This window comes from Fibrobacter sp. UWH9 (assembly GCF_900129715.1).
In the GTDB taxonomy this organism is placed as follows: domain Bacteria; phylum Fibrobacterota; class Fibrobacteria; order Fibrobacterales; family Fibrobacteraceae; genus Fibrobacter.
Genome location: NZ_FQWP01000021.1, coordinates 1 through 49,775, shown reverse-complemented (window position 1 = coordinate 49,775; position 49,775 = coordinate 1). Strand labels below are relative to the sequence as shown.

Here is a 49,775-nt window from a genome sequence, read left to right as displayed (position 1 = left end):
ATTAAATTTTAGAAAATAGCCCATTTTTTGTTTAATTTAGGCGAAAGTCAACAAAAAAGGGTGGCGAAGCCACCCACACATGTTGATGAAGAGCCAATATTTTAGAGCAAAATGAATATTCCAGCGGGTATTTGACTAAATCCAAAATAATGGGATATTCTGCCGCGACTTTAGCTATTGGCGGGCTTGCTTTTTTGCTTTCTGTTGCCTTGACTGCACCTCTTTGGATTGATACAGATAGGGAATCGACTCCTGAATGGGTGACGAAAACCGGAAACGCGATTATCGCGTCTATCCCTCTAGATTGGTTGCTGCTGTATGAATCTAATCGGTATTATCAGATGTCTATAGATAGCTACACGCTTGGTGGCGATGTAATGGTGGGGAATGAAACAAACCAGAAATCGATAAGAACTTCCAAGATAATGAATTATGTTGGTATCGCAATGACTTTGGGTACGGTTTTGCTTTTGGATGTGGGTTTGAATAAAAAATCTAATGATGATTCTAGCGCTAATCTGTATTTTGCAGGAGCGGCGTTTTTGATACCGCTGGATTGGTTTGTCCTCGCACTTTCTCATTAGTTATAAAGTTCGCCCGGCACATCACGAAGATGGCCAAAATGTTCGCTTCGCTCTCGACAATTTCAATCGAACTGATTCGTCCGTCTCTTACTGACTGCACAAATACAAGAAAGGCACCCCTAGGGGGTGCCTTTCTTGTATCGGGGTAGCCAGATTCGAACTGACGACATTCTGCTCCCAAAGCAGACGCTCTACCAGGCTGAGCTACACCCCGATTATTTAAAAGAAAAGACCGATTCCGATTACTCGAAACCGGCCTTTCCTGAGCTACGAAGGGCTCGAACCTTCGACCCACGCCTTAAAAGGGCGTTGCTCTACCAACTGAGCTAGTAGCCCGAGTGAGACCAAATATATTAAAGGTTTCCCGTTTTGTAAAGACAGACCTTGGAATTTATTTATAAATTTAGACCATGACTTCCAGATTCTCTTTACCCGTACTGGCATTGGCCGTTGCAATTCCGTCTAGTAGCTTCGCCTATTTTACCCAGGGCGACGCGGGTCAAGAGGTCTTCTCCTTCATAAACACCTTCGACAGCCCCCGCAATGCGGCTCTCGAAAAGTCGGCGGGCGCCCTGCCCTCTACCGACCCTTCTATCGTACAGATCAACCCGGCTTCGGTCAGGCTCCCAGAGGGCAAGAACCACGTTGTGGCCGCCCATTGGCAAACAGGCGACCTGGCCGAAAATCAGGGTAGCCTTTATTATACAGGGCATTACGACAAGTATATTTTCCAGGTTTCCTACAACTGGCTGGATTACGGCACCATCGACGGTTACGACGAACTGGGCGAAGCCACCCATATAGAATACAAGCCTTTTAGCCAGTTGATTACCGCTTCTATTTCGTTCCCCCTCAAGCATTTTAGCTTCGGCGCAACGGCGAAGGTGGCCACCGACAAGCTGGCCGAAGAGGCTGGCGACCGTATGGCTGTCGGTGCGGCATTCGACTGGGGTGTTACCTGGCAATCCGACTCCAAGCGCTGGGGGTTTGCCGTTATGGCCAGGGACTTCGGCTCCCTGCTCCGCGACTATGTCGATGACGGCGAGAACGAATACTACCCCATGTCCCAGACTTTTGCCGTGTCCACCTACTTTAGGCCCAAGTCACTCCCCCGCCTTACGGTTTTTGCCGACAGCGACTTCCCCCGCTATCAAGAGGCGTTCCTGAGTCTGGGTGGCGAATACGCCCTGGGCCAGAGTTTCGCAGTCCGCGTGGGTTTTGAACGCGCCTGGCTAGACCTGATCCGCGACGCCAAGGAACTGATGGCATCCGAGAGCCGCCCCAACGAAACACAGAATGCCCACATGGTTAGCGCAGGTCTGGGCTACAATGCCAACCTGTTCTCCCTGGACTACAGCTTCTCTTACCTGGCCGAGAGCCTTGGCATCGAACACCGCCTTGGCCTCCGCGTGAATTTCTAGCCCCGCATTTTTCGGCAGTTGACCCATGCGACAGTTCGACGTTTTTGTCTTTGATGAACCTGGCGAAGATTTCGACCGTTGGGCACCCCCTTTTACAGACCCGGCCCTGGGCTGGTTCCATACCAACCGCTGGAACGGCGACCTAGAAAAGCTGGAAGCCGAGTGGATCGTATTCGCCCACCCTTCCATCAAGATCGACCGAGACTTCTTGAACGAGTTGGCCATCGAGACCGACAGCTTCCCCATGGTAGACGCCTTCGCCCCCCGCGTAAAGGCCCGTGACCATTTCTTTGGCGGACTGGCCGTAGATGGCAGCCGCGGGTTCAGCCCCATCGGCGAAGAAGAGGAACTGCGCTACGTGGCGGCCCCCATCCCCCTGATCGGCGTTTTCTCTAGGCGCATTATCCAGCGTACCGGACTTTTCGACTTGACATTGCCCAAGGAATTCAGGCTCATGGATTATAGTTTGCGCATGGCCCATGCCGGAGGCAAGATGTTCAGCGTCCCCTATCTGGTGGCCCACGCCAACGAAAATGATTTGGGAGAAGCAACAGGTACGTCTAACGATTTATTCAAGGTTATAGACGGGGAATTCTTAAAGGCAGAGTCCAGCGTTCATCCGCTGTGGAACGTGCTTTACACGACGCTCCCCGTAAGCAACTTGATGAAGTTTACCGCATGCCACCCCACCACGGTTCTGGACTTTTTCAAGACCCGCGAACTGAAGATCAAGCGAGACAAGGCCACAGCCCTGAGCAAGCTGACCGAAAAGCATTTAAGGGATATTTCAGCTAAAAGAAAATCCAGATAGCGATCCAGAAGACCATCAGGCAGAATTCCATTTCTCTAGAGATTCTAGAGAGCAGGGTGCTGCAGAAGGTCATCCCAACAAGCGCTATAATACGGGTCCAGGCCACATCCATCCCGCGGTAGTACAGCGAGATTCCACCGAACAGTTCGATCCAGCACCACAGCCCTTGAGCCAGCACCAGATAGCGGCGGCGGTACTTGGGCAGCGACGTTGTAGAAAAGCAGAGGCACAGGCCCATCATGCGGAAGGGGTACATTTCTCCGGCCGGTCCCAGGCTTCCATCAAAGGCGAAGAAGGAGAACAGGCAGAACAGCAAGAGGGCGAAGGCCAGCAGCAGGCCGTTCTTGTAGAATCCGGAATTCTTGCGCCAGAGGAAAGTGGCGCAGCCCAGAATAAAGACGCAAGCCAAGGCATTGGGCAAGGTTGTCATGGAGCCTCCTTGTCCGAGGGTTCAACGGCAGCCTTTTGTTCCGCGGATTTTTGTTCCGCCAGCTGTTTCATGTAGGCGGCCAGGGCGTGGGCGTCAGCCTGGGTCATACGATTTCCAAAGGCGTTCATGTTGTTGCGCCCGTTCATGATAACCGCGGTCAGGGAATCCAGGCCCAGGGAATCGATGCGGGCCAGGTCCAGCTTTTGAGGCACGGGGTAATATTCACGAACAAACTTCTGGTTGAAATTTCCATCGGCGCCGTGGCATGTGGCGCAGCGGGAATTCCACAGCAGCACAGGGTTGTGGCTGTCGGCAGAAACGCTTAAGGGTTTGTCGGCAGAAACGCTTGCCGCCGTAGAGGAGCCGCCTCCATAAAGCATTCCCCCTAGGAGCGCCACAATCATGATCATCAAGGTTAGCAGTACCTTCCCGCGAACCCCAAAATTCGGGAAAACCCGGTTTTCACGTACAAACTTAAGGCAGAGCAAAAAGGTGGTCACCAGGGCCACGATGGGGTACAGCACAGGGATCACGTTTACAAAGCCTGCCCCGGCGCTTACGAAGACTTCCTGGTCAAAGCTCCAGACGCAGAACAGGACCGCCGACAGGATGCCCACCAGCAGCGGCATCCGGAGCATCTTGAATTCCACGGTTGTCCAGGGGACTTTGTAGCTGTTGTCTTCTTCGATTTCGGGCGTTTCGTTCTGGGCCAGCTCGCTGCCGTCCACTTCGCCAAAGTAGGCACTGTCTACAGCAATGTAGGAGTCCAGCTTTTTACGCAGGCGGAAGAACATCAAGATGAACAGACCCACAGAGAACGACATGAGGCCGTAATCGGCCCAGTGCAGAATTCCATCCCGGGTGTTCATGGAGGGGATCACCAGGTAGAGGCGTTCCGCAAACAGTCCAAAGAGAATGCAGAAGTTCACCAGGTCTCGCAAGGTCCTGTTATCGCGAATGGCTTCCACCCAAAGCAGCTGGGGAATCACGCCGGCAAGGATTACAGCGGGTAGGCAGATTTCACCCTTCTGCAAGAAATCCCAGAACCAGATGACGATCAAGGTCCAGGAACAGCAGAGCATCAGGCGTTCCAGCAGACGCACGCGATAGCCTTCGGCCCAGAGCAGCGCATTCACAAGAGCCAGCCCCGAGTAGATGGCACCCGCAATAAAGTACATGGGGAAGAACGCCCCCTGCCACTGGGGAACGAAGGTGGTGGCAAAGTCTAGGCTTACGATGGTATGCACCCACAGCACCAGGGGGAACAGCAGCCAGGCCAGAGGGCGGCGGAGTTTCGCCAGGGCGGGAACCACGTTGCTTTTTAAATGGGTAAAGAAGAAGACCAGCGACAGGGTGCCGTAAACGGCGATGCAGCAGAAATCCCAGACCAGGGGCGAACGCAGGTTGGCAAAGTTTCCGCGGGCATCGGCAAAGGGGGCCACCATATAAAAGTTTTCCATAACGCCCAGGTGCATCAGGGGGAACAGCGCCGCAATCACCAGGCTGCAGAGTGTCGAAAGCTCCGCAATCACTGCGGTGCGGCGGTCCATGCGCACGCCCAGCGCCAAGAAGATGGCAGAGATCAGCGTACCCGCGTGGGCAAGGCCGATCCAGAAAACGAACAACGCGATGGGCGTTCCCCAGAAGGTGTTGCCATCGGTGGCCCACGCTGCGGGGCCTTCGTAAAGGGTATAGCCCAAGGCGGCAAGCCCAGGCAAGAACAGCACCAGGCCCACGTAGAACAAGATTTTCTGGATAGTCCAACCCTGCACTAGCGCTTCCCCATCATGTAGACAACAGACGGACCAAAGGCAGCCAGTTCCTTGGGCGCATACAGTTGACGGTTTCGGGTGGCCTCAACCAGGGGCGACTTTTCGTCTAGCCAGTTTCCGAAAACGATCGCCCCCTTGGGGCAGGCTTCGGCGCAAGCGGTCTTTACACCGCGACCAAGCCATTCACCGCCATTGGGCAAAAGGGCTGCCTCGGTCTTGAAGCGGGCGCGGTCATCTTGAAGGCGATGGAGGCAAAGGCTGCATTTTTCCATGACGCCTTTTTCGCGGAGGGGAACCTGAGAATTGAACTGGTGAGCCAGTCCCATTTTCTGAGCATCGTTAAAGTTGAACTTGCGGGCATGCATGGGGCAGTTGGCTCCGCAAAAACGGGAGCCGGCGCAACGCTTGTACATCATGGCGCTAACGCCGTCGGGTGTGTGGTTGGCGGCTCCTGTGGGGCAAACTTTTTCGCAGGGTGCGCCCTCGCAGTGGGCGCACATAAAGGGGGCGGCTCCGTGTGGTTCGATCCAATGCATAAAGCGACCGTCGGCGGCTTCTTCGTCGGTTACCAGCGGCACATTATTCTCTAGGTTGCAAGCCAGAATGCATTTGCCGCAACCGTCGCAGACATCCAGGTCGATGGCCATGCCAAAGCGGTTGACGTGGGAGGCTCCGGCGCCCTTCAAGGGGCCGGGCGCATTGACTCGCACCAGGTTCAAACTTTCCTTGGCCTTCGAAAGGGCCAGCTTGACTTCGTCCTGGAATCGCTTTAGGCTGGGGGCCGAAGGGGTCTCCCCCACAAAGGGAATCTTGCGGCAGCCAAACAGCAGGCCGGCCGCAGCCATCAGAGAACATGCCTTAATGAATTCACGACGGTTCATAAAATTACCTATGGCATGCGGCGCAGTAAGTGGCCGCCTTCTTGAATTGGCGATCCTGGAATGTTTCGCCCCGATGGCACTGCAGGCAAGACTTCATGTCGAACTTTTCGCCGCCGTAGTTGTTGCGGGCGACACCCCCATGGCAATCGGCACATTTTACGCCGGCGGCATTATGAACGCCGTGATGGAACACCACATGTTCCGGCAGCTTGGGGACCACCTTCCAGGGTTCTTCGGGAGCCTTGGCCAAAACTTCATCCAGCTTTTCGATGCCTTCGCTTTCGGTTAAAGGCAGGCGGTGGCAATCCATGCAGTCCCTCTTAGAAGGCAGCAGGGCCCGCCCACCGGAACGGGATCCGCTATGGCAGGCGGCACAGTCCATGCCGATGGAATCACCATGAAGCTGATGATCGAAGGGAATTGCGTTGTCTTTAAAGTTTGCGTTTCCTACCCGAGAATCCACAGGGCTCTGGCTCCAAAGGAAATCCCCAAGCAAGAAGGCACAGACAATGGCAAATGCCAAGCCCAGAAACTTCATTTGGGCCTCGTCTGGTCATCGGGATTCTTTAGCAGGTACAGAAGCCAGGCCGTCATCATCTTGGCCTGGGGCTCGGTCAGGGGCGTAATGTCCATGGCAGGCCATTCGTCGGGGTGCTTGGGCGTGGGGTGCATCAAGTACTGCACCAGTTCCTGGGGGTTAGACTCGTATTGGGCGGCGTTGTCGTGCATGGGAGGGGCGGCAAACTTTCGGGCCCAACGATGACAGCCCTTGCACTCGTCATCGAAAAACTCACGGGCGTTGGTCTTAAGTTCCGGGGTTACTTCGGGCAAGGCAAAATCAAGAGCGAACAGGCCGCTCACCAGCACAAACACACCGACTAAAAACTTAAAACGAACTCCCATCATAAAGTGAAATATACCATTTTTCTATTTTTTGTCTTATGGGTATTATCGAAATCATCGTTATCGCCATTGTAGAAGCCATGGATTGCTTCGCGGTTTCCATCGCTACGGGTTTAAGCAAGACAGGGATCCCCTATTCCAGGGCATTACTTCAATCTATTTCCTTTGGAGTTTTCCAGGGCGGCATGACCTTGCTGGGGTATTTCCTGGGCAACTTTGCAGAACGTTGGTTCAGCTCCATCGGCACCCCCATCGCCTGCACCATCCTCTGCGTTCTGGGCGGCCGCATGATCTGGGGCGCAGTCCGTGGTAGCGACGAGGCGGCAGAGGCCAGCGCCAAGAACCTGAGCGTCGCCAACATTTTGCTCATGTCCGTCGCCACAAGCATCGACGCCTTTGCCGTGGGAATTTCATTCGCCTTTATTAACGCCAACATGGTGTTCGCCACTTCGGCAATCGCCGTGGCCAGTTTTATGATGGGAGTTATCGGTTACGAAATCGGCCGCCATGCCGCAAAGCAGTTCAAGACCAAGATTCCCGAGATTATTGCAGGAACCATCCTCATTGGCATCGGCGTAAAAATGTTATTCTAAATATGGGTTAATCAGTTCAGGAACGCATACTTTAAAAACAGGGTTTATATGGATCAGAAGGAAATTGACCGCAGCCGATATTTTGAACTGAAGACTCAGTTGGAAGAAGCCAGCCGCCTTTATTACAAGGAAGGCGTCTCCCCCATGAGCGACCAGGATTTTGACTTTGGCCTCAAGGAGATGGAAGCGCTTGAAAAGAAATATCCTGAACTGGGAAATTACAGCAGCCTGACCCGCAACGTGGGCAGCGACCTGACCAACGACTTTGCCAAAGTGACCCATGCCGTGCCGATGCTCAGTATCTCTAACGTGTACAGCGCCGAAGAGATGGCGGAGTTCGTGGAAGCCGCCGAAAGAGGGCTGGAGGATTTAGGTGAGAGACGGGATTCAGACGAGAAGCAGGAAGCTAACGCCTCAGACCTCAAGGCAGGAACCGCGAAGTGGATTTGTGAACGAAAGATCGATGGCGTCAGCCTTAGTGTGGTTTACGAAAATGGCCGCCTGAAGCAGGCCGTTACCCGCGGCGACGGCGCCCAGGGCGATGACGTCACCTTGAACGCCTTGACCATCGCCGACATTCCTGAATTTTTTGACGCCAAGAAGTTGAAACTGGATCCGTCAGAAATTCCCCAGGGAACATTCGAAGTCCGTGGTGAAGTCTATATGGAACGTGAGGCCTTTGACCGCCTGAACGAACAGCTGATCCTTGAAGGCAAGAAGATTTTCCAGAACTGCCGCAACACCGTTTCCGGTTCCTTGAAGCTGAAGAACGTCAGCGAATGCAAGACCCGCCCCATGCGCTTCTTTGCCTACCATATTCCCCAGAGTGGCAACGCCACCCATCAAGAAAACCTGGAACAGCTCAGGAAGTTGGGCTTTAACACCAACCAGTTCTGGACCGCCAACACCGCCGACGAAATCATGAAGATTTCAGAAGTGATTGGCACCGACCGCGATAACCTCCCCTTCGATATCGACGGCATGGTGGTCAAGCTGAACAATCTAAACCAGCAGCGCGCATTGGGTACCACCAGCAAGAGCCCCCGCTGGGCCATCGCCTACAAGTTCAAGGCGGAACGTGCCTACACTCCCCTGCTTTCTGTAGAATTCCAGGTAGGGCGTACCGGTGCCGTCACCCCCGTCGCCAACCTGGCTCCAGTCCGTCTGGCAGGAACAACCGTCAAGCGCGCCACCCTCCACAACTTTGACGAAGTGGCTCGACTGGACCTCCACTTTGGCGATACCGTCGGTGTAGAAAAGGGCGGTGAAATCATCCCCAAGATTACCGACGTCAAAAAGGAATTGCGCCCCGAAGGAGCCCTCCCCGTTACCGCCCCTGCCAACTGCCCGGAATGTGGCACGCCCCTCACCCGCATCGAAGGCGAAGTGATTCTGCGCTGTGAAAACTTGCACTGCCAGGCTCAGGTACAATGTCTGTTCGAACACTTCGTTAGCCGCGAAGCCATGAACATCGAAAACCTGGGGCCCAGTCTTATCGCAAGTCTTATCGCCACCGGGAAAATCAAACGGATTCCCGACCTGTACCGCCTTACGCAAGAAGACCTGGAAAGCCAGGAACGTATGGCCAAGAAGAGCGCCAAGAACGTCTTCGACGCCATCCAGGCCAGCAAGGAACGCAGCCTCGAAAATCTGCTCCACGGTCTCGGCATCCGTTTCGTCGGACGTACCAGCGCCCGCAATTTCGCAAAGCATTTCCGCACGCTAGAAGCCATCCGCACCGCCCCCATGGAAGAACTGCTAAAAGTTCAGGACGCCGGACTAGTCATCGCCAATTCCGTATATGAATTTTTCCACAAGCCCATGTACACCGCCGAAATCGACGAGCTGGTGGAGCTGGGCTGCCCCACCGAATTCAAGGGAGTTATCAAGACTCTGTTTGCCGGGCAGACCGCAGTCATTACAGGAACATTGCCCACCATGGACCGCGACGAGGCCCGCAAACTTATCGAAGAGAATGGCGGCAAGGTCAGCGGATCTGTAAGCAAGAAGACCAGCTGGGTATTGGCAGGCGAAGCTGCAGGCAGCAAGCTTACCAAGGCAAATGAATTGGGAATCCCCGTCCACGACGAGGCCTGGCTGCTGGAACAGATTTCTGCAAACGATTCCAATGCCGATGGAGCCGCCGCAGAAAGTTCAGACAATAAAAAAGCCGAGCCCGCCAACTCTGGCGAACAGCTCAGCCTTTTCTAGAACATCAATTAGGGAGCTGCGGTTGCTGCAGGGGCAGCGGCCTTTGTCAGCTTGTTCTTGACGCACCTCAGGGAGAATGCTGCATTGTCGAAATCTTCGGCACTGGTAAAGTCATCCCTGTTGTTCACTAAGTACCAGTAGACGGCACCGAGGCCATCGCCACCGGCAGCGGTCCAGAAGTAAGTGCTGGATCCAAGCTCCATGTATTCGCCGTCAGACATACGGCTACCCGAAGGCAAGGCGTTAAAACCAGATGCAGCAGAAATCGGAGCGCCACCACGGGCCCAGAATTCCCTGTTCTTCAAGGCGGCTCCTACGCCACCCTTACGCTTGCTCAAGGCAAACTGCCCCAGTTCAATCCATTCTTCGTTGGTGGGAATATGCCAGCCATCGGGGCAGATACCCTGGTGTTCCTGGGTGATTCCGCCAGACATGGAATTGTCCACATAGTCAGCAGGCAAGCGCATGGCCACAGACCAGGGGTAAAGTCTGCCATAGGAACGGCAGCGAGAATCCTTGTCTTCGTAGCAGTAGCTGCCCGGAGCGGCAAACCTCAGGTTTTCGGACATCCAGATTGTACTTCCAACGGCAACGGTCCTGTACTTGTTTTCGTCGCGCTTATCCACAAAGGCGGTGCTGTCGTAAAGTTCGTCATCGTCAGGCGGATCCATAATGCAACGCAGGTAGTAAGCCTCATCCTTGCGGGCCGTATCCAGAATGAAGTCGTCATCGTCAAAGCTCAGCTTGCGGACTTCCGCCCTCAAGGAATCCACTTCGGTTCCGCTCCAGAAGCCAGTCAAAGTACCGTTACCCTCAAAGGCCAGCGACGGAACCCAGGTCGGATCCACCACGCAGGAATCGGCGTAGACGGTATCGGCCGGAGACGTCTTGGTGGGGCCAGGCAAAATGGCCTTGATAACGCTGACGCAAGTTTCCTTAGGCTTGGTGTACTTGCACACGCCAAAGGCTTCGCCATTAAAGCCAAATCCATTTTCGCCCATCAGCGCATCTTCACTTTCGTCCCAACCAGTTCTAGAACGGAGGTTGGTACCCACGCCAACAGCTTCGTCGATATCCTTCAGGTAGGTGTTCAGTCGGGCAAAATCCAGAGACGTGGGGACGTGCCAGCCATTGGGGCAGATACCCTTGGGCTTACGCTTCGAAATAGAATCCTTACCCACAGACTGATTGAACTTCTGGTCCAGCTTTACCACACCGGCCCATGTATAGAGACGTCCATACTTCTGGCAATTTTCTTCCTTGTTGGCATAGCAATAGCTACCCGGAACCTTCACGTCCAAATTGTTAGCCATCCACACCTGATCACCAATATGAACGGTCTGGGTCTTGCGTCCCTGAATTTCCACCACCTTGGGTTCAACCTTAGGCACAGGAGGAGGCGGTTCCTTAATTTCATAGAGGCGGTCTTCTACGCAACGCACAGAGGCACCCGTTTCCTTGGTATCATAATTGCCTTCCATGGATCGGGAGTCATAGTAGATCCACCAGTTTCGCGCACCGCCGTCATCATATTCAGTAGAAGTCCAGAATACAGCGGAACGGCCCAGGTCAAAAAAGCGGCCTTCAAAATCACGTTCACCACCGGGCAGTGCATTAAAGCCAAACTCATCGGTTCCGCCAGGAATACGCAATTCCTTTTCCCAACTTTCGGTAGACTTGAGGCTCAAGGCCACACCGTCGCTCACGCCCTTCTTGGCCACGAAGAACTTCAGCTTTTTCCATTCCTTGTTAGAAGGAAGGTGCCAGCCCGTGGGGCAAATGTCGTGGATCTTGCCCTTCTTGTACTTGCCCACGAGTTTCTGGATGGAATGGGAGTTGTAATAATCCACCAGCATCATGGCCATGGCCCAGTTATAAAGGCGGCCATACTTTTCACAATTGAAGTCCTTCTTTTCGTAGCAGACGCTTCCTCTTACGTTATAACGCAGATTCTCGGCCATCCAGCGCTGTTCGCCAATCTGGACCGTCTTATAGACACGTCCATCGCGATTATCCTGAACGTCAGGCATCTTTTCAACATGGGCAAAAGCCACGGAACACAAAAAAAGAACAAATACAACAAATAAATTCATAACAAACCCTCATTCTCCAATATAATAACATAACCTCCAATCAAATTAACGAAATAAAGCAATAGCATTGCCAATAAGTCCACAAGACAAAGGCCCCTGATCGCTCAGGGACCTTTTTTATGGGAGAAATCCAGGAACCTATTTCTTTATTCCGAAATCGCTGTCGCTCATGCCATAGAAGCGGATGTCGTCCAGCCAGATTTCCAGGTCTTCGTTAACCACTTCTCCGTAAGAGGAGCCGTTGCTAAACTGAAGGTTGAAAATGTCGTCGTTGTGGTCCAGCCATTCGGCACCGCTAATCTGCAAGTCAGACCATGCGCTTGCCACCCACTGGTCGAACCAGACCGTATACTGTTTCCATTCATCGGTCAAGTCGATTTCGGTACCGAAAGCACCCCAGGTATCGGCGCAGCAGGTATCGGCGTAATCAGTCTTCCAGTTGATCTTGAAGGAACCGGTACCCTTTGCCCAGAAGGTCATTGCCTTCAGATTCTTGAAGTCGAAGCGCTTTTTGTTATCGCTATCGAACTGAGTACCGAAACCAGCCCACGGGTAGGAATCGCCTTCCAGGTGGATCTTCACATAGAGACCGCGACCATCGTGACCATTCTTCGTGATCATCTGTTCGAAGTTGGTCTTTTCGTAGGAATTGGTGGTATCGGCAACCATGATTCCGGTGATAATGGTATCGCCAGATTCAATGGTCATATTGCTGGTGGGAATGCAGTAGGCATACCAGCTGGGGGCATCGGAAAGTTCGTCGCCCTTGGACTTGGCAACCTTAGCGGCGAGAGCGCTAACATGAATGGAATCGCCGTCGAAACCGTCAAAGTCGTCCAGCAGCACATAACCCAGAGTATCCAGATCCGGATAGACAGCGTCATCGAAAGTCATGGTGGGCTGCAGCAAGGCACGCATCAGGTAACTACGCCATTCGTCCTTGTTTTCGTCATACACGCCGAAGCCCGAGCTGAATTCCCAGTAGGCAGTTGCGAAGCCAAGGGAGTGGGCCAGGTAGGAGATGTAGGAAGTCCAGGTTTCGCGAGAGACAGAGTCGGCGGCTTCATAGGCGCCAAATTCACCCAGGTATACAGGAATATCATGCTTGTCAGACCAGTCCTTGATCTTGCTGAAAGCTGTCCTTACAGCTCTCTTCTGACCCGGAGTGGCACGCCATTCGGTACCCGTTTCGTACTTGGGATCCACAAAGTCTGCACCCTGGTGAGTGAAGTTAAACGGATCGTAGTAATGGAAGGTCACGATGATATTTTCAACGCCGGCAGGCAGAGAAAGAGCGGCTGCGGAGTTGTAGGAATTGTAGTTGTAGGTACCCACCATGATAACTCGGGCAGGATCAGCTTCGCGAACCACATTGATAATGGAAGCCACGACACTGTTCCACTTATCGTTGGTCAGCTTGCCGCGAGGTTCGTTCAAGGTTTCCACGACCAGGGAGTCGGGAGAATACTTGATCACGTTAGCCATCATCTGCTTGTACACGCTCAAGAGGCAAGGAGTTTCCTCGTCAGGATTCTCGTACATGGCATCCCAATGGTGGGTGTTGATTACAGCGATCATACCATTCTTGATCGTATGGTCTACAGCCCAGAAGACCTGCTTCATCCAATCTTCATCTACGACGCATTCTGCGCCTTCGCCAGTCACATGTTCTTCCCAACTTACAGGAATACGGATGTTCTTGAAACCGGAATCGGCCAAGGCCTTGAAATCCTTGGGCTTGATCGTTTCGCTCCAGTTGCTCTTGAACTGGGAATCGTCAAACCCCTTGAAGTTCGTATTGGGAGCTTCGAAAACGTTGCCCAGGTTAATACCTGCGCCCATGTCCTTGACCAGCTGATTTGCGCGGGCCTTCACTTCGTAAACGATGCTCGAAGAAGAAACTTCCTCATCCGTAGAATCCTTGACGCTAGAAGAAGACTCATCCTTGTCTTCATCCTTGGAATCAGAAGAAACCACCACATCGTCTTCGGAAGATGCAGAAGAAGAAGAATCGTCAGAGCAAGCTGACAGGCCGAATGCCAGAAGACCTGCAACCATACCGGTCATGCAAAACTTCATCTTGGATTCGAGATATTTTGAAATGTTCATACCAACCTCTTTCTTATGTACACCCATAATCTATTCCAATTCGGAATACAGGAAATCAACTAAGATGAAAAAGTTGTTTTCTCTTGTACACACCTCCGAAATGCAAAAAGGACTAGTCTTTTCGACTAGTCCTTTTTGTGAGAGCGAGCGCTATCGGAGGTTCTTTACCTGCGATTTGCGCGAGCGGTCTTGACGTGAGCAAAAAGGACTAGTCTTTTTCGACTAGTCCCTTTTGTGAGAACGAGCGCTATCGGAGGTTCTTTACCTGCGATTTGCGCGAGCGGTCTTGACGTGAGCAAAAAGGACTAGTCTTTTTCGACCAGTCCTTTTTGTGAGAGCGAGCGCTATCGGAGGTTCATTACCCGCGATTTGCGCGAGCGGTCTTGTTTAGCAAGCGCCCTGCCACTTCATAGCGTCAGCAACCTTGAGGAAGCCAGCGATGTTTGCACCCATAACGAGGTTCTTCTTGTCGCCGTACTTTGCAGCAGCGGAAGAAGCAGCCTGGTAGATGGAGGTCATGATGCCATCGAGCTTAGCGTCGACTTCAGCGAAGGTCCAGGAGAGACGTTCGGAGTTCTGAGACATTTCGAGACCGGAGGTAGCAACGCCACCAGCGTTTGCAGCCTTAGCAGGTCCAAACAGAACGCCAGCCTTGAGGAAGGCTTCGATTGCTTCCGGAGTAGAAGGCATGTTAGCACCTTCAGCAACAGCCATCACGCCGTTAGCGATAAGAGCCTTTGCGGATTCTTCGTCGATTTCGTTCTGAGTTGCGCACGGGAGAGCGATGTCGCACTTGACAGTCCAAACGCCCTTAGAACCTTCGTGGTATTCAGAACCCGGAACGCGCTTTGCGTATTCGGAGATACGACCGCGTTCAACTTCCTTGATCTGCTGAACAACTTCAACCTTGATGCCGTTCGGGTCATAGATGTAGCCGTTGGAGTCAGAAACGGTAACAACCTTTGCACCGAGTTCCTGAGCCTTCTGGGTAGCGTAGATAGCAACGTTACCGGAACCGGAAATAACAACAGTCTTGCCAGCGAAAGAGGTGTTGGCGAGATCCTTCAGCATTTCGCGGGTGAAGTAGCAGAGGCCGTAACCGGTAGCTTCGGTACGAGCGAGAGAACCACCGTAGGAGAGACCCTTACCAGTGAGAACGCCAACGAATTCGTTGCGGATACGCTTGTACTGACCGAACATGTAACCGATTTCGCGAGCGCCAGTACCCTGGTCACCAGCCGGAACGTCGGTGTCAGCGCCGATGTGCTTGCAGAGTTCAGTCATGAAAGACTGGCAGAAGCGCATCACTTCGTTATCAGACTTGCCCTTGGGTTCGAAGTCGGAACCACCCTTGCCACCACCCATGGGGAGAGTAGTCAGGGAGTTCTTGAAGATCTGTTCGAAGCCGAGGAACTTCAGCATGGAGAGAGTCACTTCGCCACGGAGACGGAGACCGCCCTTGTAAGGACCGATAGCGGAGTTGAACTGAACGCGGTAACCGCGGTTAACCTGAACGTTGCCCTTGTCATCCAGCCAAGGTACGCGGAAAGTGATAACGCGTTCCGGTTCGACGAGGCGGTCGATCACGCCGTTGGTTTCCCAGGACTTGTCCTGAGCGAGAACGGGGTCCAGGGATTCGAGGAATTCACGAACAGCCTGGTGGAAGAGAGCCTGGTCCGGATCGCGAGCGACGACCTTTTCATAGACGGACTTGAGGTAAGCATTCTGGATTGCCATAATATTATCTCCAATGAGAGTTGTTGTTTAGATAAAACTTTGTACCATCGAGTGGTATTTCTGTTACGGAAATAAAAATAACAAATAATGAAAAAAAACAAGTGGTATTGTACAAAAAACGTTCATTTCCTACATTTTTGTAAGTTAGTTTTTCAGCAGATTTTACAATTGCGTTTTTTGATTAAATTTAAAGGGTCATACTTACAAAAGCCTACATTTTTGTAAGTTCGTCATTTTCACTTCAGTTTGTAAACATAGTTTTACACTTTGTTTTGCGAAAAACGTCATCCCAACCCCCTTAAACAGACAAAAAGAGCCCCCTTTCGAGGGCTCTTCATTACAATTTTTGGAAAAAATCGGACTCAGTCCGTCTAACTTTACTTGACCGTCTGAACAAGTACTTCGTGAAGCAGACCGTTGCTGAAAACAACCTGTTCCGCATCCACGAACTGCATTTCGGAACCGTCGATATGGGTAGAACGGCCACCGGCCTCTTCCACAAGAAGGGCGATAGCGGCAATATCCCAGGGATAGCTCATGGTCATCACGAAGCAATCCAGGCGGCCGCAAGCGGTAAAGCAACCTTCGATAACCGCAGAACCGAGACACTTCACACGTTCAAAGGCAACCGCCTCCGCCGCAAAGTTCTTGGAATTCTGGGCATTAATCTTCTGAGGATCGCCCACGTTGAAGTCGCCGTTGCTAACGATGGCATGAGTGGGATTGTCTTCGCGGCTCACATGCACGGGCTTGCCGTTCATGAAAGTTCCCTGGCCCTTGATAGCGGTGAACATCTCGCCCAGCTTGGGCAGGTTGACGCAGGCCACAAGAGGCTCACCCTCAAAGTGGAGCGCAATGGAAATACCCCACAGGGGGATCCCGCGGCTAAAGTTCACGGTTCCGTCTACCGGGTCGATAATCCAGCGGTAACGCGAATCGGAACCTTCAATAACACCCGCTTCCTCGGTACGGATAGAATGGGTGGGGAATGCGGCACGGAGGCCTTCCACAATAAGCTTTTCGCTAGTGACATCGGCAATAGTCACCACGTCCTTGGCCGACTTGTACTTGACGTCGCCCAGATTGTTCTGCAGCTCCAGACAGACCTCCCCCGCCTTGCGGGCAAGTTCTTCGGCCACTTTCAAAAATTCAGAAACGTTTTCCATAGAAATCCAATGAATTATCCGGCCTACGGCTTACTCGGGGTAGGCACAGCAACGGAAACCAATCGACGAAGACTTATAGAAAGCCGAAGCTTCGCGATACATGGTCTTCTTCCCCGTCAGGAATACCACCTCGATATGGTCAGGGACATACTTCAGACTGCCACCCAAAGTCTCCAGCCACTTCTCGCCGCCTTTCTTGTACTCGCCATAGGGAGCATAGTCCACACCCACGGAATTGCCGTTGGAATCCTGAACATCAAAGAACTGCAAGGAATCCTTGAAGTCCTTCTTGGTCAGAATCTTGTACAGCGTCCTAGAAGTGTCAGCCGTATACACCGTATCCACTCGAGTACCTTCGCGATAAAGGAACACGGAATCCGTCGTATATTCAGGGCGGGTATAGTAGGGGAAGCTGCGGTTGGTACACAGGGCCTGGGATTCCAGGTCGACGCCACCCATCTTCTTATAGCTGCTACCACGAACCACGACAGAGGTATCTTCGGAGCGGCCCAGCACCCATTCCTGATACTGGCCAGGAAGGTCGAACACGCCCATGGGATTCACGCATCTAGAACTGCGCGTAGCAATAGATGCCGCAGACAAGGAATCGTTGGTCGCCACATTGCAATAGGAATAGAGGTAATCCACGACTCCATCGGAAGCATCTTCCACAACGCCGTAAGATAACGACCCACCAGAAAGGCAAACCAGTTCCCAGTCGCGTTCCTTGCACAGGCTCACCGTAAACCCGCTTGCAGAAATCGAGTTACAAGTCTCCAACGCTTCGGAATGCAGGACGTTCACCATGAATTCGCCGGAATCGTTACGGTGTTCATAACGTTCCATGCAGAAGACGCCGGTAGTGTCGGAAGCCTTCACCGCAATAAAGCCCTCGGGGCATTCCACCTGGCTAGCCAGTTCTCCCGGAGAGACCACAACTGTATCGACAAGGGCGATGGAACTGTAGCCAGACCTGTCCACAGCACGGATTCGCAGGATCAACGTATCGCCGGGAGACACCCAGCGGATCGTATCGGTAACGAATGCGGAAACGCCCTTGGCGCTTACTTCGTCAGCCACGATCTGCACGCTGTCACCGTCTATCTGGTAAAGCTTGTTGTACTGGCAGGTGTCATCCGGGCATTCATGCCTTTCCCACTTGTTGGCACTCTTGTTGAAGGTTTCAATTTCGTAGGTTTCAACGGTATCGTAGCACAGCAACATCAGGCAGTCCTTGGGCAAGGTCAGGACTGAATCCACATCGATATTATGATCTTCCTTCAGCGGGTCTACACTACGGCTCCAGAAAATACGCAGGCGGTTATTGCTATCAAGGCGGGCCATGTTGGGGAACAGGGTATCCTTGAGAGTAAAGATTTTTGTAGGCATCAAGGGAGCAATGGAATCGGTGGTCGAGAAGTCATGCCAGGAACTTTCGGACATGTAATCGTTACCCGCATACTGGGCGTTGGCATCAAAGGCGGTAGACGCAATCTTGTACTTGCTTTCGGCTTTCAGGCCTTCAATCACCAAACTGAAAATATTCGAATCGGGTTCGTCTGCATTATACCCCTTGCCATCCTTGATCAAGAGGTGAAGACGGTTCTTGTTGGACTTTCGAACTTCCACAGATTCTTCCCACAGGGAATCACCATTGGAGAAGAAATGGGCATTACGCTTGTAGATTTCCTTGCCGGTAGAATCAACGCCATCAGGAGACTTGACCGTCACCTTGATCTTGGAAAGATCTTCATCCTGGTTTTCGGCATAGATGATAATGTTGTAGCCGGCAATCACGCCGCTCAAGTCGTTGGGGTCGTAATAGTCCGTCTGGTCTGTGGGTCGGGTCCACTTAAATTCCGCGCCCGTAGTCCACTTCGATTCAGGACGGTCCAGCACAGAAAACAGAGGGGCGATATCATCCCGGAAATGAATATACACATGCTGTACCGAACCGGGACCGCCGCTGGTATACTCGCAATAGATGGCCACCATCAGGCTTTCGCGCTTCGATTCCCTGACACTTTCCAGAATGTCGCTTCCGGTAAGATCCACCGTATCGTAGAGAGCCTTGGTCTTCTTATACTCGATAACGGTATCGGCCCTGTCCAGCTCCTTGCTCCCCACAGACCTGGTGGAGTCCTTCACAACCGTAGAATCGAACCACAGGTAAATCTTGGAAAGATCATCCTTGTCGATGGGATATTGATAACGGACCTGATAGCAGAAAGCCCCGCTGTCGGCAGAAGAGGCGCACTCCCTAAGGACAGTCAGTTCGGAAACTTCCCTGTTAAAAAGGTATTCAACCTCGCTATCATCATCGGAGCAAGCGACAAAAACGGAGCCCAAACAAGCAACCAGCAACACAAAAACAGAAAAAGACAAAAATCTCTTGACCATAGAAGAAAAATTAGCAAAAAAAATAAGGCCACCCTTGCGGATGACCTTACTCAAAAGCATTTTAGCTTGTTTACTCAAAGATTCTAGGAAAGGCTCCAAGGGAAACCTTCGGGTTTCCCTTGCGTCTTAATTAGTTTTCTTCAGCGTAAACGGAAACCTTCTGACGCTTTGCATCGACGTATTCGAACTTCACGACGCCATCAATGAGGGAGAACAAGGTGAAATCCTTGCCCATGCCGACATTCTTGCCGTTGTGGAAGTGAGAACCGCGCTGACGGACGATGATGTTGCCAGCCTTGACAACTTCACCAGCATACTTCTTGACACCAAGATACTTGGCGTTAGAGTCGCGACCGTTACGAACAGAACCTTGACCTTTCTTATGTGCCATGGATTAAGCCTCCTTAGCCTTACGCAGAGAGTTCTTCTTGACCTTAGCAGGCTTCGGGAGACCCTGAGCGATCTTTTCCTTGCGAGTGAGGGGCTTGTTCTGAGCCTTCTGCTTAGCAAGGGCAGCCACGCGAGCGCGGTTGCGGGTAATAACTTGAGGTTCAACAGTTGCGGATTCTGCGCCGGAGCGAATTTCCGTTACGAGCACCTCGGTATAGCCCTGACGATGACCGTTACGACGTTCGTAACGAGTACGACGCTTCTTCTTGAACACGATAATGGTATCGTATTTGCCGTGGTCGAGAACTTCAACCTTGACGGAAGCATCATTCAGGACAGGGGTGCCGATTTGCACTTCTTTTCCTGCGAAAAGAAGAACGGACTTGAGCTCCAGTTCGGAACCAACAGCTGCGTCGAGGGTCGGAACCTTGTAGGTCTTGCCGAGTTCGACTTTATACTGGAAACCACCTGTTTCAACAATAGAATACATTTTGTAATCCTTTTTAAGTTGCTATTGGGACCACAAATTTAGCAACGCCGTCAAAAAAATTAAAGGGTTTATCCACAGAAAATGAACATATTTTTAAAAATTTGCGGTACCATCCCGAAAATTCCCCCTTTTTAGCCCCTCCTTCGCCTAACAATCGTTGTTCGCCGCCCATTATTTTCCTAACTTTGCCCCCGTATAACTATAAAGGACCCTCAAATGAGTAAGATAATGAGTCTAAATGGCGACTGGCAGATGCTCTGGGATACCGAAGACACCGGTATTTCCAACCGCTGGTACGCAACTTATCCGGCAAACACTGAAACTGTCCAGGTTCCCCACGTCTGGGAACGCGCATTCGACAAGTTTTTGATGTCCCAGGACTGCGCTTACTATTTCAAACGTTTCACCATCGAAGATGAAAAGCAGGTGACCAAGCGTATTTTCCTGCATTTCGACCGTATCGCAACTCATGCAACTGTCTGGCTGAACGGCAAGTTGCTGGGCACCCACTTCGGCGCCTACACTCCTTTCGAATTTGAAACCCAGAAGGCCCTGAAGATCGGCGAAGAAAACGTGCTCTGCGTACGCGTTGCCAACATGGGCGCCGCCAACAGCCGTATCGACTTCGGCCGCGAATCCAAGGAAGGCGCAGACGACCGTTTTGCCCATCCTAGCGAAATGCCCGTCGGCCTCCCCTGGAACCAGTACCCCTTTGGCGGTATCTATGGCGATGTAAGCCTGGTTCTCGGTACTGCAGCCTTCATTTCTGACGTTCACGTGGAACCGGACCTGGACCAGGACCGCATCGCCTGCGAAGTCAGCTTCAACAACCCCCGTGGCTTCCAGACCCGTCTCCGCGTTCTCATGAAGAATCCGGCAGGCGAAGTCTACGAACACTTCATCAATAACATCAAGCTGGACAAGGAAAACGCCACCCAGCGCTACGTGTTCGAAGTGAAGGAACTGAAGAGAGACAAGTTCCAGTGGAGCCCCGACCACCCCAACGTTTTCGCCATCGAATTCCAGATGGAAATCAAGGCCGCTAAGGAAAAGGACGGCAAGGAAATCAAGCGTCCCGAATATGCCTTCCCCGTCGTCCGCACCTTCGGCTTCCGCAAGTTCGACTGCCTTAAGGGCGACTATTACCTGAACGACCAGATTCTCAAGATCCAGGGCGTCAGCTACAACCAGCAGTGGAGCGAAGGCGGTCTCTGGACCGACAACAACCCCAAGTTGGAAAAGGACCTGATGGCCGTCAAGGAAGCAGGCTTCAACGCCATCCGTTCTTGCGGCGCACCTCTGACCGAGGCAGCCCTGAACATCTGCGACAAGATCGGTTTGATCGTCTTCCAGGAATTCCCCATCCACACCATGCGTTCCACCCCCCAGGGTCTGGAAATCGCCAAGAAGCTGATTAACGACCTGATCAAGGAACAGCACAACCACCCCTGTATCGGTGTGTGGGTCCTGGGTTCCGAAAACGGCACCTTCCTGCTGCAGAACGGCAACAAGATGCTGAACGCCATCGGCCCCGTAGACATGACCCGCCCGGTAATCAGCAACCTGAACAGTATCTACCTGGATAACGAAGGCAACTTCCGCAAGGATACCGGCAAGCTCCTGCCCGTTACCGTAGACCGCATTTCTGCTTACGCAACGCTCCGCGTGAACCCCCGCATGAGCCCCAGCGCCACCTACACCCACTACCTGGCCCACAGCTTCGACCGCGACAACGAAGAGCTGATGGTTCCGGATGCAGGTCTTGGCGACGCTCACTTCCAGGACGAAGAAGAAAACGTAGCACAGGATATCTCCAACAAGATGCTGGTGACCCTGAAGAACCACACCCTTCTTCCCAAGGATGCAACCACCATCAAGGGTCCCCGTTGCACCAAGAACCAGAAGGCCGTCAAGACTTTCGTCAAGTCCATCGAAAACTTTGTGGAAAGCGACCTTTCTGTATGGAAGTCTTACAGGGACTTCTGCAGCGACGTAAACGGCATTGGCCTCAAGAGCAAGCTGGACCAGGTCAGCGCCTTCCAGAGCAACCCCCAGATTTCCGGTTTCTTCCTGGATCAGTGGGCAGACTGCAGCACCGACTTCTGCGGTATCAATGACGAAAACCGCGTAAGCAAGGGCTTCGAAGATTTCACCAAGGAAATCACCACCCCCAGCCGCGCTCTTGTCAGCGAACTGGAACACGTGGTCGCCCCCCAGAGCGAAATCAGCTTCCAGATTACCCTCCTGAACAACAAGCGTCTCGAAGAAGTTTCTGTAGAAGTCAAGCTGCTGGACGCCAAGGGCAAGGAAATTTCTAGCCAGACTATGGAACCGGAAGAACCGGCCGGCAAGACCAGCTTGACTCAGCTGGGCATCTGCACCATGATGGCCCCCCGCAATGAGGGCAAGTACCAGCTGCAGATTACCCTGCTGGACAACGGCAACACCATCCATACGTCTACAGAAGACTTGATCGTTATCGACCAGGCCGACGTACGTTCCGCCATGAAGAAGGTCTGCTTCCTGGACGAAAGCGAAGAATCCAGCGACGCTCTGGCCGCACTCTCCGGCAAGGAACCCATCATCTTTACCGCAAACCTCAGCTCCTGGCCCGATGAAATTCTGGACAAGCTAATCGACGTGGTCAAGAACGGCGGCAAGACCTTGCTGCTTTCTGACATGACCCAGGACGACATCGACTTCCTGAACCAGAGCCACCATTTCGACAGCAACATTGAATCTCACTGGAGCACCGGTGCCAACGAAATGAGCCTCCACTACCTGCCCAAGGGTTCCGCCCTGGCATCCGTATTTGGAGAAACCGCAGTTCTGGACCACAACGCCGCAGCGGTTATGCCCAGCATTTCCCTGAACGAACTGCCCGGCGCACAGGTGTTCGCACGTTCCGTCTCCCTGAAGGAAGGCGAAGTGAAGACCGGTTGCGACCTGCAGCTCTACCCCTTCGGTAAGGGTAAGATCATGTTCAACCAGTTCAACGTCTTCGAAGGTCTTGAAACCAACGCCCTCGCCGACGCACTGTTCACCAAGATCGTGGAACTGCTGTAATAGCGAAAAGCAAACAGGTTAAAGCTAAAAGGCCGCGGATACACTCCGCGGTCTTTTATTTTATATAAAATTAGCGGGACCGACCCGCTTACCTATAAATAAAAAAGACTCGGTGCCTTATGAGAGAGAAGGCAAGCACCGAGTCTAAACACCCAAGTCCGATACCCTGGCGACTACCCATTAATGTCGCGAGTAAAAACAAACCTGTATTGATTTCAAAGTATACTTTTTTACTACAAAAAGCAAGCAGTTTTCCCAAAATTCCAAGTGAAGAATATTCCAACTTGGACGATGTCCGTCGCGATAGCTATATTTACAGCATGAACACTGTCGATTTAGAGAAATATTCCGACCTTCTGGCCCAAAACGCCCGCAAGGCAAGCAAGAAAATCCGCACCCTCAGCGCAGAGACCCGCAGTAAGGTTCTGGCCCGCGTGGCCGAACTGCTCCGCGCAAGCAAGCCGGAAATTCTCGCCGCAAACAAGCTGGACACCGACGCCGCCCAGGGTAAGATTAGCGACTCCATGCTGGACCGTCTGACTTTGAATGACGCCCGCATCGAATCCATGGCCAAGGGTGCCAAAGAAATCGCCGCCTTCGCTGACCCGCTGAACAAGGTTCTGGAAGCCCGCGAACTGAAGAACGGAATCAAGATCAGCCGCGTGGCAGTGCCTATCGGCTCCGTGTTCTTTATTTTCGAAAGCCGCCCCAACGTGACCATCGACGGGGCATGCCTCTGCTTTAAGGCGGGAAACGCCGTGATTCTCCGTGGCGGCAAGGAATCCATCAACAGCGCTAAGTGTCTGGCAGATATCTTCCGCAAGGCCCTCACCGAAAATGGCGTTGACGAAGATGCCGTCCAGCTGGTAACGGAATCCAGCCACGACTTGGTCAGCATGCTGCTGCTGCGCAACGACTGCATAGACCTGGTGATTCCCCGCGGTGGCGAACGCCTGATCCGCGCCGTTGTGGACCAGAGCAAGATTCCTGTCATCAAGCACTTTAACGGTATCTGCCACGTTTATGTGGACAAGTCCGCCGACATCGCAAAGGCAGAGAACATCCTGATCAACGCCAAGACTCAGCGCACCGGCGTATGCAACGCCATGGAATGCGTCCTGTTTGACAAGGCCCTCCCCTCCTCCGACGTGAAGCGTCTTGTGGAAGCCCTCACCAGCCGCGGCGTAGAACTGTTCGGTAACGCCGACGCCCAGAAGCGTCTGGAAGGCATCACCAACGTCACCGACATCGGCGATGAAGCCAACTACCACACCGAATATCTGGCATTGAAGGCCAGCGTGAAGTTCGTGGAAAACGTAGAAGAAGCCGCCGACCATATCGAAAAGTACAGCAGCCGCCATACGGAAGCCATTGTTTCCGAAGACGCCGCCGCACAGGATTACTTTGTGGCCAACGTGGATTCCAGCAGCGTCATGGTGAACGCCAGCACCCGTTTTGCAGACGGCGGCGAATACGGCCTTGGCGCCGAAGTGGGCATTTCCACCGACAAGCTCCATGCCCGTGGCCCCATGGGCGTTGAAAGCCTCTGCACCTACAAGTGGGTGCTCCGTGGCGAAGGCCAAGTCCGCGGTTAATAGCAAACGTCATTCTGAGCGAAGATGCAAAAGCATCGAAGCGAAGAATCCAAAAAAAAAGGATTCAAAATGAAATTTGAAGATATCATGAAAGAAGTGAAGTTCGAAGTGGAAGTAGACGGAGTGATGCTGGCCCCCGCTATCGTTCAGGATGCAGACAAGGGTGATGTTCTCATGATGGCATGGATGAACGAGGAAGCCCTCCGCCGAACCCAGGAATGTGGCGAAATGGTATTCTGGAGCCGTAGCCGCAAGGAATACTGGCACAAGGGCGACACCAGCGGAAACGTCATGACCGTCGTGGAATGGGCCACCGACTGCGACAGCGACGCCTTGCTGTTCAAGGTCCGCATGCAGGGGCCGCAAGTGGCTTGCCACACAGGCGCCCGCAGCTGCTTCTTCAAGGTCTGCGAAAAATAGCGGAGAGTATAAAGGATAGAGGATAAAGGTTTTTTGTTTTGAGCAATCCCCCCCCATCATTCCTTGAATCCACTAGAAATAAAATCAAGCAAAACGGCTGGAAGCGTCTTTTGTTGGCGGTTTCCGGTGGGTTAGACTCTATTTGTCTGGCCCATTTTTTCGTAGTTCACAAGGAAGCCCTGGGAATCGAGTGGTTAGGCATCGCCCATGTGCATCATGGGCTGCGAGAAGGAACGGCAGATCGGGATGCTGAATTTGTTAAGGTTTTTGCCGCACAAAAACAGAGCCCATTTTTTTTAGGAACGTTGGATGGAGTAGCGTTAAAAGCCGCAGAGGGTTCGTTAGAAAATAACGCACGGGATGCCCGCTATGATGCATTGCGGAAATTCGCCCACGAGAACCGCGCCGACGCCATCGTTACCGCCCACCACGCCGGAGACCAGGCGGAAACCGTGTACCTCAGGTTACGTCGCGGAGTAAGCCTGGCAGGATTGCAGGGCATCCAGAGCGTTCGCCTGCTAGCAACCGACACGGACCTCCCCCATGAAGCGGTTTTCCTTTACCGCCCCTTTCTTGACGTTTCCCGCAAGGAACTGCAGGAATACGCCCGCGATAATAATCTGGACTGGTGCGAAGACGAAAGCAATTCCGACGTAAAGTTCACCCGCAACCAGATTCGGCACGAAGCACTCCCCACCCTAGAAAAATTGCATCCCGGGGCCACAAGTCAGCTGGTCCGGATTGCGTCAAAAACTGTCTCCGCCTACGAAAGGATCTTGACTATTGCAGACAAGCTATTCCTACCGCTTGTCATTTCAAGGGATGACGGCCTTACCCTCGACACCAAAAAAGGAAAGATTTCCCTAAAGAACGGCATGGACGAAATTTTCCGTTTATGGCTGGATCGTCAAGGCTACCGATTCCCCGTAGGAACCTTCAAGGGCAAGGCCCTGCTCAACGACATCAGGAACCTCTCTTACCGCACCCGATTCATCGAGAAAAAACGCAATATTATCAGAATTTGCGAGAAGAAGGCCTCAGCAGACATTTAATAATTTGTATTTTGTCGGTGTACGAAATTTTTTGAACTATTCTAAAGGGAAAGTATGAGTCAACGCCCCGGCAAAAGTGGAAAGCCCACGCCCCCATACAAGAACAAGAACTTTATCATCCTTATCGTGATGATCCTGTTGTTATTCATTATGTTCCCCCTGGCAGGGAAAAATGAAGAAGCCAACATGACCCGCACGGAATTCCTGGCCATGATGGGAGATTCCACCAAGGTCATTACGGAACTGAGCCTGCAGAAGACCAAGGATGGCATCATCATTGAAGGCGCCCGCGAAATGACTGCCGAAGAGCAGGCCGCCGCGAAAAAGAGTCAGAGCGTGATCGCCCGCTTCGCCAAGAACGAAGATACTGGCAAGACCAAGCATTTCGTCAGCCACATGCTGGACGTCACCAACGAGCAGATTACCGCCTGGGAAGTTTTCAAGGGAGTCAAGGTCAAGGTCATCCACGAAGAATCCTCCTGGATGGATACCCTGGTGGCATTCATGCCGGCAATCCTCCTGATTGTGTTCTTCTACTTTATGATGAGCCGTCAGATGGGCGGTGGCGGCAAGAACCCCTTCGCCTTCGGCAAGAGCCAGGCCCGCCAGCTGGACGTAAAGAAGAAGACCTTGTTTACCGACGTCGCAGGCTGTGACGAAGCCAAGCAGGACTTGCAGGAACTTGTAGAATTCCTTAAGGATCCCAAAAAGTTTGACGCACTTGGTGGACGTATCCCCAAGGGTGCATTGTTGGTAGGCCCTCCGGGTACCGGTAAGACTTTGCTGGCCCGCGCCGTTGCCGGCGAAGCTGGAGTCCCCTTCTTTAGCATGAGTGGTTCCGACTTCGTGGAAATGTTCGTGGGCGTGGGTGCTAGCCGAGTCCGTGATCTTTTTGAAAACGGAAAGAAGAATGCTCCCTGTATTTTGTTCATCGATGAAATTGATGCCGTCGGTCGTCAGCGTGGTGCAGGCCTTGGTGGCGGACACGACGAACGCGAACAGACCTTGAACCAGTTGCTGGTGGAAATGGATGGCTTTACCGCCAACGAAGGCGTGATCCTCATTGCAGCCACCAACCGCCCCGATGTTCTGGACAAGGCCTTGCTCCGTCCGGGTCGTTTTGACCGTCAGATTGTGGTGGGACTGCCCGACCTGAAGGGCCGTGAAGAAATCCTCCGCGTCCACCTGAAGAAGCGCAAGGTTCCTCTGGCAGACGATGTGGATATCAAGGCTGTTGCAAAGGGCACTCCGGGACTTGCCGGTGCAGACCTGGAAAACCTGGTGAACGAAGCCGCCTTGATGGCCGCCCGCTTCAACAACAAGAAGGTGACCATGCTGGACTTCGAGGAAGCCCGCGACAAGCTTTCTATGGGTGCGGAACGCAGAACCCTCCTCATGACCGACGAGGAAAAGCGCCATACCGCCTACCACGAAGCAGGCCACGCCCTTATGACCTTGCTGTGCAAGCATTCCGACCCGCTGCACAAGATTACCATTATCCCCCGCGGTCGCGCCCTTGGCGTAACCATGAGCCTGCCGGAACGAGACCAGGTTTCTTACAGCCGCGAATACGCCGAAGAACGCATCATGATCATGATGTCCGGCCGTCTGGCAGAACTGGTATTCTTCAACCATCAGAGCACCGGCGCCTCCAACGATATCCAGCGCGCCACGGAACTGGCCCGCAAGATGGTGACCGAATGGGGCTTCGACGATGAAATCGGTCCTGTTTGCTATAGCCGCGCCGATGGCGAAGTGTTCCTGGGTCGCGAAATCAGCAAGCCTAAGGAAATGTCCGAAATGATGGCCCAGAAGATCGACCAGGCTGTTAACGGACTGATCAAGCGTCTGGATGCAGAAGCCAAGAAGCTGATTGAAGAAAACAAGGACAAGCTGATCGACCTGGCCGAAGCCCTCTTCGAATTCGAAGTTCTGGACCGCGAAGAAATCGACCGCGTCATGGCGGGCGAAAAGCTGGAAGGCACCAAGAAGAGCCGCCAGTACAAGGCCATGGAAGAAATGGCTGCCAAGAAGAAGGCCGAAGACACTCCGCCTCCCGACCCCGGTGCACAGCCTCCTGTTGCTCCCGCAAGTGACGCTCCCGTTGAAGCAGTGAAGCCTGCCCCGGCTACCGGTTCCGAAACCGCCAGCGACAGCAGCTCCCAGTCCGCTGAAGCTCCAGCCGAAGCAGCCGAAGCCTCCGCTGAAACCACAGCCAGTGCAACTGCCGAAGCAAAAGAAGAAAACTAAAAACTCAACCTCACACCTATCGACCCCTAGAAGCATTTATGTTCAAGTCCGTTCTTAGCAAGTCCCGCGCCTTACCTTGGAAAATCGGCGACCAGGTTCTCTCCTGCCAGCCCACCCCTCTCATTATGGGAATCGTCAACGTAACGCCGGATAGTTTCTTTGACGGAGGACAGCATAACACTCTAGACGCCGCCTTCCAGCATTCCATGAAGTTGCTCCAGGAAGGGGCTGTCATTCTGGACATCGGTGGCGAAAGCAGCCGTCCGGGAAGCGCTCCCGTAAGCGTACAGGAAGAACTGGACCGAGTCTGCCCGCTGGTAGAACGTCTGGCCAAGTTCGCTAAAAACAGCGACGCCCCCACCTTCTACATGTCCGTCGATACGGTGAAGTCCAAGGTCGCCCAGGAGACCATGAATCTTGGCGCCCACATCATCAACGACATCAGCGCCTGCGCCATGGACAAGGACATGCCTGCAGTCGTTGCAAAGACTGGAGCCAGTGTGGTGCTGAACCACATGCGCGGAAACTTCGGAACCATGCAGCAGGACTTCAAGCCCTACGAGAACGTGGTACAGGAAGTCCGCGAAGAACTGCTGGCCCAGGCAAAGCTCCTTCTGGACTTGGGCGTCGAACCTCAGAAAATCTGTCTGGATCCGGGCATCGGATTCGGCAAAACGGTACAGGACAACATTGACCTGATGAAGTCCGTGGAAGACATGCTGGAAGACGGCTACCCCGTTCTGATCGGCACCTCCCGCAAATCCTACATCGGCAAGATGGCGGGGCTCGAAACCAGCGACCGACTGATCCCCACCGTTACTGCAGGCATTGTGGCAGCCCTGGGCGGTGCAAGTATCATCCGCGTCCACGATGTAAAGGAAGCCAAGGAATCCATGCTCTATCTGGAGGCCATGAATGGTTCTGTTTAAACTGTTCGACATCATCGATGTCCGTATGGCGGACATCCTTGACGTCCTCTTGATTTCAATTATCCTCTACTACATCTTTTTGCTGTTCCGCGGAACCCGCGCAGCCCAGATGCTCTTTGGCGGATTGCTGTTGATCCTTGCCTGGATTATCGCCCAGTGGTGGGAACTGCACACCGTCGTGTGGCTCATCAGTAACCTGGCCACCCTGGGAATTATCGCCGTGGTGATCTTGTTCCAGCCCGAAATCCGAAGCGCGCTGACCCGAATCGGTATCGCAGCCAGTAAGCTGGACCTCCACAATTTCTTCTTCCACGCCAGCGGCCTGGATGACATTACCAAGACTATCGCCGCCGCAGTCCAGGACCTGGCAAAGACCCGCACCGGAGCGTTGATCGTTCTCGAGAAGCGAGTGGGCCTCAGGAACTACGCCGACACCGGTGAAATTCTCGACGCACGCATTAGCGCCCGACTCCTCCGCGCCCTGTTCTTCCCCAACTCCGCCCTTCATGACGGTGCCGTTATCGTAAACAGCAAGCGCATTGTTGCAGCAGGCTGTATCCTCCCCATGCCCACTGGCAACGCCGAAAAGGAAGCGGGCTACGGCATGCGCCACCGCGCCGCAAAGGCTCTGGCCGCCGAATGTGACGCCCTGGTCATCGTGGTCTCCGAAGAAACGGGCTACATCTCCATCGCCTACAGAAACTCCCTGCGCCGAAACATCAGCGTCCAGGAACTGAAGCAGGAAATCATCCGCCACTGGGGCGAACTCTTTAACGACGTTCGTGAAACCGGTAAGACGGAAGCCGCCGCAGAAAAAGCAGAATAAAGAAAGGAATTAAAGCATCATGGCAGAGAATCAAGAAAACAAGGGCACCGAAAGCAAATCTAGCCGCAAGAAAAGAAACGTTGTCGTACTCGTACTCATGTTCCTTTTGTTGGTCTGCCTTTTTATTGTGCAGTGCCACCTGGACCAGATGAAGCAGGAAGCCCTGGCCAAGGAACAGGAAACCGCCCTTGAAATGCAGCGTCGCCGCACCCTTGATAGCCTCCGTCAGCTGGAGCAGATGCGCGCAGACTCCATCCGCAGGGCCGATAGTCTCGCCGCCCTCGTAGTGGATACCGTTCCTGCCGACACTACCCCCGCCGTCGTGGAACCGGTAAAGCCCGCCCTGAACCGCGACAGCATCCGCCATGTCCGCGACAGCATCAAGCATGTAAACGACAGCCTGGCCGCCATCGAAAAGGCCCGTCAGGACAGCCTGAAGGCCGTAGCAGACAGTTTGGCCGAAGTAGAAAAGCGTCTGGCTGAAGAAGCCGAAAAGAAGCGCATCGCCGACTCCATCCGCGCCGCCGACCAGGTTCCGCCGGTTGCAGAAATCGCTCCCCCCGCAGGCCGTTACTACGATCCCATCAAGCTGAAGGTCAAGTGCGACGAAATCAAGTGCAAGACCTACCTCTCTGTTGGCGACACCAACAATCCTGTGGAAGCAGGCAAGGCCATCGAATACAACAAGACCGGTTCTGTGTTCTATTACGCCGTAGACTCCGTGGGCAACCGTACCCCCTGGGAAGAAGCCAAGTATGACATGGCCAGCGACAACGTCTGCGGAAAGAACGCCTACCCCGTTCCTGTTGGCGGTAAGCAGGTCTGCGTAGACGCCTACGAATATCCCAACTCCCCCGACGAACTTCCCAAGGACATGGTCTCCCAGGAAGAAGCCGTGGCCCTCTGCGCCAAGGAAGGTAAGCACCTCTGCTCTATCGATGAATGGCAGGCCGCCTGCCGTGGCAAGGACAACACCAAGTATTCCTATGGTGACACCTACAAGCAGAACAAGTGCAACACCAACACCAAGGCTGCCAAGCGCGTAGGCCGCAAGGAACAGTGCCGTAGCTGGTGGGGCATGTACGACATGAACGGAAACCTCTGGGAATGGACTTCTACCACAAGCAAGGATCACCCCAATATGTATCTGGTGGCCGGTGGTGCATGGAACACCAACAATGGAAGCAAGTGTACCGAAAGCAAGTTCAGCTTCTACCCCCAGAATCAGTACCCCTCCGTAGGCTTCCGCTGCTGCAAGTGAGTCATGAGTTTTCAGCTTTGAGCAACGAGTTTTATAATCGCGCCGAAGGCGCCATATTTTAACTCACAACTCATAGCTCACTACTCCAACAGCTCTACGTGCAGGTGTTCTGCATCGCCTTTTTCCCAAATTGCTCGGGCCTTGCCCTTAAGCTTATCTTCGACGCCGGTTACAACCATCCGGCGTTTTTCAATGGGAATGTTCTTAATACGGAAATCAATAGCCTTGTTAAAGTAGTGCTTAGAATTTCGGGCATGAAAAGGATAGTCATTACCGCTTGTGATTACGGGAATGTAATCATCCCCCATCACATTGTGGAAGACGTTCACCACCGTCAGACCCACCGTATCCATAACCGGTTCCAGGCTTTCAAGGTACACCCCCGGTTTCTGTCGGGTGCGGTTCAGCAAGAGACGGTGGACCTCTTCACCATTAAAGGCTCGGTTGTTCAGGTGGCGCAAATATTCCTCGGCAGACCAGGATTCCTCAACATAATTACTTTCAAACTTTGGGATGGGCCGACGATTGTCCTGAATTAGCTGGTAGACAAAAAATACCAGCGCAACAGCAATTACAGGCATTAAAAGATGAATATGTTTTAGAATAAACTGCATTTTACAATAGATTTCGCGTTTTCCAACGCCAAAAATACTATTTTAGAGACATGAAAAAGATTATCGCCCTCTCTATTACACTCTCTGCAGCAGCAACCCTCTTTACCGCATGCGGAAACGACTCCGCAAATTATGTGGGCCACTGGCAGGGTGAATCCAATATGGTTTTCGAAGTTTTGAGCAACGACAATCAGAACTTCACAATCCGCAACATCAATGGCGACCTTACCGCCAAGTTCGAAGACGGCAGAATCTGCGGCAAGAATTCCCTGGATATGCAGTATTGCATGACCGTCAAGGGCGACTCCGCTTACTATGAATTCGGCGGCATCACCACGGGTTACAAGCGTATCGGCCAAGCTGAATACGAACAGATCTTCGACAACCAGAAGAAGAGCATGCAGTAATCCTATAATACGGATTTTGCCGCTCTTTAAAAAATCTGACTTTATAAAGAAACCCCTCAGTAAAAATGAGGGGTTTCTTTTGTGCTTTAATCCAATATTATGGCAGCAGAACTACTCCAGTTTATTTGCGAATTCATCAAACCAGCTCACGAGCTTCAAAACCAAATTGGTCCAGCCTAGTTCTTGGCTTCGTTCAGCACTTCGACCACCAATTTTTCAACCATGGACTGGGAGGGAGCGCCGCTCCAGACACGCTTGATGTAACCGTTTTCATCCAGAAGCATCAAGGTGGGAACCGCCCTAATTCCATAGCGGCGCCACATTTCCTGGGTGGCATCGCGGTAGAGGGGGTACGGCGAAGCGTGCTGCTGCGCATAGAAGGCATTCAGAGTCTTTGTATCTTCGTTAGAAATACCGATGACTTCCAGGCCCTTGGAGGCGTACTTGCCATACACATTGGCCAGCACAGGCAAGGTCTTACGGCAAGGGCCGCACCATGTAGCCCAGAAGTCCAGCAAGGTGGCCTTGGGCTTGGCGTTGCGCTTTTCGCCATTCTTGTAGAAGTTGGCGCCGAATTCAGCCATCTTGCTTCCGATAGCGGAACCTGTCAGGCTGCTGATATCATCGGGGCGATCCGTAATCTTTACGGTCATGGGAATCTTCTTCCCTTCACGAACCACATCAATCTTGACGTTCGACCCCACCTTGCCCTTGGAAATAGCCTGCTGGATTTGTGCAACATCCTGAAGGGGCTGCCCCTGGACACCCACAATCTGGTCACCGGCCACCATGCCTGCGGTAAAGCAACCGGAACCGGGATGCACGCCAATAACCTGGAGGGCCAAGTGATTTTCGAAAGTTCCCTTCTTGAAGGTAACACCAAGCCAGGGCACGGCACAGGCAAAGCTGACCGCACAAAGAATCAAAAATGCAAAATTGCGATTCATGACGCCTCGCCCACCTACTTCAGAGTCGTCACCTTGGGATTATGATTGTCGTAATCCTGCAGGGTGGCATAACCCGTTTCCTTGAGGGCGGCAGCCAGTTCCTTACGCATGGAATGAGCGGCCATCCAGCGGAATGCCACCACAGAATAGCACTGCACGGCATCCACACCCATCTTGATCAGGTCAAACACCTTGAAGCCATGGTCGATACCGCCGCATGCGATCACGCTCATCTGGGGGTAATGTTCGCGGATATACTTTACGTTCCATACCATGTTCTCGTACAGGGGGCGGCCAGACATGCCACCGCAATCTCCATCGGCGCGGAGGGGCGTCAAGTCTTCGAACTTGGTCTGTACGGGAAGTTCGCTAATCTTCTTGGTGGGGTAAGTGTTGCCCACCACCACACCGTTCACGCCGCAGCGCACCAGCATATCCATGATGTTCACCAGATGGCGTTCAGAAAGGTCCGGGCTGATTTTAGCATAAACGGCCTTGCGCAAAGTCTGGGAATTGCGGAACTTCATGATTTCGCTGAAGATCTTTTCGGTGAGGGACAAGTCCATGTCTACGCGGGATTCACCGGTATTGGGGCAGCTCACGTTAATTTCTATGTAATCACCAGCCTTGTAGGCGATGGCAAAGCTTTCCACCACGTCCTTTAATTTATCTTCATCGTTGGTCAGGCCCGGAGTTTCGGCAACGGAAACACCGACACAGAGGCCAACCTTGTGGGCCTTGGCCAGCTGGGCGTCTACACGGCGGGCAATGACTTCGACACCTTCGTTATTCAGGCCCATGCTGTTATGAATGGCACGTTCCTCTTCGATGAAACCGACGCGGGGACGGTGGGTATTACCTTCGCGGAAGTTGCGGGTGGCAGTACCTACAGAAATACCGCCGAAACCCATATTGGCGTAGTCGCAAATGCGCTTGGCCGTCTTGTTGGCGCCGGCTGCCAGAATGATGGGGCAACCGAAATACAGGGAATTGCTATGGTCCGGGAAAGTGACCACGCGCTTGAGGGTCTTGCTCAAGTCGGGGCGGCCGCTCATAAAGGGAATGATGGGAGCAAACCTGGCGGCATGCTTCAGGGAGTCATGACGGAATTCCGGATTGTTGTGGAAAATCTTGCGGATCATGGCCAACACGCGGTCGCCAAAGTTCAGGTAGTATTCGTGATTTACACAATTGAATGCCATAATTACACCTTTTAATCGCCTTTTTATAGTCAGCGTCAATTATTACGCCTTTTAAAATAGAAAATATAAAGGCCTGACACTGCGCCCCATTTTTCTTTACTATTTTCATGTGTGGTTAAATCAGGTCAAAAACGCTAACTATATAACAAGACTTATGGAACAGCAGATCAAGAAAGCTATCAAGGCAAAAATGCCCACCTATATTCAGCAACTGAGCAAGCTGGTGAGCATTCCCTCCATCAGTTTCGACAATTTTGACCAGAAGTATGTTCTGGAATCCGCCGAGGCCGTCAAGCAGATGTTCGCCGAAGCAGGTCTCACCAACATCCAGTTCCTGACTCCGGAAAGCGGCCGCCACACGGTCTATGCCGAAAGCCTGACCTCTCCGGACAAGCCCACCATCTTGTTGTACGCCCATCACGACGTGCAGCCCCCCATGCGCGAGGCCCTCTGGAACACCAAGCCTTTTGAAGCAACCGTCAGTGCCGACGGAGAACGTCTCTTTGGCCGCGGCACCGCCGACGACAAGGCCGGCATCATTATGCACCTGGCCGCCCTGGAACAGGTCCGCGCCCTTAAGAAGAACGACGGCCCTAACCTGAAGTTCATTATCGAAGGCGAAGAGGAATCCGGCAGCGCAGGTTTCGCAGGCATCCTTAAAAAGCATGCCGAACTTTTGAAGGCCGATGCCGTAATCATCGCCGACCTGGGCAACTTCGCCAAGGGCACGCCCTCCATTACCACCACCCTTCGCGGCATGAGCGCCGTATCCGTGGAACTGAAGGCAACGAAGGCTCCCCTCCATTCCGGCTCCTGGTCAGGCCCCATTCCCGACGTAGGTCAGGTCCTTTGCCGCATGATCGCGGAGCTGACCGACGGTACCGGCAAGATCTTGATTCCCGGCTTTGAAGACGGACTGGTTCCGCCCACCGCCGAAGACTTGGCCTCTTACAGGAGCCTGGGCATGACCGAAGAAATCTTCCGCAACGACGGCGGCGTCCTGGATGGCGTCAAGCTGAAGTGTTCCGAAGATGAAATTTTGACGACCCTGTGGCGCAAGCCTAGCCTGGTGGTTACCGCCATGGAAGTGGGCAGCCGCATGAACGCAGGAAACGTTCTGCAAGACAGCGCCTACGCCCGCATCGGCATCCGTCTGGCCCCCGGCATGGACGCCGACCGCTGCACCCAGCTGCTGGTGGACTTCCTGAAGCAGCACGTTCCTTATGGAATCCAGTGCAACATCGTTACCGAAGACGGCGCCAACCCCTTCGTCACAGACACAAGTCACCCCTTCTTCAAGAAGATGAGCGATGCCATGACCGCCGCCTACGAAAGCGAGACCAAGATTATCGGTTGCGGCGCCAGCATCCCCGGTGCAGAACTTTTCCGCAGCACCCTGGGCAACATCCCCGTGCTGATGACCGGTCTTGAAGACCCCGAATGTAACGCCCACGGCGAAAACGAAAGCCTTTACCTGCCCGACTTCGAAAAGGGTATCGTAGCAGAAACCTTGTTCTTTGGAGGCCTCTGCTAGAGGATCACTTATGAAAAAACGCTTGGTTGTTTTAACTGGTGCAGGAATTAGCGCGGAATCCGGACTCAGGACATTCCGCGGTAACGACGGCATGTGGGAACACGAAAACATCGACGACGTATGCACCCCCGAAGGTTACTACCGCGACCGCAAGCGCGTCAAGGATTTCTACAACTTCCTGCGCATGGGTCTCAAGGAACACCAGCCCAACGCCGCCCACTACGCCCTGGCAGAACTGGAAAACCGTCTTGGCGACGAATTCCTGCTGATTACCCAGAACGTAGACGACCTGCATGAACGCGCCGGCAGCCGCCAGGTGTTGCATATGCACGGCGACCTGATGCGCCTGACCTGCGAACGAGACCCCAGACACCAGTTCGTATTCAAGGGCGAAGAAACCATGAAGACCATCTGTCCCTTCTGCGGTGCCATGAGCCGTCCGGACATCGTGTTCTTCGGAGAAACCCCGCAGTACATGGAAGAAATCCAGCAGGCCCTGGAAGAATGCGAAGAGTTTGTCTACATTGGCACCAGCAGTGTGGTCTACCCCGCCGCCGGTTTCAAGAGCCTGGCCCATTCCTACGGAGCCAAGGTTACCTGTCTGAATTTGGAAGTCCCCGCCAGCGACCCCTACACCGATGTAAGCATCCAGGGCAAGGCCAGCGTCATTGTACCGGAATGGTGCAAGAACTTTAAATAATTTGTGGACGTCAAAAAGTTTCCGCTAACCGGTTTTTATAGACCGTAGCAGAAAGCGATATGATCCGCTTCGGAGTCCTGACACCGGGGCGGTTTTTCGTTACCGCGGCAACGAGCCTGAGCGTCGGCGGAAAGCTTGGAGCAACGTTCGCATCGATCCGCAAAACGACAGCCAGACACAAAATCCTTGGGATGCGGCACAGAGCCCGGAATAGACTTCAGGTTCTTCATTTCGCTGTGACTTTCAGGAATGGCTGCCAGCAAGCCCTGGGTATAAGGATGCAGCGGATTGTTGATGACTTCACGGACAGGGCCCACTTCAACAATGCGGCCCGCATACATTACAGCCACGCGGTTGGCATACTGGGAAACGATACCCATGTTGTGGGTAATGAGCAGCACTGCGGTTCCAGTACTTTCGGCCATTTCCTTAAGCACCGCCAGAACCTGAGCCTGCACGGTCACGTCAAGAGCCGTAGTCGGTTCGTCGGCAATAATCAGCTTGGGCCTAGGCAGCAACGTCATCACGATGCAGACTCGCTGCAGCATACCCCCCGAAAGTTCATGAGGGTAAGAATTCAAGACACGATCCGGATCCGTAAAGCCGGCCAAGTTCAGCATGCGGCGAACTTCCGCTTCAGGGGCATCCTTCCCGGAGCCTACCATGGAACGTGCGCGGGCACTGAACTTGAAAACTTCCAGCAGCTGTTTCTTGATAGTCACCACCGGATTCAGGGCCTGCATGGGTTCCTGGAAGATGCACGCGATTTCGGAACCGCGAACCTTCTGAAGTTCCTTCAGCGGGAGTTTGGACAAGTCAATGCAAGATTCCTCGCTATCGCTCGGAATGACACATTGAGACTCGTTCTGAAAGACTCCTTGAGACGCGTTCTGAATGGCTCCTTGAGACGCGTTCTGAATGGCGCAGGGAGCAAACAGCACTTCTCCGCTGACAATTTTTGCGGAGGGCTGAGGCAGCAATCGCAAGATGCTCATGGCGGTCACGCTCTTACCGCAACCAGACTCCCCCACCAGCGCAAAGAATTCACCGGCATGGATGTCAAAGGAAACACCGTCCGTCACCTGCAGGCGGGCAGCCCCGAAGGCCACCGACAAATCCTTTACTGAAAGAACCGTGTTACTCATAGCGGTCTCCAGACTTGGGGTCCATGGCATCGCGAACACCTTCGCCTACAAAAGTGGTCAAAAGCAAGGTCACAAAGAGTGCCGCCACCGTACTTACAGAAATCCAGGGGGCGTAAAGATTATTCAATCCCTGGCTCATCAGTTCGCCCCAGCTAGGTGTAGGCGGCTGCAGACCGAAGCCAAGAAAATCCAGGGAGGTCAGGCTTCCGATTCCGCCAATCAAGGTAAAGGGGAACAGCGTCACCACAGGCGTCATGGCGTTGGGCAAAATTTCCTTGAAGAAAATATGACGATGTCCAAGTCCCAACACGCGGGCGGACTGCACATAGGTCATGCCGCGCAGCTTCATGAATTCGGCACGCATATAGTAGCTGAGCGAAATCCAGTTGAAAGCAGCCATAATCAAAATCAGAAGCCAGAAACTGCGGCCATAGATACTGCCAATAAGAATCACCACATAAAGCATGGGCAGCGAAGACCAGATTTCGATAATGCGCTGCATGCCGGTATCCCAGAACTTTCCAAGATAGCCCTGAATGCCACCAATGACGATTCCCAGGAACGTACCCAGAACCGTTAGCAGTAGACTAAAGCTGATACAAATCCTAAAACCATGAATCAAGCGGGCCAGAACGTCGCGGCCATTGGAATCCGTTCCCAGCCAATGCTTGGCGCTGGGGGCGAAAGGCGGCGCACCGTCATTATCCAGGTCGGCCTTCAGCGGGTCATGAGCCACAGGAGGCATAATGGTCCAGAGATCAGGACAGCCACCGGCTCGAGTAAAACCTTCGGCGGCATCTTCTTCGCATTCACGAACCGCAGCAAACAAGGCACCGTAATCGGCCTCGGTATCATAGCTACCGCCAAAGTCCTTGTCGCTATATCGGGCAAAGGCCGGGAAATAGCTCTTGCCATTGTAGCTCATGTACAGGGGTTCGTCGTTCACGGTCCAGGGGCTAGTCAACGAAAGCAGGTAAGCCGCCACAAGAACCACAAGCGACCAGAAAGCCCGACGATTCCTGCGGAAACGTCTCAGACGATTCAAGGTTTCTTGAGTCAATCGAACTTTCATGTGCCAAGCCCGCCCTAGTTAAACACCTTCTGCAAAAGGTTATAGAACTTGGTAAAGTCAACCGGCTTAGAAATATGCCCATCCATGCCGGCATTCACCGATTCCTGGACATCTTCGGCAAAGGCGTTTGCAGTCATTGCATAAATCTTGATGCAGGCCTTGAGCGGGTCAGACATTTGACGAATTCTGCGGGTCGTTTCATAGCCGTCCATGCGAGGCATCTGCACGTCCATCAAAATCAAGTCGTAGCTGCCAGACGGTTCACGTTCCAACCTTTCAAGGCATTCCATGCCGTCTTCGGAACATTCCACATGAACGCCAAAACTCTTCAGCATTTCTTCGGCAATCTCGCGATTCAACTTGTTGTCTTCTACAAGAAGGATTCGCTTGCCCTGAAGGTTAGCAATGTACTTCGGCGAATTCTTACCATCACCCACGCTATCGCTTTCTGCAACACGGTGAGGAGTTTTCACCACGACCTTGGTACCTTCGCCAACCTTACTGTTCACCTCGATGGAACCACCCATCAAGTCCACATACTTCTTGACGATACTCAGGCCAAGGCCAGAACCAACGACACCGCTAATCGTCGCAGACCGTTCGCGTTCAAAATCTTCGAATATATGAGGCAGGAAACTTTCTGATATACCCACACCGTTGTCTTCAACGGTAGTCACCATATAGCACCAGCCTTCCTTTTCGTGAGGCATTTCGCGGAAGTTCACTCTGACAGTTCCAGCGTTCTCGGTATACTTCACCGCATTGCTGACCACATTCAGAATCACCTGCTGGACTTTAACCTTGTCGCAGAAAATATACTTGTGACCCATGTTTCTGGACACCAGAAGCATGATATTCTTTTCTCGAGCCGTTTCTTCGAAGGTCACGGCAACTTCGCCTGTCAGTTCGGCCACCACAGTGGGAGACTCTTCCAGAAACACTTCGCCCGATTCAATGCGAGCCATGTTCAGCACGGAGTTAATCAAGCCCATCAGCTGCTTGCCGGACATCTGGATATTATTCAGACAGCGAGAAAGTTTTTCAGTCTGTTCGGGAGGCAGACCCAGTTCCCACAAATACTGCAGGGCCAACGTATCATAGCCAAGCACCGCATTCATAGGTGTGCGGATGTCATGACTCATGTTGAACAGGAACTTCGACTTGGCTTTATCGGCAGAGCGAGCCTTTTCCAGGGCGGTTTCCAGAGCGATTCGCTGTTCCAGTTGTTTCTTCTGCTTTGAACGTTCCAACTCCATGGTTTCGTCAAAGTTCTTGAAGCCCATCACAAATTCCGGACGAATCTTGGAAGGTCTTACGAAAAGAGCCTGGATATAATGGGTCGTACCGTTCCCCTGGGTACGGAATACGAAATCAAACTGAGACCTGTTGGCAAAAGCCTCCTTCACCTTTTCAAGGGTCAACACCTGATCAAACAAGGCCTTGTCTTCGGGAATAACCATACGGTTGGCGTACACAGCCATGATCTGATTATACTTGGCGTCTCCGCTAAAGAGAGCGCCAGCCTTCTGAACGAGAATGGGGGCAATACGGATGCACTGGTTTTCACCCGTATCCAGATTCACTTCGAAGACACTGCCGTACGATTCCGCCAAGGCGCCGACCACACTCTGGAAGTGGTCCCTGTTTTCTGTATGGATCATGCGGTTGGCCCGGTTCATCAAGTAGATTACCAGGAAAACAATCAAGACGATGATCAAGGCTATTAGAAGGGCGCCAACCACAACCTGGATAGAAACCTTTGAAATTTCTTCCGGAGGGACCAGGACCACAAGGTAAAATCCGTAATCGCCAATGGCATAAACACCGGCTACGTGGGCACCGTTCTCGTCGCCATAGGTGAACTCAACAATGGAATCATCCAAGGCGGCCTTACGGAACAAGTCCATATTGCGATCGGCAAAATTACCAGTCAGCACAGACCTGAACGGGAGGCCATATTCCGCCTCATCCAGAGAAGAGACCACGTTCAACTTGGAATCCAGAATATATTCGTACGCACGGCGGTTACTCAAGGAGGAATCAAGCAAATGGCGTAATTTTGTACGGCCACCCATGGAGCCCACCAGATAGCCCACAACAGAATCCTTAAATGTTACGGGCTGTACAAATCCTGCTAGGGCCTGCAAACTCCTCTTGGACTTCAGAATGGAGAAGACGTTGTTCTTTCTGGAAATGGCTTCCCTATAGAGGGGTTCATCATAAAGATCGAACTGATTGTCTTCGCTTACAAGGACCCCATCGAGCCTAAGGAAGTCCACATAGTCAAAAAAGTCCTCACTATTTTCCGCCACCTCTTTAACAGCAGCCGGCGTAACGGGCAAACTCTTTAGCCGACGAGAGAGTTCCGAAGCCATCAACTGAACCTTTACGCGGGATGCATCCAGATGATGATTCAGCAGTTCCGATTTCTGCTTAACTTCCCATGCGACATACATTTCAATCTGTCTCACATGAGCTTCACGGACAATGTATGCAAAAAAAGCGGCAGCGATAAAAACGCCAACGGCAACAGAAGTCGCAAGTAAAAACTTGGGATTCATGTCCATCGGTCTGTTGTTCTTTTTGTCTTCCATAGGAGGCCCTTTTTCGCACACAATAATAACAAATTTCTAATATGTAGTCGTATGAGAGAAAAGACGATTGAGCACAAGAAAGAGAAAGACCAGAAGGAACGTTGCATTTTGGTTGGTATCGCCACTCCAAAAGTGCGTCCCTGGCTCGCCACCGAACAATTGGCGGAACTTGGTCGACTGGCAGAAACTGCCGGAGCTGAAGTTGTGCAAAGCTTTTTACAGAGGGTTCAGCAATTCAATGCCGCTACCCTTATTGGAGAAGGCAAGGTAAATCAGGTAAAACAAGCCCTTGAAGAAAACGACGCCAAGATGGTGGTTTTCGACGATGATCTATCCGGTTCCCAGGTCCGCAACCTGGAACAGAGAATGCCGGGAATCAAGGTCCTTGACCGCACAGGGTTAATCCTGGACATTTTCGCAAAGCATGCCGTTACCGCCGAAAGCCGCCTCATGGTAGAAGTGGCCCAGTTGCAGTATATGATGCCCCGCCTTACCGGTGCGTGGACCCACTTGTGTAGACAACATAACGGCGGTATTGGAACCAAGGGCCCTGGCGAAACCCAGCTGGAAACGGACCGTCGACTGATCCGCAAGCGCATACAGGAACTGAAGAAAAAACTTGAAAAAATCGAGGACGCCCGCGAAAGCCAGGCGGAAAACCGCAACGACATCTTTCACGTCGGCATCGTTGGTTACACCAACGCCGGTAAGAGTACTCTTACCAACCGGCTCACCGGTGCCGACGTCTACGTCGAAGACAAGCTCTTCGCCACTCTGGACAGCACCACCCGCAAGCTGTTCCTTGACGGCGAGAACATCATCCTCTCCGACACCGTGGGCTTTATCCGCAAACTCCCCCACAACCTGATCGAAACTTTCAAGAGCACCCTGGGAGTGGCCGCCCACGCCGACTGCATCCTGGAAGTGGTTGACGGAAGCGCACCCGACTACCGCGAACATCTGGAAGTCACCCACAAGACTCTGGAAGGTATCATCAGCAAGGACACACCCCGCCTCCGCGTATTCAACAAGGTGGAAGTCTGCGACGAAGCCCGCCGAAACGAACTGCTTGAAAACTATCCCGAAGCCATCCAGGTCAGCGCCCGCGAAAACATCGGCATGGAACGCCTGCGAGAAGCCTTCAGGGAGCAGCTATCCAACTGGCACAAGAAGCGAGAAGCACAAGCAGAAAAAATCAAGGAAGAAGCAGAATCACCATGGAAGAGTGAAGAGTTATGAGTTATGAGTTATGAGTTATGAGTTATGAGTTATGAGTTATGAGTTATGAGTTATGAGTTATGAGTTATGAGTTATGAGTTATGAGTTAAAATATGGCGCCTTCGGCGCGACTATTTAGCTGAAAGGAGCCGCAGGCTCCGCCCTCGTACCTGACACCTCATACCTAACTTTGGCGCCTTCGGCGCGATTATTTAGCTGAAAGGAGCCGCAGACTCCGACCTCGTACCAGATACCTAAAAATTATGAACAAAGAAGAACTTAAAGAAAAGTATGGCAAGAAGCGCGTCCCTCACCAGTGGCGCGGTACCGACTTCATCTCCGCACAGATTTGCACCTTTTTCGGTTCGGGCATGAGCCCCAAGGCCCCCGGCACCATGGGAAGCCTGGCCGCCGCCATCGTCGCCTACCCCATGGCATTGCTATTTGCCAAAATCGGCACACCCGACCTGGGCATCCGCGGAACATCCGCCGGTCTGAACAGCGCCTTCCTTATCGCCGCCATCTTCGTATTCTTCGCCGCCATCCCTTTTGTCAAGAAGGCCATGAAGGATACGCAGACCGAAGATCCGGGCTGGATTGTCATTGACGAAGTCTGCGGCATTTTCATGTCGTTAGCATTTATTTCTAATGCAAGTATACTCGCCCATCCCTGGACCCTTGCAGTGGCCTTCGGACTGTTCAGATTCTTCGACATCCTGAAGCCCCTAGGTATCCACAAGTTCGAAGCCTTCCCCGGAGCATGGGGCGTCATGGCAGATGACTTGCTGGGCGGTATTTACGCAGGCATCCTCATGGGCGCCATCGCATTCGGAATCGGACTTTAATCAGCCGCGCCAGAAGGTAAAGGAACGGCCCTCGATTTTCTTACTTTCGTAGGTACAGCCGTCGGCCTGTCTATAAAGGTCATCAAAGTCAACCTTGCCGCCCCTAAAGAAGGTGGCACCAAGGCTTACGGCAATATTGTAATCTTCAAGGCCTTCAATAGAGACCTTATTCAGTTCCGTAAAGAATCGTCCAATGGCCTGTGCACCCAACTCCTCGTTGGTCACCTTGCTCAGGAATACCATAAATTCATCGCCACCTAGACGCAGCAGCACATCGACGTCACGAAAGGCCCTCTGCATGGCATCGGCTACAGCCACAATCACCTTGTCACCAGCCTGGTGGCCATAATTGTCGTTGATGGACTTAAACTTGTCTATGTCAAACAGGCAAAGCATTCCCTGCAGGCGGTCGTGCATCTTTTCCTTGATCTTGGAAACGCCACCGTTGCGGTTGTAAAGGCCAGTCATGGCATCGGTTTCCGCCTGGGAAATCAAGGCCTTTTCACGCTGCTTCTGTTCGCTGATATTTTCCACCGCAAAAATCACGTAGCGGGGCAATTCATCTTTTTTGTCAAAGTCCACGTTCACATAACGGGCGCGGCACCACATCCCGCTCTGCGAAAGGAATTCATGAGTAATGGTCGTCTTCCCTTTCAGACGTTCCTTCAAAGTCCCTAAGTCCAGGAACTTCTTTGCGTTTTCAAGAAAATCGGGATCCACAGTCTGCAAGGCACCATGATGTAACATCTGCTCCACATGAGGGCCCATGGCACCATAAGGCTTCAGGGCATCTACATCATTACGAAGTTCCATGAACATCCCGGTATCAAGGTCTGCATGATACATGGTAACGTAAATATTGGAAATGGACTTCAAATATTTCGTCAGCTGTTCCTGGTTCGTCAATTCATTAACTCGATACTCAAACACAAAACGTTCCAGCTTCATTCGGGTCATGTAGGTTCCAAGAATCAAGCCCACGCTACTGTAGACCACCATGTTCACAATTTCAAGATTCACCATTTCGGCGGGCTTGAAAATCTTCACAAGATGAATGAACAGCAATTCCAAAACGAAATACAGGATCGCCAATCGATAAGGGCGGTCTGTAAAGAACATGGGCACGATGGCGAACATGACCAAAAGCGAAATGGTCAGCTGGTTTGGCGAACATACAAAGGCCAACAGGAATCCAAAGCCGAACAGAACACAGTCAAACAGGTATATCAGCCAAGGCAGCAACCTGGGCTTGCGGGGAACCAGATAGTAGTTGGCGAAGTAAATAATCAGCGATAGAACCAGGCCAAAACTGTAACCGAAATTCTGGTCAATCTTAACTTCAATCTGGAATGAACGGGAAAGCAACAGGGCCGTAGCAAACAGCACCACCGCGATCCTTGAAAAAGCATGAAGGGCCGCCTGGTTATTACGGTCCATAGCCGTCTTAATCTTGGGAAACTCCCTAGGATCAATACAAGCATACAGGATGTAGCTGCGCAACCATTCAAAAAATCGTTTCATCGGTTTTAAAGTAAATAAAAAAATATCCGTGGGAACATTTTCCAATCAACTTCATAGGAAAATCATCTAAAAAAAGGTATTTTTGGCCTAATTTGGAGTGAATAGATCTATTCTTCGGCTTGCAGGGGGTAATCGAACTGAATTGCCCTGTGAGTCGCAATCTTATCGAACTTGACTTCGTAGTATAAGTTCTCGGCATCGACACCAACCACGGTACCCGCCCCCATAATCTTGTGAACGACACGGTCCCCTTCCCCAAACCTGGCAATGGGAGCTTTCTTGCCGACAACACCATCCACACCGGATTCGCCATCCAGATTCTCGCCCAGTTCGCGGTTGCGATCCACCTCGGCAATATGTTCCTTGGCGGCGCGGTACCATTCCTCGGTAAAACCCTGAACCACATCCAGGTCGTCCATATCCATTTCCAGCAGGAACCGTGACGGGTAGCGACATTGGACATCGCCACCGGCGCTATCTTCGGAATCGCTGATGCACAGCACATTTTCGGCGCGGGTCAGAGCCACATAGGCCAGACGGCGTTCCTCTTCTAGCTGAGCCTTGTTCTTGACACGCTTTACCGGGAAGCAGCCTTCGTTAAGGCCGCAGACAAACACATAAGGGAATTCCAGGCCCTTGGCGTTGTGGATGGTCATGAGCTGAACCTTATCCTTGCGGACTTCTGCAGATTCAGCGGATGAGTCAGAGGAACCGCCCGCCCCATCGCCGGCTCCATCCCCCAAGCCATCGCTATTTGTGAACAGCACGATGTTCTGGAGGTATTCATCAAGGGTAGCATATTCTTCGAAGTTCTTTTCGAACTCCATGACGCCCTGCTTAAGTTCGGCAAGGTTACCCAGGCGGTCTTCGTCACCATCCAGGCGAAGCATTTCTTCGTAGCCGGTTTCGCGGAGCATCTTGGTCAGCACATCGCTGACGGCCATATCGCGGTAAAGCCCGCGGTACTTCTCGATCAGCTTGACGAACTCGCCCACCTTGGTGCGGGCCATGAAAGCGGCACAATCCAGGTCAGGCTTTACAGCATCATTTTCGACGGCGGCATTTTCCGCCTCGGCGGCCACATAAATTTCTAGAAGGGCATCGTAAAGATTCAGCCCGCGGCTAGTGGCGTAATTCTGCAAGATAGCCTGCTTCTTAGGGCCAAACATGCGCTTGGGCGTATTCACCACACGCAAAAAACTCAAGTCGTCGCCGTATACCAGCATACGCAAGTAGCAAAGCACATCCTTCACTTCCTGGCGCTGGTAAAATCCGATACCGCTGTAAACCTTGTAAGGCAAGTCCGAAGACATCAGCGCTTCTTCTACAGAGCGGGACTGGGAATGCATACGGTAAAGGACTGCGATATCCTTGGGACTGACGCCGTTATCGATTGCCTGCTTGATCCGTTCCACAATCCATTCCGCCTCTTTGCGGGTGTTCTTGGCGTGGTAAAACACAGGCGTCTTGCCGCCGGCCCTGGTGGGCTTCAACACCTTCTGAATACGGAACTCGTTATTCTTGATAACGGAATCCGGGATTTTCAGGATCGAGGGCGTCGAACGGTAATTGTTCTGCAGAAGGATTGTCTTGCAGCCTTCGTGGTGGCGGTCAAAATCAAGAATGCGGTTGACATCGGCCCCCCGCCAGGTATAAATCGTCTGGTCCGGGTCCCCCACAACAAAAAGATTCTTGTGGTAGCTGCAAAGCAGTTCCGCCAGGCGGTACTGCTGACCGTCAATATCCTGGAATTCATCCACCATCACATACATCATGCGCTTGGCCCACTTCTCCCGCTTTTCGGGGAAGCGTTCCAGAATATAAAGCGTTACCAGAATGAGGTCATCAAAATCCAGCGCAAAATTTTTGCGCTGTTCATATAGGTAGCGGTAATAAACCCGATGCCACTTATCAGGCGCAGCCTCCACCAATTCCAAAAGGCCTTCGGCATCCTTGTCGGCAAACAGGGAAACATAATCCGCCTCGTTGGCCTTGCGACCGCCAATGAAATCCATGACGCTACTGATCTTAAGGTCGTTCAGGTGCAGGCCCAGTTCGGCATAGCACTTCTTTAGCAAGGTCTTCTGATCGTCTTCGTCAAGAATCATGAATTCCTTGGGATAATTCAGCACATGAATATCTTCGCGAAGGAACTGTACGCAAAAACCGTGGAAGGTGGAAATATAACCGGAATCGTCGCCCTTGAGCATGGTGCGGATCCGGTTCTTCATTTCGCCGGCGGCCTTGTTGGTAAAGGTAACGCAAAGAATATTGGATGGAGAAATCCCCAGCTCCCTAGCCAGATACAGATAGCGATGGGTAAGCGTGCGGGTCTTGCCGGAACCAGCCCCGGCAATCACACGAATAAAGCCCTCGGTATTTTCAACAGCCTCGCGCTGTTCTGCGTCTAGTTTAGAAAGCAAATCCATACTGCACAAAAATACACTTTAACAAAGGCTCTGTCAAGTCACCCCGTACACATTTGAGCAACCAGCATAAAAAGTCCGTTTTGTCAGCCTGTCGAAAACTGCATTTTTACTCCAGAAACGCCATTTCAAGGCTGTTTATTAGCTTCGGCGCCAAAGCATATTTACAGTAGGTTTGCAGCATACAGTCTGGACTGACAGAGCCTGCAGTTAGAATACAGCTAACAAAACGCGTTTATGCAATCTGACCCTGGCCGTACGAAAAAACTTGACAGAGTTATCCGATTAGTAATCTTTTGCGCACCGGACGGACGCCCCGTTGACTTTCTTTAGAGCCGCTGGTTTATTCACATGACTGTCGGCAACAAACACCATCCGACCAAACAGCTCTGGTTTAAAGTCTTCATTTTTATCGTATTCACCGGGAATCCAGTGATAAGCATATTTGCCTATATCTAGGAAATCACACCGTTTTTCATCATCGTGAGTATTCTGTAATTCTAGATCCCCTGCCGGCAGAAGGGAGAATCCGCGTTGGTTGCTCCCCCACAGGACTGCCCCCAAATAATTGGCACCATTACGCGATATGCTTCCCTTCATAATCAAGCCCCATTCTTCTTGATTCATCACATGCCAGCCCTCGGGGCATATTCCTTGATGGAGGACATACGTAATTCCATTTTTGTAGAAAGATACAGGATTACTCATCAAATCAAACTCCATCGGGCACTTGCTTGTGCCAATGCCAAAGCTGTCGCAGGCGGCAGGGAAATTCATGGCGCTAGCCCAGGTGTAAAGCCCGCCGAAGCCGTTGTCGCAGTACCACGGGTCGTCGTCGTAGCAGAATTTCGTGGAGTCGGTCATCTGGGCCCCGGCATCAATCATCTTCCCGTAATTCAGGTTCTGCGCAAAAAAAGTAATGGAGTCAAGTTCTTCAAAACCCATTTCATAACGAATGGTCTTGTACACCTGGCCGTCGCGCGGGTCGGTGAACTCGCCGTAGCTGTAGCCCTGGTCGTTCACAAACAGCTCGCTCATGTCGTAATACTTGCTACTGCTGCTCGAACGGGCAACAGAACTGCTGGATTGTAGAATCCAGTGACCGTTTATGCAAAAATAAGTTTGACCTGTTTTCATGAAATACTGAGACCATCCTTCATATTCGCTGTCGCAAAGCGAGTCTACCAGCACAAAGCTGTTCGAGCTAATCCCGACATCGCTAACCGCTCCCGACGATGCCGCCACAGAACTGCAAGATCCCCGGTCGGTGCCGGGGATGACACTGCTGCTGGAGGCGGCACTTTCGCTCGATTTTGCGGAGCTTCCCTTGCTCGAGGAGCTCTTCTCGGATTCCTTGGCTTCGCCAGCTGTGACACTTGTGCTGGAGGCGGCGTCGAGGCCTTCGTCGTCGCTCGAGTTCATGGAAATTTCGTCGCTTGCGCCACTCCCGGAGTCGCCTCCGCAGGCGGTGAAGGAGAAAGTCAACATGGCGCACAGGGCAAGGCAAAAAATTCTGAGCAGGTTCATTCAAATATCCTTGTCATAACTCGTTTAAAAAATTTATATGTGAGCATCATTTTTACGCAGCGAGCACATCAAGAGCCTCGGTTCGAGAGACTCGATCTTGTAATTGTTACGGTTTTTCTTGGACTTTTTGTTCTTCTTGTTGAGTTTAGACAAAGAATCCCTCTCGCCTTTCAAAGGAAAGGCTTTGTTAATTTGTTTAAAATCTTGTTATAATTAGTAGTTTTTTACACAGCGGATGGAAAAGCCCTGAGTCTTTATACCTCTAAAAGTTCTGTTGAACTCATCCGTTCGAACCGACACTCGATATGAGCAATCATCATATTCTGGATACTGTTGCGGCAGCCAATATAACGCAGAATTTGAAATGTATCCATACTCTAGAGCTACAGGATTCCAATACCCCGCAGGCAGTATCGACAGGCCGTAGTTGTTGCTACCGAAGCCGGCGACCTTCGAGCCCATGTAGAGCGCGACGCTGCGACTGCTTGTTTCAGACAAAAGCGCCCATATATCCGAATTCATCACATGCCACCCCTCGGGGCAAATGCCTTGATGCTGGAGAAAATTGATATATCCGTCGAGTTTTTCATTCTTATTGCTATAGTCAAACTTATTAGGACATTTTTCCGAAGC

The 49,775-nt window shown here is 52.4% G+C and carries 40 protein-coding genes and 2 tRNA genes; 18 read left to right on the top strand and 24 right to left on the bottom strand.

The window, feature by feature from the left end; genetic code table 11:
- The first annotated feature begins 149 nt into the window (after nucleotides 1–149).
- Nucleotides 150–584 carry a hypothetical protein gene (locus BUB94_RS13590; RefSeq protein WP_175549734.1) on the top strand — a complete coding sequence of 145 codons (435 nt, stop codon included), beginning with the start codon at nucleotides 150–152 and terminating at the stop codon, nucleotides 582–584.
- Nucleotides 585–724: 140 nt separating this feature from the next.
- On the opposite strand, the gene BUB94_RS13585 is transcribed toward BUB94_RS13590, so the two are convergent.
- Both BUB94_RS13585 and BUB94_RS13580 read right to left on the bottom strand, forming a co-directional pair.
- A tRNA-Pro gene (locus BUB94_RS13585) sits at nucleotides 725–798 on the bottom strand.
- Between the two features lie 49 nt (nucleotides 799–847).
- A tRNA-Lys gene (locus BUB94_RS13580) sits at nucleotides 848–920 on the bottom strand.
- Between the two features lie 74 nt (nucleotides 921–994).
- Between BUB94_RS13580 and BUB94_RS13575 the strand changes: the two genes are divergently transcribed.
- Nucleotides 995–2,005: a PorV/PorQ family protein gene (locus BUB94_RS13575; protein ID WP_073237966.1), complete on the top strand. Its 1,011-nt coding sequence runs from the start codon at nucleotides 995–997 to the stop codon at nucleotides 2,003–2,005.
- A gap of 25 nt (nucleotides 2,006–2,030) precedes the next feature.
- Entirely contained in the window at nucleotides 2,031–2,816 is a 786-nt protein-coding gene (locus tag BUB94_RS13570) for a glycosyltransferase family protein (RefSeq protein ID WP_073237963.1), read from the top strand.
- Here BUB94_RS13570 and BUB94_RS13565 read toward each other — a convergent pair.
- Genes BUB94_RS13565 through BUB94_RS13545 form a run of 5 tightly spaced genes read right to left on the bottom strand, consistent with a single transcriptional unit; the run spans nucleotide 2,797 to nucleotide 6,805 of the window.
- Nucleotides 2,797–3,246: a hypothetical protein gene (locus tag BUB94_RS13565; protein ID WP_073161427.1), complete on the bottom strand. Its 450-nt coding sequence runs from the start codon at nucleotides 3,244–3,246 to the stop codon at nucleotides 2,797–2,799. The genes BUB94_RS13570 and BUB94_RS13565 overlap by 20 nt on opposite strands.
- Nucleotides 3,243–5,018 carry a c-type cytochrome gene (locus BUB94_RS13560; RefSeq protein ID WP_073237960.1) on the bottom strand — a complete coding sequence of 592 codons (1,776 nt, stop codon included), beginning with the start codon at nucleotides 5,016–5,018 and terminating at the stop codon, nucleotides 3,243–3,245. Before BUB94_RS13560 ends, BUB94_RS13565 begins: the two co-directional genes overlap by 4 nt.
- The gene (locus BUB94_RS13555; RefSeq protein WP_083538293.1) at nucleotides 5,018–5,899 is read right to left on the bottom strand and encodes a 4Fe-4S dicluster domain-containing protein; all 882 of its coding nucleotides are present in this window, start codon (nucleotides 5,897–5,899) and stop codon (nucleotides 5,018–5,020) included. Before BUB94_RS13555 ends, BUB94_RS13560 begins: the two co-directional genes overlap by 1 nt.
- A gap of 4 nt (nucleotides 5,900–5,903) precedes the next feature.
- A complete protein-coding gene (locus BUB94_RS13550; RefSeq protein WP_073161425.1) occupies nucleotides 5,904–6,437 on the bottom strand; it encodes a cytochrome c3 family protein in 534 nt (177 codons plus the stop codon).
- Nucleotides 6,434–6,805: a c-type cytochrome gene (locus BUB94_RS13545; RefSeq protein WP_073237955.1), complete on the bottom strand. Its 372-nt coding sequence runs from the start codon at nucleotides 6,803–6,805 to the stop codon at nucleotides 6,434–6,436. Before BUB94_RS13545 ends, BUB94_RS13550 begins: the two co-directional genes overlap by 4 nt.
- A gap of 35 nt (nucleotides 6,806–6,840) precedes the next feature.
- Between BUB94_RS13545 and BUB94_RS13540 the strand changes: the two genes are divergently transcribed.
- Nucleotides 6,841–7,395 carry a manganese efflux pump MntP gene (locus BUB94_RS13540; RefSeq protein ID WP_073161423.1) on the top strand — a complete coding sequence of 185 codons (555 nt, stop codon included), beginning with the start codon at nucleotides 6,841–6,843 and terminating at the stop codon, nucleotides 7,393–7,395.
- 48 nt (nucleotides 7,396–7,443) lie between these two features.
- The gene (ligA, locus tag BUB94_RS13535) at nucleotides 7,444–9,606 is read left to right on the top strand and encodes an NAD-dependent DNA ligase LigA (RefSeq protein ID WP_073237952.1); all 2,163 of its coding nucleotides are present in this window, start codon (nucleotides 7,444–7,446) and stop codon (nucleotides 9,604–9,606) included.
- A gap of 8 nt (nucleotides 9,607–9,614) precedes the next feature.
- Here ligA and BUB94_RS13530 read toward each other — a convergent pair whose 3' ends face one another.
- The 7 genes from BUB94_RS13530 to rplU form a co-directional block, all read right to left on the bottom strand.
- Nucleotides 9,615–11,699, bottom strand: coding sequence for an FISUMP domain-containing protein (locus BUB94_RS13530; protein WP_073237948.1), 2,085 nt, complete (start codon nucleotides 11,697–11,699; stop codon nucleotides 9,615–9,617).
- Nucleotides 11,700–11,837: 138 nt separating this feature from the next.
- Nucleotides 11,838–13,808: a glycoside hydrolase family 5 protein gene (locus BUB94_RS13525; RefSeq protein WP_073237945.1), complete on the bottom strand. Its 1,971-nt coding sequence runs from the start codon at nucleotides 13,806–13,808 to the stop codon at nucleotides 11,838–11,840.
- Nucleotides 13,809–14,195: 387 nt separating this feature from the next.
- Nucleotides 14,196–15,545, bottom strand: coding sequence for an NADP-specific glutamate dehydrogenase (gene gdhA, locus BUB94_RS13520; protein ID WP_073161419.1), 1,350 nt, complete (start codon nucleotides 15,543–15,545; stop codon nucleotides 14,196–14,198).
- Between the two features lie 377 nt (nucleotides 15,546–15,922).
- On the bottom strand, nucleotides 15,923–16,711 hold the full coding sequence (locus BUB94_RS13515; protein ID WP_073237942.1) for an inositol monophosphatase family protein: 789 nt from the start codon (nucleotides 16,709–16,711) through the stop codon (nucleotides 15,923–15,925).
- 30 nt (nucleotides 16,712–16,741) lie between these two features.
- Entirely contained in the window at nucleotides 16,742–19,111 is a 2,370-nt protein-coding gene (locus BUB94_RS13510) for a hypothetical protein (RefSeq protein ID WP_073237975.1), read from the bottom strand.
- A gap of 130 nt (nucleotides 19,112–19,241) precedes the next feature.
- A complete protein-coding gene (gene rpmA, locus BUB94_RS13505; protein ID WP_073161417.1) occupies nucleotides 19,242–19,502 on the bottom strand; it encodes a 50S ribosomal protein L27 in 261 nt (86 codons plus the stop codon).
- Between the two features lie 3 nt (nucleotides 19,503–19,505).
- Nucleotides 19,506–19,991: a 50S ribosomal protein L21 gene (gene rplU / locus BUB94_RS13500; RefSeq protein WP_073161416.1), complete on the bottom strand. Its 486-nt coding sequence runs from the start codon at nucleotides 19,989–19,991 to the stop codon at nucleotides 19,506–19,508.
- Nucleotides 19,992–20,207: 216 nt separating this feature from the next.
- Between rplU and BUB94_RS13495 the strand changes: the two genes are divergently transcribed.
- From BUB94_RS13495 to BUB94_RS13460, 8 genes are all read left to right on the top strand, one after another.
- A complete protein-coding gene (locus BUB94_RS13495; RefSeq protein WP_073161415.1) occupies nucleotides 20,208–23,057 on the top strand; it encodes a glycoside hydrolase family 2 protein in 2,850 nt (949 codons plus the stop codon).
- Between the two features lie 320 nt (nucleotides 23,058–23,377).
- Nucleotides 23,378–24,652, top strand: a complete 1,275-nt coding sequence (locus tag BUB94_RS13490) for a glutamate-5-semialdehyde dehydrogenase (protein WP_073237972.1) — start codon at nucleotides 23,378–23,380, stop codon at nucleotides 24,650–24,652.
- A gap of 69 nt (nucleotides 24,653–24,721) precedes the next feature.
- Nucleotides 24,722–25,072: a phosphoribosyl-AMP cyclohydrolase gene (hisI, locus tag BUB94_RS13485; protein ID WP_073161414.1), complete on the top strand. Its 351-nt coding sequence runs from the start codon at nucleotides 24,722–24,724 to the stop codon at nucleotides 25,070–25,072.
- Nucleotides 25,073–25,110: 38 nt separating this feature from the next.
- Nucleotides 25,111–26,124: a tRNA lysidine(34) synthetase TilS gene (gene tilS / locus BUB94_RS13480; RefSeq protein ID WP_083538291.1), complete on the top strand. Its 1,014-nt coding sequence runs from the start codon at nucleotides 25,111–25,113 to the stop codon at nucleotides 26,122–26,124.
- A 54-nt stretch (nucleotides 26,125–26,178) separates the two neighbouring features.
- Complete coding sequence (ftsH, locus tag BUB94_RS13475) at nucleotides 26,179–28,374, top strand: ATP-dependent zinc metalloprotease FtsH (protein ID WP_305773851.1); 2,196 nt, start codon at nucleotides 26,179–26,181, stop codon at nucleotides 28,372–28,374.
- Between the two features lie 38 nt (nucleotides 28,375–28,412).
- The gene (gene folP, locus BUB94_RS13470) at nucleotides 28,413–29,303 is read left to right on the top strand and encodes a dihydropteroate synthase (RefSeq protein ID WP_073237937.1); all 891 of its coding nucleotides are present in this window, start codon (nucleotides 28,413–28,415) and stop codon (nucleotides 29,301–29,303) included.
- Entirely contained in the window at nucleotides 29,290–30,129 is an 840-nt protein-coding gene (cdaA, locus tag BUB94_RS13465; protein WP_073161411.1) for a diadenylate cyclase CdaA, read from the top strand. The genes folP and cdaA overlap by 14 nt, the downstream gene beginning before the upstream one ends.
- Before the next feature lie 19 nt (nucleotides 30,130–30,148).
- Nucleotides 30,149–31,390, top strand: a complete 1,242-nt coding sequence (locus BUB94_RS13460) for a formylglycine-generating enzyme family protein (RefSeq protein WP_073237934.1) — start codon at nucleotides 30,149–30,151, stop codon at nucleotides 31,388–31,390.
- An 80-nt stretch (nucleotides 31,391–31,470) separates the two neighbouring features.
- Here the strand turns inward: BUB94_RS13460 and BUB94_RS13455 are convergent, their stop codons facing one another.
- Entirely contained in the window at nucleotides 31,471–31,971 is a 501-nt protein-coding gene (locus BUB94_RS13455; protein ID WP_073237931.1) for a hypothetical protein, read from the bottom strand.
- Nucleotides 31,972–32,054: 83 nt separating this feature from the next.
- Here BUB94_RS13455 and BUB94_RS13450 point away from each other — a divergent pair, with 83 nt between their 5' ends.
- Nucleotides 32,055–32,411, top strand: coding sequence for a hypothetical protein (locus BUB94_RS13450; RefSeq protein ID WP_073161408.1), 357 nt, complete (start codon nucleotides 32,055–32,057; stop codon nucleotides 32,409–32,411).
- 176 nt (nucleotides 32,412–32,587) lie between these two features.
- On the opposite strand, the gene BUB94_RS13445 is transcribed toward BUB94_RS13450, so the two are convergent.
- Complete coding sequence (locus tag BUB94_RS13445) at nucleotides 32,588–33,358, bottom strand: redoxin domain-containing protein (protein ID WP_073161407.1); 771 nt, start codon at nucleotides 33,356–33,358, stop codon at nucleotides 32,588–32,590.
- Nucleotides 33,359–33,372: 14 nt separating this feature from the next.
- Entirely contained in the window at nucleotides 33,373–34,560 is a 1,188-nt protein-coding gene (locus BUB94_RS13440) for a beta/alpha barrel domain-containing protein (protein ID WP_073237928.1), read from the bottom strand.
- 154 nt (nucleotides 34,561–34,714) lie between these two features.
- Between BUB94_RS13440 and BUB94_RS13435 the strand changes: the two genes are divergently transcribed.
- Nucleotides 34,715–36,094 carry a M20/M25/M40 family metallo-hydrolase gene (locus BUB94_RS13435; RefSeq protein WP_073237926.1) on the top strand — a complete coding sequence of 460 codons (1,380 nt, stop codon included), beginning with the start codon at nucleotides 34,715–34,717 and terminating at the stop codon, nucleotides 36,092–36,094.
- A 10-nt stretch (nucleotides 36,095–36,104) separates the two neighbouring features.
- Entirely contained in the window at nucleotides 36,105–36,794 is a 690-nt protein-coding gene (locus tag BUB94_RS13430) for an NAD-dependent deacylase (protein WP_073161404.1), read from the top strand.
- Between the two features lie 35 nt (nucleotides 36,795–36,829).
- Here BUB94_RS13430 and BUB94_RS13425 read toward each other — a convergent pair whose 3' ends face one another.
- From BUB94_RS13425 to BUB94_RS13415, 3 genes are read right to left on the bottom strand one after another with little or no spacing between them, the layout of a single operon-like run.
- Nucleotides 36,830–37,939: an ABC transporter ATP-binding protein gene (locus tag BUB94_RS13425; protein ID WP_073237923.1), complete on the bottom strand. Its 1,110-nt coding sequence runs from the start codon at nucleotides 37,937–37,939 to the stop codon at nucleotides 36,830–36,832.
- On the bottom strand, nucleotides 37,932–39,011 hold the full coding sequence (locus BUB94_RS13420; RefSeq protein WP_073237920.1) for an ABC transporter permease: 1,080 nt from the start codon (nucleotides 39,009–39,011) through the stop codon (nucleotides 37,932–37,934). The genes BUB94_RS13425 and BUB94_RS13420 overlap by 8 nt, the downstream gene beginning before the upstream one ends.
- A 14-nt stretch (nucleotides 39,012–39,025) precedes the next feature.
- Nucleotides 39,026–41,605, bottom strand: coding sequence for a hybrid sensor histidine kinase/response regulator (locus tag BUB94_RS13415; RefSeq protein WP_073237917.1), 2,580 nt, complete (start codon nucleotides 41,603–41,605; stop codon nucleotides 39,026–39,028).
- 51 nt (nucleotides 41,606–41,656) lie between these two features.
- Here BUB94_RS13415 and hflX point away from each other — a divergent pair, with 51 nt between their 5' ends.
- Nucleotides 41,657–42,844 (top strand): GTPase HflX, encoded by a 1,188-nt coding sequence (hflX, locus tag BUB94_RS13410; RefSeq protein WP_073237914.1) that lies wholly within the window; start codon nucleotides 41,657–41,659, stop codon nucleotides 42,842–42,844.
- Nucleotides 42,845–43,086: 242 nt separating this feature from the next.
- A complete protein-coding gene (locus tag BUB94_RS13405) occupies nucleotides 43,087–43,668 on the top strand; it encodes a phosphatidylglycerophosphatase A family protein (RefSeq protein ID WP_073161399.1) in 582 nt (193 codons plus the stop codon).
- On the opposite strand, the gene BUB94_RS13400 is transcribed toward BUB94_RS13405, so the two are convergent.
- The 4 genes from BUB94_RS13400 to BUB94_RS13385 form a co-directional block, all read right to left on the bottom strand.
- Nucleotides 43,669–45,189 carry a sensor domain-containing diguanylate cyclase gene (locus tag BUB94_RS13400; RefSeq protein WP_073237911.1) on the bottom strand — a complete coding sequence of 507 codons (1,521 nt, stop codon included), beginning with the start codon at nucleotides 45,187–45,189 and terminating at the stop codon, nucleotides 43,669–43,671.
- 107 nt (nucleotides 45,190–45,296) lie between these two features.
- Nucleotides 45,297–47,618, bottom strand: coding sequence for an ATP-dependent helicase (locus BUB94_RS13395; RefSeq protein WP_073237908.1), 2,322 nt, complete (start codon nucleotides 47,616–47,618; stop codon nucleotides 45,297–45,299).
- Nucleotides 47,619–47,900: 282 nt separating this feature from the next.
- The gene (locus tag BUB94_RS13390) at nucleotides 47,901–49,142 is read right to left on the bottom strand and encodes an FISUMP domain-containing protein (protein ID WP_073237904.1); all 1,242 of its coding nucleotides are present in this window, start codon (nucleotides 49,140–49,142) and stop codon (nucleotides 47,901–47,903) included.
- A gap of 213 nt (nucleotides 49,143–49,355) precedes the next feature.
- A partial coding sequence (locus BUB94_RS13385) for a fibrobacter succinogenes major paralogous domain-containing protein (RefSeq protein ID WP_217653140.1) occupies nucleotides 49,356–49,775 on the bottom strand: 420 nt, incomplete at its 5' end.

Bases quoted from the DNA above. Each gene is read 5' to 3' on its own strand.
- BUB94_RS13460 (WP_073237934.1), top strand. From the start codon at position 30,149: ATGGCAGAGAATCAAGAAAACAAGGGCACCGAAAGCAAATCTAGCCGC.
- BUB94_RS13495 (WP_073161415.1), top strand. From the start codon at position 20,208: ATGAGTAAGATAATGAGTCTAAATGGCGACTGGCAGATGCTCTGGGAT.
- BUB94_RS13510 (WP_073237975.1), bottom strand. From the start codon at position 19,111: ATGGTCAAGAGATTTTTGTCTTTTTCTGTTTTTGTGTTGCTGGTTGCT.
- BUB94_RS13565 (WP_073161427.1), bottom strand. From the start codon at position 3,246: ATGACAACCTTGCCCAATGCCTTGGCTTGCGTCTTTATTCTGGGCTGC.
- folP (WP_073237937.1), top strand. From the start codon at position 28,413: ATGTTCAAGTCCGTTCTTAGCAAGTCCCGCGCCTTACCTTGGAAAATC.
- BUB94_RS13570 (WP_073237963.1), top strand. From the start codon at position 2,031: ATGCGACAGTTCGACGTTTTTGTCTTTGATGAACCTGGCGAAGATTTC.
- BUB94_RS13390 (WP_073237904.1), bottom strand. From the start codon at position 49,142: ATGAACCTGCTCAGAATTTTTTGCCTTGCCCTGTGCGCCATGTTGACT.
- BUB94_RS13405 (WP_073161399.1), top strand. From the start codon at position 43,087: ATGAACAAAGAAGAACTTAAAGAAAAGTATGGCAAGAAGCGCGTCCCT.
- BUB94_RS13445 (WP_073161407.1), bottom strand. From the start codon at position 33,358: ATGAATCGCAATTTTGCATTTTTGATTCTTTGTGCGGTCAGCTTTGCC.
- BUB94_RS13545 (WP_073237955.1), bottom strand. From the start codon at position 6,805: ATGATGGGAGTTCGTTTTAAGTTTTTAGTCGGTGTGTTTGTGCTGGTG.
- ftsH (WP_305773851.1), top strand. From the start codon at position 26,179: ATGAGTCAACGCCCCGGCAAAAGTGGAAAGCCCACGCCCCCATACAAG.
- rpmA (WP_073161417.1), bottom strand. From the start codon at position 19,502: ATGGCACATAAGAAAGGTCAAGGTTCTGTTCGTAACGGTCGCGACTCT.
- BUB94_RS13420 (WP_073237920.1), bottom strand. From the start codon at position 39,011: ATGAAAGTTCGATTGACTCAAGAAACCTTGAATCGTCTGAGACGTTTC.
- BUB94_RS13440 (WP_073237928.1), bottom strand. From the start codon at position 34,560: ATGGCATTCAATTGTGTAAATCACGAATACTACCTGAACTTTGGCGAC.
- BUB94_RS13400 (WP_073237911.1), bottom strand. From the start codon at position 45,189: ATGAAACGATTTTTTGAATGGTTGCGCAGCTACATCCTGTATGCTTGT.
- BUB94_RS13575 (WP_073237966.1), top strand. From the start codon at position 995: ATGACTTCCAGATTCTCTTTACCCGTACTGGCATTGGCCGTTGCAATT.
- BUB94_RS13540 (WP_073161423.1), top strand. From the start codon at position 6,841: ATGGGTATTATCGAAATCATCGTTATCGCCATTGTAGAAGCCATGGAT.
- BUB94_RS13550 (WP_073161425.1), bottom strand. From the start codon at position 6,437: ATGAAGTTTCTGGGCTTGGCATTTGCCATTGTCTGTGCCTTCTTGCTT.
- cdaA (WP_073161411.1), top strand. From the start codon at position 29,290: ATGGTTCTGTTTAAACTGTTCGACATCATCGATGTCCGTATGGCGGAC.
- gdhA (WP_073161419.1), bottom strand. From the start codon at position 15,545: ATGGCAATCCAGAATGCTTACCTCAAGTCCGTCTATGAAAAGGTCGTC.
- BUB94_RS13515 (WP_073237942.1), bottom strand. From the start codon at position 16,711: ATGGAAAACGTTTCTGAATTTTTGAAAGTGGCCGAAGAACTTGCCCGC.
- BUB94_RS13435 (WP_073237926.1), top strand. From the start codon at position 34,715: ATGGAACAGCAGATCAAGAAAGCTATCAAGGCAAAAATGCCCACCTAT.
- hflX (WP_073237914.1), top strand. From the start codon at position 41,657: ATGAGAGAAAAGACGATTGAGCACAAGAAAGAGAAAGACCAGAAGGAA.
- BUB94_RS13525 (WP_073237945.1), bottom strand. From the start codon at position 13,808: ATGAACATTTCAAAATATCTCGAATCCAAGATGAAGTTTTGCATGACC.
- BUB94_RS13425 (WP_073237923.1), bottom strand. From the start codon at position 37,939: ATGAGTAACACGGTTCTTTCAGTAAAGGATTTGTCGGTGGCCTTCGGG.
- BUB94_RS13430 (WP_073161404.1), top strand. From the start codon at position 36,105: ATGAAAAAACGCTTGGTTGTTTTAACTGGTGCAGGAATTAGCGCGGAA.
- BUB94_RS13590 (WP_175549734.1), top strand. From the start codon at position 150: ATGGGATATTCTGCCGCGACTTTAGCTATTGGCGGGCTTGCTTTTTTG.
- rplU (WP_073161416.1), bottom strand. From the start codon at position 19,991: ATGTATTCTATTGTTGAAACAGGTGGTTTCCAGTATAAAGTCGAACTC.
- BUB94_RS13450 (WP_073161408.1), top strand. From the start codon at position 32,055: ATGAAAAAGATTATCGCCCTCTCTATTACACTCTCTGCAGCAGCAACC.
- BUB94_RS13490 (WP_073237972.1), top strand. From the start codon at position 23,378: ATGAACACTGTCGATTTAGAGAAATATTCCGACCTTCTGGCCCAAAAC.
- BUB94_RS13455 (WP_073237931.1), bottom strand. From the start codon at position 31,971: ATGCCTGTAATTGCTGTTGCGCTGGTATTTTTTGTCTACCAGCTAATT.
- BUB94_RS13530 (WP_073237948.1), bottom strand. From the start codon at position 11,699: ATGAATTTATTTGTTGTATTTGTTCTTTTTTTGTGTTCCGTGGCTTTT.
- ligA (WP_073237952.1), top strand. From the start codon at position 7,444: ATGGATCAGAAGGAAATTGACCGCAGCCGATATTTTGAACTGAAGACT.
- BUB94_RS13415 (WP_073237917.1), bottom strand. From the start codon at position 41,605: ATGGAAGACAAAAAGAACAACAGACCGATGGACATGAATCCCAAGTTT.
- BUB94_RS13395 (WP_073237908.1), bottom strand. From the start codon at position 47,618: ATGGATTTGCTTTCTAAACTAGACGCAGAACAGCGCGAGGCTGTTGAA.
- BUB94_RS13555 (WP_083538293.1), bottom strand. From the start codon at position 5,899: ATGAACCGTCGTGAATTCATTAAGGCATGTTCTCTGATGGCTGCGGCC.
- hisI (WP_073161414.1), top strand. From the start codon at position 24,722: ATGAAATTTGAAGATATCATGAAAGAAGTGAAGTTCGAAGTGGAAGTA.